The sequence below is a fragment of the Oceanobacillus sp. NCCP-135 genome (assembly GCF_059698015.1).
Genome location: NZ_BAAKSZ010000020.1, coordinates 1 through 57,671, shown reverse-complemented (window position 1 = coordinate 57,671; position 57,671 = coordinate 1). Strand labels below are relative to the sequence as shown.

Sequence of the window (57,671 nt, the reverse complement as noted above, 5' to 3'; positions counted from 1 at the left end):
TCAAAATAAAATAAAAGAACGATTGATCTCTAAATGTAATAAAACCAAGAATAATAACAAACAGGGCTTCCTTGATTACTTTTATAAAATGAAACACAATTGCTGCAGGATGCAGACGTTTCCCTTTAGACATCATCTTCATCCACCCTTGCCAACAGCGAAATTCGATCACGAAGTTCAGAAGCATCTTCCTCTAGCAATGCAGGAATTTCATGTGTTGTAGCTGCAGTTGAAATGGTTACACTGGCTAACTGATATTTTTTTAAAATAGGACCTTGCTTTGTATCGACATGCTGCACCCGTATCATTGGTACCAATGTTCTAGAAACAATCAAAATTCCATGCTGTATGTATATCTCTTGATCGAATACTTCATAGCGCCATCTTCTAAAACGAAGCTTAGGAAATAAAAATACGAACAAATATGTACAGATACCACTAAATACCGCAGCAATCACCGCATACCAATAAGAGAAATCAAAAATATAAGTAATAGTAACACTAGCGATCGTTAAAAGCCAAAGTATTCCTACAACAATGGCAGCAGTTATTTTCCAGGCTTTTATTGCATCAGGGGCAATCGTATTCATTGGTGGTTGTCTCATGAGTTCTCCTCCCTTTCTTTCTTATCTAGTATGTACTACGTCAAATACTAACATAAAGTTCCACAGATATTCCCGATCCTCAGGGGGATATCTGCTCGCTCCCGGCGATATTCCCGATCCTTAGGGGGATATCCGCTCGCTCCGGGCGATATTCCCGATCCTCAGGGTGATTTCCGCTCCTTAGGGGGATATCTGCTCGCTCCAGGCGATATTCCCGATCCTCCGGGCGATTTCCGCTCGCTCCAGGCGATATTCTCGCTTCTCCGGGCGATTTCCGCTCGCTCCAGGCGATATTCTCGCTGCTCCGGGCGATATCCGTTCGCTCCAGGCGATATTCCCGATCCTCCGGGCGATTTCCGCTCGCTCCAGGCGATATTCTCGCTTCTCCGGGCGATTTCCGCTCGCTCCAGGCGATATTCCCGATCCTCAGGGGGATATCTGCTCGCTCCAGGCGATATTCCCGATCCTCCGGGCGATTTCCGCTCGCTCCAGGCGATATTCCCGATCCTCCGGGCGATTTCCACGCGCTCCCGGCGATATTCCCGATCCTCCGGGCAATTTCCGCTCGCTCCAGGCGATATTCCCGCTCGCTCCGGGCGATTTCCACGCTCTCCCGGCGATATTCCCGCTCTCCTGGCGATATTCCCGCTCTCCTGGCGATATTTCCGCTTCTCCTGGTGATATTCCCGCTCTCCTGGCGATATTTCCGCTTCTCCGGGCGATTTCCGCTCGCTCCGTCCCACTCAGATCGAAATTCCTCACCAGATAAACAAAAAAGCTCCCGATTTGAAAGAGGAGCTTTTAACTTTATATTAGATTAGTCACGGTTTCTTCGTTTCTGGAAATTACCTTTACGATTTCGTCCGCCTTGGTTGCGACCACCTTGATTACGTCCACCTTGACCACGTTGTCCATAACCATAACGCTTATTGTTTGGACGACGATTATTATCTTTAGAACGATGTGCTTTTTTAACACTGATCGGTGCTACAGATGAAATTCTAACTGGTGTGTCCCTACGTTCTTTCGTTAATAATTTCAATGCTGCTGCGATAACAGTGATCGAGTCATTGTCCTGTAATAATTGGTTAGCTGTTTCATGATAGGCTTTCAAATCTTGTTGATCAATCGTTTTTAAAATATTATCTACGGCAACTTGCTGTTGACCAATCTGTGCATCCTGGTTGGTTGGAGGCATCAAACGTTTCATTTTACTCTTTGTAACTTTTTCAATTAATTGGAGATGTGCAATCTCTCTTGGTGTAATAAAGGAAATCGCCTCACCAGTTCGTCCAGCTCTTCCTGTACGACCAATTCTGTGTACATAGCTTTCCGGATCCTGTGGAATATCGAAGTTATACACATGGGTGACGCCAGAAATATCTAATCCACGTGCTGCAACGTCTGTAGCAACCAATACATCTACACGACCGCCTTTGAATTTATTTAAGACAGACATACGTTTACCTTGTGTTAAGTCACCATGAATTCCTTCTGCACGATATCCTCTCGCTTGTAATCCCTCTGTAATTTCATCCACACGTTTTTTCGTTCTGCTAAATACAATCGCTAAATCCGGAGAATTAATATCTAGATGATTGTTAAGTGTATCAAATTTATACTTTTCCGGGATTTCCACAAAATATTGATCAATATTCTCAACTGTCATTTCCTTTGCTTTTACCTTGATTTCTTTTGGATTCTTCATCAAGTTGGTAGCAATGTCTCGAATTTCTTTTGGCATTGTTGCGGAAAATAACAATGTTTGTCTTTCTTCAGGAATTCCTTTTAATATATCACGGATATCATCGATGAATCCCATGTTAAGCATTTCATCTGCTTCATCCAATACAGCAGTTTGTACCATATTAATTCGAATTGTTTTTCTGCGCATATGATCAAGCAATCTTCCTGGTGTTGCAACGACTATTTGTGGTCCGTCCTTTAATGCACGAATTTGTCGTTCCATATGCTGACCGCCGTAAACTGCTAATGCGCGGATACCTTTAAATTTTGCTAATCGATTAATTTCCTCAGCAACTTGAATTGCCAGCTCACGCGTTGGAGCTACTACCAATCCCTGGATCTTTCTTTCCTTTGGATGAACTTTCTCAATCATCGGAATTCCAAATGCTGCTGTTTTCCCTGTGCCTGTCTGTGCTTGTCCAATTAAATCATTCCCTTGCATAGCAAGAGGAATCGTCTCTGCTTGAATTGGTGTAGCTTCTTCAAATCCCATTTTCTCCAATGCCTTCATAATGGGGGCTGATACACCTAGTTCATTAAATGTTGTCACTTATTCGTCTACTCCTTTTGTTGTATAAATTTATTCTGGGAGAGGCCTTTAATTTTTTTCTCATACTTTAGTCTTCAAATAGTTTTCCCGCCTAAGCCGTGAGCTAAACACCCTGTTACTACCAGGAATATAGTAAGAATTGATTCTATCTCATTATATTTTTATATTCATTTTAAAAGTATTTTTTTATACTTCCCTAAAGTACAAAAAGGCTTCATCCAATTGTGGTAAGAGGCCTCACTCGAAATACATGCATGTTACATCATAACACATTTTTCGTGATGATACTAACAATTATAAACTGGACACTCGGCAAAGCAATGATTATGAAACTGTTCTTTGTTTTCTTAAAAAAACTTATACTTGGAATACAAGCCTCCTGAGCAATGTTTTCGTACCATGAAAAACACTTTTCGTCTGCGAGTTGAATTTACTTGAAAAAAGATTTTCGTCTGCAAGTTGAATTTGCTTGAAAAGTTTTACTCATGCGCTTATGCAGATAAATTTTTTCTATCTGTCAAAAAATGATTTTTCAAGATTGACATGATAAAATAAGTAAGATTAGCAAATTAAATGATTATCCAAGGGAGTTATTGTATGCGTTTTCCACCGTTCAATCCATATTTAGCCGTGGTAATAGGAATTATATCTGTATCAATCTCTGCCATTTTAGTAAAATTAGCAGATAGTGCTCCAGCAGGGATAACGGCGATGTACCGTCTTCTATTGGCAGTTATTATCATGTCACCTATCGTTTTAATGAAGTATCGACATGAATTTTGTTTAATTACTAAAAAGGATTGGATCCTCTCCATATTTGCAGGTGTTTTCTTGGCATTTCATTTTATTTTCTGGTTTGAATCCCTCCATTATACATCTGTAGCAAGTTCAACCGTGCTCGTTTCTTTACAACCAATTTTTGCATTTTTAGGTACTTATTTTTTCTTTCAGGAGCGTTTTTCTTCTGCTGCAATTATTAGCATGATTATCACATTGTTCGGCAGTGTCATTATCAGCTGGGGTGACTTTCAGATAGGCGGAATGGCGTTTTTCGGAGATGTTCTTGCACTAGTTGGAGCGTTGACTATGACGGTTTATTTTCTATTTGGACAAAGTGTCAGGAGGAATTTATCCTTAATGACCTATACATTTATCGTATACGGGGTAAGTTCCATCACATTAATTCTTTATAACCTTATATTACAAAACCCTTTTATTGGTTATCCTGCTGATAATTGGTGGATTTTTTTAGGATTGGCTATTGTTCCGACTTTTTTTGGGCATACACTTTTTAATTGGGCCTTAAAATGGCTTAGCGCTTCCACAATATCGATGGCGATTGTCTTCGAACCAGTCGGGGCAACAATCTTAGCTTACTTTATTTTACAGGAAACAATAACATGGTCACAACTCTTAGGTGGTGCGATCGTTATATTCGGTTTATATCTCTTTATATTAAGCACGTCGCGTAAATCAAGTGTAACGATCTCAGAAAAGGGCAAAAAAAATTAAGAATTCTTATCTCTAACAACAAAATTAGATAACTGATATAATAGTAGTAATTTTTAAAAAAGCGGGTGAATACATGGATTTCCAATTAATGACAGATGGTGGAGCTGATATTCCAAAGCGATTACACGATTCCCTTAATATTGTAGTTGTTCCGCTCTACTTACATTTTAAAGATGGTCAATACAAGAGTGGTGTGGATTTAGACCTTCCAACTTTTTATGAAAAAATAAAAGAAAATAAAGAACTACCACGTTCTGCAGCTCCTAGTCCAAACGACTTTTATGTTGCATATAAACAGATCAATGCGGAAACTCCAATCCTTATGTTAAGTTTGACAAAAGGATTAAGCAGTACGTATGAGAATGCTGTGATCGGAAGAAACATGCTACTTGAAGAAGAGCCAGAGCGTACAATAGAAATAATCAATACGAAAACTGCTTCCTGTGGAATAGCTCTTTTATTAAATGAAGCAGGGGTAAAACACCAGGAAAATTATTCATTTGATGAAATTGTAGATCACCTACATGAATGTGTGGAACAAACAACTACTTTATTTGTACTGAAATCACTTGAAAATTTAATTTTGGGTGGTCGCCTAGACAGGGTTAAAGGTACAATAGCTAAAACACTTAATATTAAATTATTAATGAAGGCAAGTGAGGAAGGAACAATTGAAGTTTCTGAAAAAGTACGTGGGGATAAAAAATCAATTCGTCGTTTTATCGACCAAATAGGTGAATATACTAAAAATGTGGAAGATAAGGTGATATCCATGACCCATTGCAACGCAGAAGAACGAGCGAAGAAGGTACTTGCTGAAATTCGCAGCAGATATCCATTTAAAGATGAACTATTAACAGAAACCGGACCATTAATATCCACCTATGGCGGTGAAGGTGCGTTAGTTATTTCTTTTTTTAAAGAAGGAAAATAACAAAAAGGTCTGCTTCTTTTGGATCAGCAGACCTTTTTGTTTTTTATATTCATGAGCAGTAGCCTCTGCCTATAAACTTAAACATCAGATCTTAGCCCTCGTCCATTTGCTTCGACTTTGTTAGAAAATGGTAGATCATTTTATTCAGCGTATCTTTATCATCCCCTAAACATATTAAATGCCTTGAACGTTCAAAAAACACAACTTCTTTTCGATTAGATTTAATTTCTTTATCCAAATAATATGCTGTTTTATATGGTACCATTCCATCCTGCTGCCCTTGAGCAATCAATACTGGTGAATCAATATTTTTCAGGTGGCGGCGGGTAAATTTAACTAACTTAAGAAATTCCAGATTGGCTTTAAAAGGAACATTACCCAGTTTCCTTTTATAATGAATATACAACTTGTTTTTGCCCAGGTTTCCTCTAATACCATCAACTAATACTTCTCCAACATCAAGTCCTATTTGTTTAAAGGATAAAAACTTACCAGAGGTTGCTAATAAGACAAGTTTATCCACCCTGTATTTCCCCGCTAAATAAGAAGCAATCATCCCGCCCATTGAAAAACCGATAAGATAAATTTCATCATATTTTTTCTTCAATTGTTTTAATGAATCTTCTGCGGATTTAATCCACTTCTTATGGGACACATTTTCTAAATTTAGCTTCCTGCCATGACCAGGTAATGTTGGAACTTCTATATACCAATTCGTATTTTCTTTAAGAAAATTAGCTAATGGATCTACCTCATATGGGCCACCAGTATATCCGTGGATAATTAAACAACCAATCATAACAATTCTCCTCTAATATTATCTATTTAGTTTCTTTTTCCCTTTAACCGGACTAAATATTACTGCATGACTTCATATACCCTCGAAAATTACTTTCCAGTATTGTTGTTTTTTTACAAAATGAAAGCCAATGAATATCTTTCGCATCATTAGCTCTGAGAAGTTGCTTGAAGCATTATTTTTTTATCTGAAGGTTTTTATTAATGCTCCGAATTGCTTCACAATTGGGGATACCTGATGATAAGTATTAGCTAATTGTCCAACGGTTGTTAGCATTTTATCAAGGTCGATCTGTCCATTTTCATCCTGATACTTTGTCATAAAACTATTTGCTCCATTCATAGGTGATTGTTGATTGATAGCTTGATTTGTCTGCATAGAGTTAGGCCAATCCATAGGTTGCTGTGGCTTGGCAAATTGTTCAAAGGGTGTTTGGTCATCTGGCGGCCCGTATGGAGTATATGGATTGTAAGGTTGCTGCGGGGGATAACTTGCAGCATAATATTGAAAATCAGGCGGATAATAATATGGCCTATAATACATACTAATACACACACCTTTTTTATCTTTTTTATCTATATTAATTTATGCATCCAATTCTTAAAATGTGTGTATATCTGTTTCATTCGTAATCTCCACCTTAATATGAACTATACTGAGAATTAATACTGGCTGACCCTAAAACACTCTTTAGTTTATTTTTTTGAAAACCCAAAATCGGTTCGGCTTCGTTCTCGATAAATGTAGCTGGCGTTCCAAATATGCCTTGTTCTTGTAGTTCCTTCATATAATTATTACTTTCAGTTACATTCTTTGTTTGATATGGAATTTCCCATGTATCCATTTGCTTTAATAACTTTTTACATTGTGAGTTATTTTCACTTATATAAATAATCACATTTCTTTCACTCATTGGTGTGCCCCCCTCCCACTGGATGTATGTGAATGTGTAACATTCTCTCTTTTAATATATAAATACCCGGAAGTTTATCTCAATAAACTTTGATTATGTTAAAAATATTACAGATTCATTACAACGTATTAACTTGCTTTAATTATTTACCACGACCATTAGGATGATAAACTCCTTTTCTAAACTGTTTATAAAAAAGGAGCGAATTATTTATCCAATGCTTAGATCAATAATTCGCTCCTTTCTGCTATTGTACAAGCTTACCAACTACTTGTACCTTTTATTAAAGTAGAGATATCCCCGTATCCCAACTTCATTTTATCGCTACTAATCATTTGCTGCTATGACTTTTATCACAGCTGAGAACAGTCACCCTCCATACTACATCTCACGTATGTTTCTGCCTAACCGCATTCATACACCAATTACAATTTCCTCATTCCGCCAGTCGTTCCTACCGCTTAAAGCACAGGGTTATTCCTTTTTTTGATTAATAGGAATAGTATCCCCAAAAAAGCAATTGATAAAATTGGGTAGGAACCACTAAACGCGATAAGAATCAGCAATCCAATGCTAATCCCTTCATCTAAATTAAAATATACCGTTTTTCTTGCTAGTAATATTATTGCCTTATCCACTTTCACTTCATAAATGTATAAAAACGAACTACAATAAAATAATAATTGGAAGACAGTCCAAAAAGTAACGTGCAATCCCAGAAATGTTAATACTGGAATCAGCAGTAAAACAGCTCCGTAAAGAACGTATTTGAAGAACGTTTTTTTATACTTTACTAAGTCCCATGGTAGTACATGAAGGATATCTGACGTGAATCGATCACTAAAAAAGCTTACAGTTGCATTTGCATACGCATAGATACCAAATGCCAATCCTATATAAAAAATTACTTCATTAATAAAAGGAAGTACAATAAGCATGAGGAGCAAGGCGCCAATTAGCTGAAATAATAATTCATGGTTTTTTACTAGATAAAGCTTCCACATTCGATTATGTATCGCTCCGACTGATTGAAAAGCTTTCTTTCGTTTTGCTGAATTTTGAAAAACACTATATTTTTTCTGCCTTTTAAATTTCGTTTGGGATGCTTTTCCAATTAACCACATATTCCATATATGATAATCACTTATTTCTGTTACCCTGGACCAATTTACATGTGAGAATAATGAGCGTAATAATACAACGTTTAGAACAATAATAATTGCAAACAATGCCATACCAACTATTGGAGACGTTAGAACTCCAATCGCATTTATAAAAATCACTAGGAACAACCAGCCTAATTTCGGCAAAAATCCAATCTGAAATAATCTCCATTGGGGTACAGACATCATGATGTCATAAACCATAAACAATAGGACATAGGAAATTACCAGTGAACTGGATATTGGGGTTAATAAAATAACCAAAGCTGCCATGATGAAATAAATCACAAACTGTCTCAGCCACTTTTCAAGGAGGGCGAACAGCCAAATCTTACTCCTGCTGTATGGCAAAATCCCTAATTGATATTCCGAGCTGGAAAACTTCAAACCAGGCTCACGAAAAGATTTCATGATATATCGAATGGGCAAAACAGTTAATATCAGCCAAAATCCTTTCTTTGCATTTTCTTCAATTACTATAAAATAAGGATTAAACTCCTGAATGAAATCACCAAAGATAAATATACTCGCAAAAACATATGCGCCTAATAAGAGTAAATAAGCACCTGTTGTTTTATCGACCATGAGTTCCAAAGCTATTTTATTTATTTTTCTTTTTTTACGACGTCTATTTTTCCGTATAAACCAATATGCTTTCCATACAGGAGCTTCCCTAATCATCTGTTGATCTCCTTTGGATCGTTTCGAACTCATCAATTGGCCCATGACTTTGGATTTTCCCATGTTGCAGCATAATGAACTGATCTGCAATATCTTTTACTCTTTCCAGCTGGTGGCTTGTCAGTAAAATACTTGTTCCGTTTTCTGCCTTTTCTTTGATCAATCGCTCTAAATAATCCATCGCATAAATATCCAGCCCCATAAATGGTTCATCAATTAATAAAAGGGATGTATCAGGAAGCAATGCACAAATCGTCTGCACCTTTTGCCTCATTCCCTTTGAAAGTGTTTCCGGATACTCATTTAATTTATCCTCCAGTTCGAAACCTTTTACATATCGATCGATCCGTTTTTTCAATACATTCTCCGGCAGCTCGTAGCTCATGGCATATAACTGAAAATGCTGCATAACTGTTAGTTCAGTTAATAAAAGCGGTTCTTCCGGAAGATAGGAAACCATTTGTTTGAAAGTTAAAAACGAATCATCCTGATTATATTCCTCATTGATAATCATTTGACCTGCTGATTTTTCCAATATACCTAATAGACTCTTGATTAAGGTGGATTTTCCTGCACCATTATGGCCAACCAATGCCAGTACAGATCCGGATTCCATTTCAAACGAAATATCCTCCAGCAGTTTCGTTTGATTGATTTCAATAGTTACACCACTAACTTCCAACACTTTCAAATGCATCACCTAACCTGTATGACTTCGATAGTCTATATACGTTGGGATTGATTAAGAAGTTTCACTTTACTTTAAAAGGTTTCCCCATTAAAGAGCTTCCCATCAGTTCTATCAATTATCCTTTTACTGTATGAAAGCTGCCTGAATCATTTTCAGATGGTTTGGTAAAATGGTTATTTCAGTAGGAGTTATCGCCTTTATTTCCCCATCCATATCGACTTCTTTCGTTTCTTCGGTAGTTATCTTCATATTTTCTATTTGTATATGGGTTAATTGGGTCAGTTCCTTTGCATCTAATTCAGGATTATTCATCGATAGCAATTCACGAAAGGAAACGAAATTAGAACTTTTTACAATTAAGACATCCAGCTTTCCATCAGTTGGGCTAATTTTTGTAATTGGGAGTTCTCTTGTACCAAGGAACTTTCCATTTAACACTAATACCATTACAGCTTCTCCATCATATGTAATACCATCAGCAATCATTTCATAGGAAAAAGGCTCAGTCTGGCCTACTGTCTTTAATGTACTCATGAAGTAGCTAAGCACACCGAGACTTTTCTTTTGATCATCATCGATATTTTGTGATGTCTCCGATACTAAACCAATCCCCCAAAAATTAAGAAAGTAATGATCACCAGCTTTGCCAAGATCAATCTCAACAATGTTACCATCCACAATTGCTTGTGCAGCTGCTTCTACATTTTGTGGGATTTGCAGCATTCTGCTGAAATCATTTGCTGTTCCTCCAGGTAAGATCGCAATAACTGGTCTATTTTCCATAGGAGCTATCCTATTAATGCATTCATGCACTGTTCCATCACCCCCGAGAATAATAAAAATATCCATTCGATCAGCAAAGGTTTTACATATTTCCTTTACCTCTTCAATTGTTTTTGTTTGAATAACAGTCAATTCTTTTATTGCTTGACTTACTATTGGTAATGTTTGAGCAAGCTTTTTATCCAAATCACTTTTCCCAGAATTTCCATTATATAAAAATAATCCTCTATTATAGGTAGACATTACCTTCCCTCCTATCATTTATGGGTATTTTATAAAGTTATATCGACTGTATGATGTCGCTCTTGATATACAGGCGATGTTCAGAAGTAGAGAGTTGCTCTATATATGACCGGTTGAATTTTTTTCTTACTAGTCAGGTACCTAAGGGGGCAATATGAGACCATTCGCTCCTATTTCCAGTTACATTCAAGCATAGAGTAGGGTTTTAATGGTTCGTTTACGCCTGTTTTTTTTACATATAAAAAACTTATATATACTACTTCCCCTTATTATGATGGGAGAAACTTTAAATAAATAGCAGAAAAAATACTATTAGACATCCTAATTCGAATAAATAAGCTATACTAATTCCTGCATTACTACCGTTTTATTTTGTGAATTTCACGTAAAATAATGAAAATATACTAGCAATTTCATGCTAAATGTTATTTAATATAATAGAAAGCTATTAAAGATACATATTATCTAGGAGGGTCAAGATGAAAAAACTTTATAGTCTATTGCTTGTGTTGGCATTAGCACTTGTACTTGCAGCATGTGGAAGTTCGGATGATACAGATACCAGTAACGGCAGTGAAGGTTCTGATGACGCAGAAACAAATACTGACGGAGAAGAAAGTGAAGGTAGCGAGACACCAGACACATTAGTAATGGGATTTGTTCCATCACAGGATTCTGATACAATTGCTGATACAGTAGAACCTTTAGCAGAACGTTTAGGTGAAGAACTTGGGATTGAAGTAAAAGGTCAGGTTATGACTAACTATAATGCGTTAGTAGAAGCTATGGGAGCAAATCAGGTGCAAATTGGATTTATCCCCGCATTCGGTTACGTTTTAGCAAACGAGCAGTATGATGTTGAAGTAATTTTAAAATCTATCAGATACGGGTCTGGTACGTATAAAGCGCAATACTTAGTACGTTCTGATTCCGGTATTGAGAGTTTAGCAGATCTGGAAGGCAAGGTCTGGGCATATGCTGACCAAGGTTCAACTTCCGGCTATCTTTTCCCGGCTAGTCAATTGATGGAGGAATTTGATTATGCATCAGCTCCAGAATTGGAAAGCAACTTCTTTAGTGGCACCATTCAATCAGGCGGACATGACAGCTCAGCAATCGCAGTCTATGAAGGTGACGCTGATGTAGCAACCACTTTCGATGATGTACGTACAGAGCTTGAGGAAGAATATCCTGATGTAATGGATAAACTGACTGTTCTTGGGTATACAGATGAGATTCCGAATGATACCATTTCTGTTACAAAAGAGCTTGATGATGAATTAGTTCAGGAGATTAAAGACATCTTCCTATCCTTTAATGATGATGAAGAAATGATCCAAATCATGAATGATGTCTACAACTGGGACGAAATAGATGAAGCGACCGATGAAGAGTATCAGGTCGTAAAAGAAACATACCAAAAATTCAAAGACAATATCGAACTGTAAATAGAAGATATATAGGTGCTAACTATTTCAAAAGGGGAGAAATCACTCCCCTTTTTTTCCTAGTTTACTTGTTAACCGGGATTAAAGTCTGTAATTGGAGGAAGTACATATTATGATTGAATTTAAAGATGTAGGCCTTATTTATCCCAACGGTATAGAAGGTTTAAAAAATATAAACACTACAATTAAAGATGGTGAATTCGTTGTAATTGTTGGTTTATCCGGAGCAGGAAAATCTACCTTCATCCGTAGTATAAATCGTTTGGTTACTCCAACTTCGGGGTCACTTCAGGTAGATGGTGAAAATATTCTTACCTATCACAGTGGAAATCTTCGAAAACTCCGAACAAAAGTTGGTATGATCTTCCAAAACTATAACCTTGTTAAACGATCCAATGTGCTAAAAAATGTATTGGCAGGTCGTTTAGGACATACAGGAACACTCAGATCCATTTTTAGTTTATATAAAAAAGAGGACATTGGACTTGCGTATGAAAGTTTAAAGCGTGTAAATATTGATGAGAAAATTTATAATCGTGCAGATGAATTAAGTGGTGGGCAGCAGCAGCGGGTAAGTATCGCACGTGTTCTTACACAAAAACCGAAATATATTCTGGCAGATGAACCGGTTGCGTCGCTCGATCCTCCAACATCGCACCAGGTCATGACATATTTAAAGAAAATTAATAAAGAGGATAACATTACAACAATTGTTAACCTGCATTTCATTGATATGGCAATGGAATATGCAGATCGTATTATTGGCATGCGTGCTGGGGAAATTGTATTTGATGGGCCAGTATCAGAGGTATCCGAACAAACATTTGAAGAAATCTACGGCCGTTCAATACGTGAGGATGACTTGCGTGGGGGGGCAGATGAATCGTGACAAATGAAAACAATTCATTAGCCGAAAAGAAAACACCACCCATTTACCCTGCTAAAATAAAAATGCAAATAACCGTAATCTTTTTAGTGATTTTAGGTATTTATTTATTCAGTATGTATTGGACACAAAAAGAGATGGTTGGCGGATTTGGTGGCGCATTTGGTAATATGTTTACCGTTATGGAGAAGTTTTTCCCACCTAACTTAAATGTACTACCTGCAATTTGGGGGCCGATGGTGGAAACGATCCAAATGGCTATTATTGCTACCACAGTAGCATCTATTTTAACTGTTCCTTTAGCTGTTTTGGCCGCTCGAAATGTAACGACATTTAAGCCATTATACTATACAACCCGCACATTCTTAAATATACTCCGTACCATTCCGGATTTAGTATTGGCAGTTATCTTTGTTGGATTATTCGGAATTGGTCTGTTCCCTGGTATTTTAGCCCTTATTGTATTTTCATTAGGTATATTAGCTAAGTTAATCAGTGAAACGATCGAGTCTGTTGATATGAACCCATTAGAAGCTATGCGTGCTTCCGGGGGAAATGTTTATCAGGTTATCTGGTATGGCTTGGTACCACAGGTGTTACCACAATTTACATCATTGGTACTGTATGTATTTGAAATCAACATTCGTGCATCTGTCGTATTGGGTTATGTTGGTGCCGGTGGTATTGGTCTAATTTTAAATCAGCAGCTGGGATTCTATAATTATCCTAATGCAATGATGATTATCGTGCTTATTTTTATTGTTGTAATTGTTATTGAGTATATCAGTAATAAATTAAGGGAGGCATTGATCTAATGGAAACATATTCATTACCTCCAAAACCAAAAAACTCGCTTTATAAAAAAATGAAGCGGATTATCATGACGCTTTTAGTAATAGTTATGTATGTATGGACCTTTGTTAGTATTAATATTGATTGGGGACGAGCAATTGAACGGGCAATAAATAACTTCAACAGAGTTATTCCCAAGTTATTCAGCCCTGACTGGGGAGCTACCGGAGACGTTGCTTTAAGTATGCTGGAAACGATATTTATTGCATTTGCAGGATCATTAATGGCGGCAATTATAGCAGTGCCTTTAGCATTTCTAGCTGCACATAACATGATGGGCGGTAAAATTTTCTCAACGATTGGAAAATGGATTCTATCCGCCGTTCGTGCGTTTCCTGATCTCATTTTAGCTATTCTATTCGTTGTCGCCGTTGGTCCAAATGCATTTGCCGGGGTGCTTGCCATTGCGATCGGCTCGACTGGAATGTTAGGGAAAATGTTCTCGGAAATTATTGAATCGATTGATATGGAAATTGTTCAAGCCATGGAAGCAAACGGGGCAAATAAAATTCAGATTTTATTTTATGCGGTAATGCCACAGGTCATTCCTGAATTCCTGTCATTCGCTATTTACCGATTCGAAATAGATATTCGTGCTTCTTCCATCCTCGGTATTGTTGGTGCCGGTGGTATTGGTACAATGATAATTTTCGCATCTAATAACCGAAACTGGAACGAAATGGGAACAATCTTATTGGCTATTATTATCGTTGTAACTGTTATCGACTTTGCATCATCACGGATTAGAAATAAAATAGTATAATAGCTGTTAAAAGAAGAAACGAAATGAATGAGTGATTAATGCTCTAATTTCGTTTCTTTGCATATGAAAGGATGAAAGCACATGGGAAACAACACAGCAAAAATCACACTTTTATATACAAGTGATGTTCATGGAAACGCCATGCCAATTTTATATGGATCTAATGAAACAGCTGATATTGGGCTCACGAAATATGCGACCATTGTCAAACAAGTCCGGGAAAAAAATGAGCATGTGATGGTACTGGATAATGGTGATTTAATTCAAGGCACACCATTAATGACACATTATGTGAAGGAGCATACTGAAAAGGAAAATCCGATGGTCGGTATCATGAACCGCATCGGAATTAATGCTGGAGTCATTGGCAATCATGAATTTAATTTTGGAGAAAAAATTTTATCTGATGCTGTCGGGCAATCCAGCTTTCCTTGGCTTTCAGCTAATATTTTAGATGAAAAAACCGGGAAACCAAAGTTTGGCCCTCCGTATATAATAAAAACGCTGGATAATGGAGTGAAAGTTGCCGTTGTCGGTATAACAACACACTACATTCCAAATTGGGAATCACCTGATCACATTAAAGGGCTTCAATTTAATGATGCATTTTCCACCATTCAAAAATGGATAAAGCATATTTGTGAAGTCGAGAATCCAGATGTTGTGATTGCTTCCTATCATGGCGGATTTGAAAGGGATATTGAAACTGGTGAACCAACCGAAGCATTGATTGGAGAAAATCAAGGTTATGAGATTTGCAGGGAAGTCGATGGGATAGATATTTTATTAACCGGCCATCAGCATCGAAAATTGACTGGAATCATCAATGGTGTATTGGTTATCCAGCCGGGAAATAATGGAAGTAATTATGGAGAGATCAATATTGAATTACATTCAGACGAAAATGCTTGGAAAATCTTTGATAAGCAAGCAACTATTAAGACCTTGGAAAATGTAGAGTCAGATCCGGAAATCATGAACTATATGAAAGAATTGGAAGCGTCTACTCAGAAGTGGCTCGATCAGCCAATTGGCTATGTCGAAGGTGATATGACCATAAAGGACCCGCTACAAGCAAGAATCCAAAAGCATCCATTTATCGAATTCATTCAAAAAGTACAAATGGACGTAAGCGGTGTGGATATTTCGGTAACTTCCCTGCTTAATAATAGCTCTGAAGGATTTGATTCTGTCGTTACGATGCGTGATGTCGTTACTAATTATATGTACCCCAACACGCTGGTTGTCCTCGAACTCTCTGGTAAAGATATTAAAGATGCTTTAGAGAAAAGTGCGGAGTATTTTATCCTGGGAAAAGATGGAGAGATCGAAGTTAATCCTACCTATATTGAGCCCAAACCACAGCATTATAATTACGATATGTGGGAAGGAATTAATTACACCATTAACATAGCCAAGCCAATCGGTACCAGGATAGAAAATATAACTTATCACGGAAAAGCCGTTACAGAAAATGAATTTTACCATGTTGTTTTAAATAATTACCGTGCAACTGGTGGCGGAAATTATGACATGTTTAGAGGGAAAATGGTTGTCAAGGAAATTCAAAAGGATGCGGTTGAGCTGATCAGAAGCTATTTTGAAAAGCATAAAACAGTGCCAGCAACTGCAGTTAATAATTTTGTGATAAAAACAAAGTGAATTTCTTGAGAGATAAAAGCTGCCAGATAATTCGGCAGCTTTTCTTTTAATCGTCATCTATGTCAATATCCACCATAATGACTTCACCAGTATAAGCATCGATTTCAATTTCCGCTTCATTATCGCCATTTTCAATTTCCACTTCATAAATGAGATGGTCATTATCTTCATCAAGCTCCATTCCCTGAATATCACCGGAGAACTGGTTTAATGCTATACTTTTTGCCTTACTTTTACTTATAATCGCTTGTTTACCTCTCTTGACAGATGGTTTATCTGCCTTCACGGTTTTATCATCTGTGTTATTGACCGAAGCTTTTTCTGTTATAACCAATTTATTGTTGGATTCCGGTTCTTTAGTAGACTTTTCATTTCTCTTTTCTTGCTTTTGGGTATTACCTTCTTGTTTATTTAATTTTTCCACATGTTTAACATCTGCATCATCTGTAGTTAAAACCTTCTTAGTGAAAGTTGAACTATTAATCACTTTATCATCTTTGTTTTCCTTTTGTGAAATTACCTTTTCATAAAGACTTAAAACTTCACCTGTATTGCCATCCAATTTTAATTCGTATTCCTTGTCCTCAATTTTAATTTTTACCCGGTATATTGCCTTTTTGGAATCATTCTCTAACTCCAGTTCATTAATTTTACCTGGATATTGAGCTATAACTTTTTTACGAATATCATCTGAAGTAAGATCTGGCTCAGCCTGAACAGCTCCTATCTGGAAGAATCCCAATCCCAGAACTGCGGCAGCTATTAATGCCCCAATTGTTAAACCTAACTTCTTCTTCATTCCCACCTTCCCCCTTGCCTTTTTAACCTTTCTCTTCAAGCTGAAAGTACTGTAATAAAACTAGCAACAATCTAGTCATTAATTAATCATCAGCTTCTTCTAAATCGATTTCCATCTCCAATATTTCACCAGTTATCGCATCAATTTCAAAGTCTGCTTCTTTTTTTCCATTTTCAATTTCGATTTCATAAACGAGACGTCCATCATCTTCATCAAGCTCAAGACCTGTCATTATTCCAGTAAATTCATTTTGTGCTATTTCTTCAGCTTTCTCCATGCCGATTACATCACTTTTAGATGCATTCACATTTTGCTTTTGAATAGATTCAACTTTATTTTCACTTTCATTTTCCTTCAAAACTTCCCCTGTATTGCCATCTATCTTCAAATCATACTCCCTTTCATTACCTTCCACTTCCACTTCATATACCACTTTACCCATATCTTTTTCCAATTCTAATTCAGTAATTGACCCATCATATTGATCTGTAACCATTTGACGAATCTCATCTGTAGATAGTTTCGGATCTGTCTTTGCTGCATCTACTTGATAGATACCTAACCCGATAATAGCAGCACCAGTTAATGTTCCGACTACAATAGCTAATTTCTTTTTCATTCTTTTTTCCTCCTTGGTTTGTTGATACTTACATCATAACTAGGAAGTATGAAAGAACCCTGTGAGTAAGATTAGAATTTGATGAGAAAGTTATTAATGCTGGTTTGGTTGGAAGGAATCGTAACTAGAGTGGCTCTCTACGACCAAATTTAGCTGTAGCTGCTGGGGCGAATAGTCGAAGAAAACACCTATCATGGACAAAACTTCCTTTTTCGGAGACCATAATGTCCATGAGAACATCTATCATGGACAAAACTGCCTTTTTCGAAGTTCAAAATGTCCATGAGAACGACTATCATGGACAAAACTTCCTTTTTCGGAGACCATAATGTCCATGAGAACATCTATCATGGACAAAACCGCCTTTTTCGGAGACCATAATGTCCATGAGAACGTCTCTCATGGACAAAACTGCCTTTTTCGAAGTTCAAAATGTCCATTAAAAAAATCCCCAAAGTGAACTGAGGTTTACCGGATGAATTTTAAAAAGAGAACTAAGGTTATTAACCAATTTACCAGCGGTTCTCACCACTCATCAGCTAATTCTTCTATAGCTGATAGTCTTTATTATTGATTATTGATTAAATGACCGACATATTACCGATCTTGCAAAAGCAACTCGTCCAATCAAATCATCGTAATTTCACGCTATAAAATCGCATTGCTTTTGGAACACCTTCTATTATGAAAACACCATTTAATATTAACTGTCTTACCCTGTATTCCAAATAGCTGTCACCAACATATTGCTCTAAATCCCCGAAAACTTCACCGATGACACGTGCTGATTTTATAAATTCTTTATTTTTCTGTTGATTATGTAATTTCCCAGCTGATTTGATAATCAGATCATCATAATAGTCTTCCGTCACGCTGCAAATTTCCCCGTTCTCCCAAACTCGAAACACTTCTTGCCTGGTAGCTAACGCTTCCCATTCTTCTTCAAGCTTATTCCGCTCCTTATGAGATATAGGTTGAATTGATTTACTTTTTTCATAAATGAACCTTAATTCCTTTGGATCCATTTCACCTGAATGCAGTAGAAGATATTCAATGTCGGCTTGACTATAAAGGGCATTAAATGCATTTGTCGCATTAATTAACAGAATATCATTGCTCTTCCCTTGTAAAATATGTAAAGCAAATCTTACTCCTGTTTGCTCGTGAGCGTTTTCTCCAGTCCAAATGATAATAGGTATATTTTCCGGTAGTGAAGTGATTTCTTTGATGGAATCTGTTACGTGACTTTTATTCCTTTCTAATTCCTCATCATCAAAAATAAGATGGTTTTCCAGCCATTCATATCTTTGGTCAACCCCACTATCCTGATGCAATTTCCAGATCGGCCCAATAGAAAATATGGTCGATAATGTGATTACCTTTTCCTTTTCTTGTAAGTTCATAGCTTTTAAAGCCATTTTCAAACTTCCTGCTATGGAATCTCCGAATACGATATGGAACTTAATATAATCTCTTGCAGCAACTTTCGGCTTCGTTTTATAGTCAACTAGATCTTTATATATCTTACCCAGATCATTCACCAGCTGTTCTTTCGTGTATTCTGTTTCCTCCTGCATATCGACCCGAAGAAGGATTTGTAATAAAAGCGATTTTGCTTCTTCTTCCTCTAATCTTTTAACTATATTTTTCAATTCATTAACCAACCCGAGTCTACCTCCATCTGATAGCCTTTCATCAATTATCTTCTAAATCAATATCCACCATAATAACTTCCCCCGTATAGGCATCAATTTCAATTTCTGCCTCGTCCTCGCCATTTTCAACTTTTATATCATAAATGAGCCTGCCATCATCCTCATCCTGCTCCAGTTCAACCACTGTCCCCTGAAATTCATTTAATGCAATTTCTTTTGCTCTTTCTGTGCCGATTACAGCAGCATTAGACGAAGATTCATTACTACTATCTGCTTCATTTTTCTTTCCCTCATGATTAGCATCACTATTATTTTTTGTATCAGCTTGAGCATTTTTATCTTTTGCATTATTTTCACTGACCAAAGTCTCTTTCATATTCAACACTTCACCAGAAATTCTGTCCATGCGAATAACGTATTCTTTCCCGTTGTTTTCAACTACTACTTCATAAACCACCTCACTATTACCTGTTTCCAACTCCAGTTCTGTAATTTCTCCGGGATATTGACTTGAGATCAGTTCACGCATCTCATCTGTTGAAAGTTCTTGATTCGCTGTTGATGCACCGGATTGGAAAATGCCCCACACTAAAACAACCGCTCCGGCAATTGCTGCAATAATAATGACTGTTTTCTTTTTCAAGCATTTCCCTCCTTCTGCGGTTTTCTAAAGACCTCTATCATATTCCTTTATAATTCATTCGCTCACTTTCCCCAATGGCAATCTCAATGTAAACGTTGAGCCCTCACCCATTATACTGGTTACAGATAAATCGCCCCGATGTTCCTTCGTGATAGCTTTTGCAATCGCTAAGCCTAATCCGGTGCCACCTGTGTCCCTGCTTCTAGCCTTATCCATTCGGTAAAATCGTTCAAAAATTCGCTCCTGTTCTTCATCAGGTATTCCCTTTCCAAAATCTCTGACCTTGAAAACTGCTTCATTATTATGCTCAAAAATACTTACATTCACTTCATTTTTGCTATATTTTAAGGCATTATCAATTAAAATATAAATAATTTGTTCCAGTTGATCCCTGTTGCCATTTACCAATAATTTATCTACATTTTTTTCAAAATTTAATTCCCTCGAATAAGCACTACTAAAGGTACTCACAGTCTCCTCACATAGTTCAACAAAATTAACCAGTTGCACAGCTGATGTCTGTTTGTTTTTTGCCAGTGACAGCATCTGCTCCACCAGCTTTTGCATCCGATCAGCTTCCGAGTCAATTGCCTCGATAGATTCCTTAACAAGCGCTGGATTCTCGCTCCCTCTTCGCTCAAGTAACTGTGCATAGCTTTTCACAATTGATATCGGAGTCTTTAATTCATGGGACGCATCAGAAACAAAAATTTCCTGTTTCTCAAAATTATCCTTCAAATAGTCAATCATTTCATTAAATGTCTTTTCCATTTCATACAGTTCATCCTTGGATCTATTTTCCACATCAATTTTCTGCCATTTTGCATGTTCTGTATTTTCTTTCATTGTTTGAATTAATTTTTTTATTGGATTTAATAAAAAGCGACTTAACACCGCTCCGGCAACAACCGAAGGAATCAGCATAATTGCGGAGGCTACAACAAGTACATAAAACAGGGTTTTCATTGTTTCCCGAAAATCAATTAAATTATTGGATACTTGTAATGTGACAATTTCTCCATTATTCCATATAATTGGCTTGGAAATAACGGCAACACTTACACCATCCATTGGTGAAATAATAGCTTGTGATTCCCTTGTGGAATATTCTCCTTCTAACGAATTAAATGCATTTTCCCCTTTATAAAGCCATTCGATCGCCCTGCCTTCCTCTGTAAACACCTTAGCCATACCATTTGACGGTAAATAAGCATAGATTAACTCACTCGTTTCCGCTTCAGTGATCGTCTGGTTTTCAGCCAATGTTTGCACAAGAAGATTAGCTTGATCTGCCAGTTGCTCCAATTCACTGTCAGACGTAATTTTGTAGAATAAAAAATAAATTGACGTATTCACAAGCAATACCAAGACAAGCATAAATAGGCTTGAAAAAAGCTGTATTTTTATTTTTAATTTCATTCGTCCAGATCCTTGATCGTATACCCAACTCCACGAACGGTCTGGATATAGGCTACGTCATAGCCCTTATCGATTTTCTGACGTAAATAGCGAATATAAACATCGACTACATTGGTATCACCAAAATAATCATATCCCCACACCTGCTCAATCAGCTTATCTCTAGTCAGGACAATATTTTTATTTTTCAACAGACACACAAGCAGATCAAATTCACGTGGGGTAAGTTCAATCTGTTTTTCAGCCCGCTTTACTTCCCGTCTATTCATATCAACATGTAAATTTCCAATAGAAAGCTGTTCTCCATTTCCTTTTTTTACCTGCGGTGTTCTTAAATGTACTCGAATACGTGCAAGTAATTCTTCAATTTGAAATGGCTTTGTTATATAATCATTGGCACCCAGATCTAGCCCACTAACCTTATCATGAACCTCGTCACGAGCGGTCAATAAAATAATTGGTGTACTTGCATCTGTCCTTCTTATCCTTCTTAAAACTTCCAGGCCGCTTAACTTCGGAATCATAATATCGAGCAAAACCAAATCCCATTCTTTTTCTTCCATTAAGCGAAGTGCTTCCTTCCCATCAGCAGCAATTTCTGTTTTATAATTTTCATAATCAAGCTCTAATTGCAAAACACGGCTTAGCTTCCTCTCATCCTCTACGATTAGAATAGCTGCCTGCTCCATTTTATCCACCTGCTTTTTATTATGTCTGTATCTGTACAATATCATATGATTTATTTTACTCTTGCATAAATACATGTATCTCGTAATTCATCCCCGTCTACTGCAATTGAATCCTTATAATGAATTCCCTCAAGTGCATATCCTAACCGTTCAGGTACCCGTCTGCTTTTGAGATTTTTTGCGTCACAATGGATTTCCACCCTGTTTGCCTTCAGGTTTGTAAAAGCAAACTCAGTAATACCCTGAACTGCTTCGGTCATATACCCTTTTCCACTCTGCCTGCTATCAATCCAGTAGCCAATTTCAAATTTAGGCACATCCCAGTCCATCCGATGAAGGCCGGATGACCCAATAAATTCACCTGTCTCTAAACGAAAAATATGCAGACGCAAATTTTCACGTGTTAAAAATTTTGCGTGTGCCTCTCTAACATTTGCTTCTGTCTCTTCCAGCGTTTGGTCGTTTTGTGCAAATCGCAGCCATTTCTTGAGATCCTGTGTACTTTCTCTGATTGCTGGATAAATTAGTGCCCCATCTCCAGGAAGTGGCAAGCGGATTAATAATCGTTCTGTTTTAAATTCATGTGGAAATTCATAAAGTATGGGATTTTGCATATAAAAGCTCCCCTTCCCAATTTTTCTATAGTATATATTTCTTTTCATTATACTAAGAAGCCTATAAAATTACGATAAGAAACAAATAAAATTACGTGTTAAAAAGGAGGTTAAAAAGGAGCGAGAAGTTCGAGGCGGTGTAGTTCCCGGTACCGGAATGTATGCTTTTCATACATGAGGAATGGGCTTCTCGCTTGTTGTGCTGACTTCTACGTTCGACACAATAGCTTTTTTGGTACGGTGATCCTTGCATAGTCCTAGGGGTTTCGGTGGGGCGAGCTTTAGCGCAGTCCCAGGGCGTGTCGGTACTTAGTAGAAGATCCCTTACGATGTGTCATTTTTACCGAACTTTTTTTGAACATCCTCTAAAAAGGAGTTGATTCTATGCTGGCAATTGACCATATAATTATCGCTGCAAAAGATCCCGCAAAAGCAGGACATGATTTTGGTAAAAAATATGGAGTTACAACAATAGAGGGAGGCAAGCACGGAAATTGGGGAACGTATAACTACTTGGCCTATTTTCAAAATAACTGCTATATCGAATGGCTTGGTATCCTTGATGAGAATTTGGCTGCAAAATCAGATAATCCATTAATCCAGCAACTGGTAACGTCCTTTCATAAAAATGTGGAAGGGCCCATTCAATTTGCATTACGAACGGAGAACATGGACGAGTACGTCGCACATTTTGATGGATCACATATTTCTTGTACTGGTCCAATTCCAGGGAGCAGGAAAAGGCCTGATGGATCTACTTTAAGCTGGCGCATGCTTTTTCCAAAATCCAGTACAGAGGCAGAGCTTCCTTTTCTACTTGAGTGGGGAAATGAGAAAAATCTGCCGAATGATCAGCGTTTAATTAATAAACAACAGCTGAAAGCAATCACATGGGGCAGCCGATTAGCCAAGGAACAATTTAGGATGATTTATCAGCTGGAAATAAACAATGATTCAGTACAATTGGATAACGGAAAATTATATTTCAGCAAAGCAAATAATCTGACATTTACAATTGATTAATTAAAACCTGTTGATATTAAATGAGTATTTGAATACAAGGTTGTACTTCGCCTGCTAAATAAAAACGATCATTCAAATTAATGAATGATCGTTTTTATTTAGCCTAATTGCTGATGCAAGAATTCGGTAACAGACTCCGGTGACTTCGTATACGCACTATGTTGATGTGCCTTCTTCTCCCCATTTTGAAAAATTAGTACACTTGGAATGCCCATTACTTCATATTTTTCAGCAAGTCCTTTTACTTCATCACTGTTTACTTCATACCATTTATAGTTATTAAATTCCTTCAAAACGTCACCAATAAACATGTCCATTCGTTTACAATCTGGACACCAATCTGCAAAAAACTTAACGATAACTGGTTCTTCACTCTGAATAATCTCATTAAATTTATCTTCTGTTTGTATCTGTTCCATTTCATTTACACTCCTTTATTTAACCCTCTACAGTCATTGTAGCTATTTTTTGAGTACTTGTCTTATTGTTTGCTTATTCTTTATACTCCACTCTTCCTAGAATGTATGCAACAAACAGACCTGCGCCAAAAGTTATAACACTGAGAAGTAATAAGAATGTGCCCGTAGGCCAGCCAGGAAACACAACGAAAATAGATCCAATTACTAAACCGATAATGACAGCAAATGTCCCCGTGAAATAATTCGTTAAAAAGAAATTAATTACTTTACTCATAACAACTAACCCAACAACAATACCCAGACCCGTTACTGCAATGATATCCAGTTGAAGGTTACTAATAGCAGAAATGACTGTAGTGTATACACCAAGAAGCAATAGCATAAAGGAACCACTAATCCCCGGAATAATCATCGCACTGCTACCGATAAAACCTGAAAGGAAAAGTAAAATATAGGTTGATCCCGTTACATTTGCTATAACTGCACCTTCAGTAGGGTTAAAAAAGGCCATGGAAGCAACGATGATTACCCCAATAACCAGCAATAAAATATGCTTCATTTTAAATGTTTGCTTTGCATCTGCTTTATGAAATAAATAGGGCAGAACACCAAGAATTAAACCAAGGAAAAAAAACTGAGTTGGGCCCGGGAAATGTTCAAACAACCATTCAATTAAACTGGCTAATAAAAATATTGCAATGACAATTCCAATGCCAAGCGGGATTAAAAAACCTAGTTGTTTTTTCCAATCTTTACTTAAAAACCCGTTAATAGCCGCAATTAACCGATCATAAATCCCAAGCAAAACAGCGATGGTTCCACCACTTACACCAGGGACTACATCACTTGCACCCATCAATAAGCCACGGTATATATTTCTCCATTCCATTTTTACAAATCTCCCTTATGCTCCCAGATAATTATTTATCACATAGAGATAATTATACCAAATAACACTTGCATTTTATAGATAATTTTTCTATTACAATTATATTCAGTTGGTTAAGAGATCAGCATTTCCTTAAATGAAACTAATGGAATGGATTGAATTTATCCAGATTTGGACATGCACTGCGATGTCAATTGGATGGTGGCTATATTATATAAATTTAATTATAGTTTGTGTTCAAAAAATTGCATATCACTCTTTCTCAAATCGTTTGAATTTAATTTTAATAATTCTAATAATTGGAAATTTAAAATTGACAACAGTGCGATAATCACTTAAGATGGAAGTGTCAAATTGACTTATTAAGAATGGTGTAGGTGACAATATGAAAAAAGAAGAAATAAAAGCTGCGCAAAATGAAAAAATGGATGCTGGTCGCAAGTATGATAACGACTTTGCATTAGCATCTGTAGGGGCATTCGCTTTTATAGTCATTAGCCTTATGATTTTGTATAAATATGTTATCAATGAAAGCTACGGTGAATTATTAAGTTTATTGATTGGTATGGTTGGAGCTTTTTGTTATGGGAAATTTATTTCCACTTCTAATAAGTATTGGTTATTGGCAACGGCTATTTTACTTTCAGGAGCAGCCATCGTGTTTATAGATATGCTGGAGTGATAAAATGACAAAATTAACCCTTCACAACAATGTAAAAACAGTGCGTGCACAATAAAAATTAAGACAATTCGAATTAGCCGAAAAGACGCTTAGAATGAAATGGGTTCCTAAATCTCCAATCCTAAATTGAGCTTCGTTATGTCTATCTAAAAAAGGCTCGATCTGAACGGCAAATCCAAATTGGTCCGTTTTTACTCCTCCACAAATTCAATTTCAGGCATCCATTGTGACATATGTGCCTTTATTTCCTCATAATGACTGGCTGCAGCTGACAAGTCCTCATTTGTTATCTGATACATTGGTATAACTTCATAATCAGTATAGCCTTGATTGAATTTAACAAATGTCGGAATAAACTTTGGTGAATGGATTTTCACTTCGCTGCCTTGCGAAGACTTCTTAATAGAGAAACTTATAATTCCTCCAATTCGCTGATACAGATCCTGCTGGTTTGACAAAAAGTTTCCTAATGAATAAATGGCGAATGTATTATTACCATCCTTCCCCATAACCCACTCTACAGGCTGCAACACATGGGGGTGATGCCCAATAACAATATCAACTCCTTCATCAGCAGCAAACTGAACAAGCTCTTTCTGTGTTTCATTTGGCATACGTTCATACTCTTTACCAAAGTGTAAACTCAATGCCACCACATCCGCCTGTTCCTTTGCCATAGCGACTTCCCTGGAAATGCGATCCTTCTCGATCAGATTAACCAAATAATCTTTCCCCGAAGGTACAACAATCCCGTTTGTGCCATACGTATAAGACAAAAAAGCAATTGAAATGCCCTCTTCCGTCTCATATACTCGGAGTTTTTCACGGTCAATTTGGTCTTTATATGCTCCCGTATACATCATATCTATTGTTTCCCAATGTTTTATTGCATTTTGTATGGCCTTTTCCCCGCGATCCAATGTATGATTATTGGCTATGGAGACAACATCTACACCTGCATCCTTTAATGCATCACCAATTTCGTATGGACTATTAAAAGAAGGATATGAGGATAATCCCAATGCTTCTCCGCCAATCATCGTTTCCTGATTTGCGATCGTAATCGTTGAATCACTTAAATACGGCTTCACTTTTTTAAGCATTGTGGTAAAGTCATAACCGTCTTCAACTCGAGCATCATTATATACTGGTGCATGAATTAATACATCACCAATTGCTGTAAAAGTTATTTCCTGTTCGATTTCCTTGTGAGCTTTAGGTTGAATCATTACTGCTTTTGATTCATGTTCAGTAATTTGAATAACTTCTTTTTGATTTGTACATGCTGTTATAAATGCGGTAAAAATCAGCAGTAATAACAGACCCGTAATCTTCAGCTTCTTCATTTTCAGCTGCCCCTTATTTTTTTCTTTTATCATAACATAATGGGCAAAGAATAAGGGATGGAAAAGAATAGAACGAATAGACTTACTTGTAGAAGTATTCGATTTTTCATAAAGTGAAACTTCATTCAGTGGGGGTTTCCCTTCCTCCCCCACTGAATGTTAGTAACTCATGGCATGACCTAAAGGCCCTTGAACAGAATCAGGAAATTTACGGGCTGTTTATACCACAAGGGGATGACACAAGGCCCTCCCCAACCTTCACGTTTGGGATTTCTCACGCTTGGAGATGGGGGTATTACAGCCCGTTAATACGTGATAAATTGATGCTAAATCATTATCATTCAAATCGGACCATGAAGCTTTTTTGCAAATTATCTATGATATAATGATGGAAATCCTATCATTATTTTTTAATTGCTTACAACCCCATATTTTTCGCTATGATCATTTTCATCACTTCATTTGTGCCAGCATAAATTGCCGCAACAGGCACATCCCGGTATCTTCTTGCAATTTTATACTCTTCCATATAACCATAACCGCCATGCAGCTGCATACACTCTGAAGCGATTTGCTTTGCGGTATCTGTCAGCCAATATTTTGCCATCGATACTTTTGTTACCATATCTTTTCCCGCTATATGGTCTTCAATCAATGTTTCCAAAAAGGAATGCCCGAGCTCGACTTGTGTCGCCATTTCAGCTAACTTGAATTGCGTGTTTTGAAAGGAACCAATTGCTTTACCAAAGGCTTTTCGTGACTTTACATATTCCAAGGTCATTTCTACCATTTCTTCTGATGCTGCTTGCCCCGCAATTGCTACAACAAGTCTTTCCTGCTGCAGCTTTTCCATCAGATATCGGAAGCCCTTTCCTTCCTCTCCAATTAAATTGGCTGCAGGAACACGGATATCTTCAAAAAAAAGCTCGGCAGTATCCTGTGCATGCATTCCAACCTTTTCAAGCTTTCTACCACGTGAGAAGCCCGGCATCCCTGCTTCAACCAGCAGCACACTTATCCCTTTATGTTTAGGTTCTGCCTTTGGATCTGTCTTAACTACAGCCAAAATGAGATCTGCCTGTATTCCATTTGTGATAAAGGTTTTCTGACCATTTACAATATAATCTTCTCCATCACGGATGGCGGTTGTTTTTATATTGGCTAGATCCGATCCGGTACCTGGCTCTGTCATTGCAACTGCAGTAATATGTTTTCCTTCTACACAGCCTGGCAGCCAACGTTTTTTCTGTTCTTTTGTTCCATAGGATTCAATGTATGGTACAACAATATCTGAATGCAATCCTACACCTGTCAGGCTCGTTCCAATCCTCTCAAGCTCTTCCAGGATAATCACAGAATAACTAAAGTCAAGTCCAAGTCCGCCATAGGATTCTTCCACATGTGGACAAAGAAACCCCATTTCTCCGAGTTTCAGCCAAAGATCTTTCGGAATGAGTCGATCTGCTTCCCATCTATCATAGTTTGGCTCTACTTCATTTTCCAAAAACTTACGCAATGTCTTGCGAAAAAGTTCATGTTCCTTTGTTTCAAAACGATATTTTCCCATTTTATTCACCCCTCTATTTTGGCTGCATGCGCAGTGCACCATCGAGCCGGATCACTTCCCCATTCAACATCGGGTTCGTGATGATGCACTCTACCATTTTTGCATACTCGGATGATTTCCCAAGCCGATTTGGAAATGGAACAGTATCTCCCAAAGTCTGCCTTGCCGCTTCAGGGAGTGCATCAAACATCGGTGTTTCAAATAGACCTGGGGCAATAGCCATTACTCTGATTCCTATTGACGAAAATTCCCGTGCAAGTGGCAGGGTCATACTGACTACCCCGCCCTTAGATGCACTATATGCCGCCTGCCCAATTTGTCCTTCGAAAGCTGCTGCGGATGCTGTATTGATAATCACTCCCCGTTCCCCTTCTATATTCGGTTCATTTTTGCTCATATAAGCAGCAGCTACCCGAATAACGTTAAACGTCCCAATTAAGTTCACCTGTACTACTTTTTCAAATGCCAATAATTCCATTGTTCCTTTTTTGCTTAAAACCTTTCCTGGTGTAGCAATCCCTGCACAGTTTACTAACGCATTGACTTGTCTAAAATTCTTGATAGCTACGTTCATATTCTTTTCAACTTGATCTGCACTTGTAACATCCGTTTCCAAACACAGAACATTTTCTCCACCAAGTTCGTCAACTAACCTGTTTGCCCGTTCCTGATTCAAATCAAAAATGACTGCTTTTCCACCGGATGCAATAATTTTACGGACGGTCGCTTCTCCTAATCCCGATGCGCCACCTGTTACAATTGCTTTTAATTCATTCAGTTCCATCTGTGATCTCCCCCTATTTCATACGTTCTATGATTGTTGCATTCGCCATCCCCATACCTTCACAAATAGCAAGCAGCCCATATTTTCCATCAATGCGCTCCAATTCATGGATTAAAGAGACAAGTAATTTGGTGCCCGTGGCTCCGAGCGGGTGACCAAGTGCAATTGCACCACCATTTACATTCAGCTTATCCGGATCTGCTCCAATATCCTGTAACCAGGCTAATGGCACGGATGCAAATGCTTCATTCACCTCATATCTATCCATATCTTCCATTGATAGATTTGCCTTCTCCAAAGCCTTCCGGGTAGCTGCAATTGGCCCTGTCAGCATCAAAGTAGGATCAGAACCAACAACAGTTCTTGCAATAATCTTTGCTTTTGGTTTCAATCCAAGTTCGTCGGCTTTTTCTTTAGCCATTAAAAGTACAGCACTTGCTCCGTCACTCATTTGGCTGGCGTTACCTGCAGTAATTTTTCCATCTTCTTTAAAAACGGGTTCCAAGTTGGCTAATGCATCTGCGCTTGAATTTCCCCTTGGTCCCTCATCGATTAAAACGGTACTGGACGCCCCATCTTCCCTTGTTACTTCCACAGGTACAATTTCTTTCTCAAATCTCCTCTCACGAATTGCCCTTAAAGCGTTTTCGTGACTTTGCAGCGAAAACTTATCCAATTGTTCTCTGGTAAAGTCCCATTGATCGGCAATTTTTTCTGCAGAAATCCCTTGATTTACAATTTCATATTTAGCTGTCAGTTGTTTGCTTGGCATTGCATTTCCCATATTGGAAAACATTGGTGCCCTGGTCATACTCTCAACACCACCAGCAATAACAATATCCATATCTCCTGCAGCAATTGCCTGTGCCCCAAAGTGCACAGCCTGCTGACTCGAACCACATTGACGGTCGATAGTTACTCCCGGTACATGTTTTGGAAACCCAGCAATTAAAGCAGCAGTTCTTGCAATATTGCCGCCTTGCTCATTTACTTGAGTCACACACCCCAAGATTATATCTTCCACTGTACGTTTATCCACACTGGTACGTTTTATCAATTCCTTCAGGACAACAGCCGCTAATTCATCCGGCCGGTAATCTTTAAACATTCCCTTCCTTCGCCCAACAGCAGTTCTGCAGCCATCAACGATAACAACTTCGCTCATCATTACACCCCATATAGTTTGAATTTTTAGTTACCTTTAGTATACCGATAATTCTAAACTACTTAAAGTATCTTAGAAAGTTTTACTTTATTCTTTTCGGGAAGATAATACATAGAAAGCTAATTTTTTAAAGAAAGGATTTTTAGCAATGAAAAATAAACAATATCAACCTACTAAAAACAAACAACTGTCTGATGCACAGGAAGTCAAGTACTCAAAAGCTTTTAAACATGCTGATATTGCTGGAGACTATCGTAGACCACGAGTAAATGAAGCTAAAAATGAAAATCCAAACTTAAAATAGACTATATGTCGCATTACCGTCTTGCTCATTAAAAAAGTAAGGCGGTTTTTATGTTTATGAAACTTTTTATTTCCATATCCGTAATAATTAGTAGATTTAATAATGGAGTTTTATATGTATGTCAAAAGTTGCCATGGAATTAATTAATGTAAAGAAGAAAATTGGCAAGAAGGAGATAATCAAAGGCTTATCTTTTACCATTAATAAGGGAGAAGTATTTGGGTTTATCGGCCCAAATGGCGCCGGAAAAACAACAACCATCCGAATGATGGTTGGCTTAATGCAGCTGACTGACGGGGATGTGCGTATTTTAGGAAAAAGTATCAAAACTGACTTTAAAGAGGCCATTCGTGAAGTTGGTGCCATCGTAGAAAATCCTGAGATGTATCCATTTATGACTGCGATGCAAAATCTCGAGCATTATGCACGGATGATCCCAGGTATCACAAAGGAACGTATACAAGAGGTTATTGAACTAGTTGGAATGGAAAAACCGATCAAGGAAAGGGTCGGAAAATACTCATTGGGAATGAGGCAGCGTTTAGGGATTGCTCAAGCCTTGCTGCATAAGCCATCTATTTTAATTCTAGATGAGCCAACAAATGGACTGGATCCAGCTGGTATCCGGGAAATCCGGCAATACATAAGAAGCTTGGCCGAGGAAGAAGATGTTGCTGTTATCATATCCAGTCACCTGCTTTCCGAAATTGAGCTGATGTGTGACCGGATTGGAATTATTAAAAACGGAGAGCTAATGGCCATTCAGGCTGTTCATGACTTTACAGGCACTGAATCTACAGAGAAAAATTTAATTCAGGTGCAACTTGAAGCAACACCACAGAATAAGGCAATAAAACTGCTAAAGGAAGATTATGAAATAGAAGCAATTCCTACAAACGGTACTTTAGCATTCCAGACCGAAAAGGAAACAATACCTGCTATCGTTCAGACACTTGTCCAGCATGAATTAGCTATTTATCAGGTAAGCACAGCAAAAGCAACACTGGAAGATAAATTTTTGGATTTGATTGGGGAGAATCGAATTGGGTAATTTCTTTAAGTTAATTAACAATGAACTGATAAAAACATATATCCGAAAGTCAACCTGGATGATGTATATCATTTTGGCAGGAATTATTATAGGACTAGCGGTTCTGACAAATACCTTTGATGAGACTGATGATAAATATACAGGGGAAAACTGGCGCGAAGAATTACAGGCTGAAAATGAGCAGCTGACACAGGAAATGGAAGAAGAAGAGTTTATGGAGAATTTGAATTCCAGTTTAATTGCAGAAAACAATTACTAACTGGAAAATGATATTCAGCCCACAGGTTATGATACGTGGCAATTCGTTATGGAAAACCAATTGCTGCTATCTGTGGTCAGTCTATTGACAATCATCATTTCTGCAGGAATTGTAGCGAATGAATTCAGATGGGGAACGATTAAGCTTTTGTTAATCCGTCCAATTACAAGGACAAAAATGCTTTTGACAAAATACACAGCTGTTCTGTTGTTTGCCCTCTTCACTTTACTTTTTGTTCTGGTATTCTCCTGGATTACCGGTGCTGTTTTCTTCGGTGTAAATGGGCTTGATCCTCATGTCGTATTGGAAAAAAGCGGCGGCTACGACCATGTATCTGTTATAAGTGAGATTGTTTCAGGATATGGTTTCAAACTTATTAACTTAGTCATGATGGCTACATTTGCATTTATGATTTCAACTATTTTCCGAAATAGTGCCCTTGCGATTGGAACAGCAATTTTCCTAATGATGGCTGGAAACCAAATTGTGATGTTTTTCTCAGAACGCTCATGGGCAAAATTTATTCTGTTTGCAAATACAGATTTAAGTCAATATGTAAATGGCAATACCCCTTGGATTGAGGATATGTCCTTAGGATTTTCAGTTACAATGTTAATCATTTACTATTTCATCTTTTTATTTTTATCTTGGATTTTCTTCACAAAAAGAGATGTTGCCGGACAATAATATAGAAATTGGACAATGCGCATACTATAATAGTAAATAGTATGATATATTACCTTAAATTTTTGGAGTGTTTACTGTGAAGCGATATTTAACAGCATTCTTTATTGCCCTAAGCGGAGTAATCTTATTAGTTGGCTTTCGCATTAACTTCGAATGGAATGGGATTATATCTTGGGGGCTGGCGCTAATTTGTTTAATACTTGCTGCATATTTTACCAAGTACATTCCCAATGAGAAGAATAGTAAAAAGTCATAATTAGGAGGTTGCGGTAAAAACCGCAGCCTCTTTGTTAGTGTTCATAATCACTCTTAGTTTCTATACATTGAATTTAATTCTTCGTTTATTAAATTCCTTTCCTTCTTTCTTCTCTTTGCCTTTTTTTATAATTTTTACTCTATGCCATTTACATTTCGTTTTCCATGAACTATCTTGTAAACAACATAAATGTCAATTATTCTATTAATAGATGTTATTATTGGAGGAGATTAGATGCAAGTTAAAATTGATAAATCCGGTGAAGTTGCTGTTGCGGTATTCACAAGGCAGTTCTATTATCCAATTGATGAAGTATGGTCCTATCTAACAGACAATCATAAACTGCAGCAGTGGTTCCCCGAACTCGAAATGAAAGAATTAGAAAAGGGCAGTGAACTTCTTTTTGATATGCAGGATGGCAATTATGAGAGAATGAAGATACTTGAGGTTGACCCCAAGAATATATTTGCTTTCACATGGGATAAAAATTCCGTCCGTTTTGAACTGAAGCCTAACTCTTTCGGATGTCAACTGGTATTCAAGGAATATCTTCATGAAGTAACCGACCATACTCCAAAGGATCTGGCTGGGTGGCATGTTTGCCTTGAGGTAATCCAGGCTTTGCTTGATGGAACCACCATCCGTAACAGAAGATCTCTTTGGAACAGATGGTATTTGAAATATCAGGAGGAAATGGAAGAAGCGAGTTTATAATTTAGATGAATCTTTGTAATGATTGACATATAATTAATAAAAAAGCCCCGATCCACTTTAATCAGCGATCAGGACTTTTTGTTATACTATTCATTCAAGTGTTCTTTCATTTTCTCATGGACTTTCCTTTCTGCCTTTTCCACTCTTTCATCCTTCAGTTTTCGTCTTGGTTTTGGATGAAACCATTCTAATTTACCCTCACGAACCATGCCCTTAAATACTTCACCATCAATATTTAATTTAAATTGATGGGCATCATATGATTGATCCTCAAGCATTGGTGTAACTTCAATTTCATCCACATTCTCCAAAACATCATGTTCACCTAATAAGCGGCGAACCTCAGATTCAATCCAGTCTAATTGACTTTTATCAAGATCCTGCTTGGGATAGGGATGGAGCCATTGGATTTCATCTTCGTGGTAATTCCCTTTATACTCCTTGCCTTTCATCGAAAAACTAAACCGATTACGCTCATACGTACGTTTTTCATAAACCTTTTTCACTTCAAAATTATCAACCAATATAATCACCTCGCTAATTTAATAGTTACTTATTTCTTCCCCAATCCCCGATTATTTATTCCACATTTATATAGGATAGTAGAAATCTATTGTCATCGAAAGTATTTTCTTTCGGATAAAAGCACTATTTTCTTAATTAGCAATTAGAGAATTTCAAAAGTTTACTAGTATACATTACCAACAAGTTCATCAAAGTTTATGATGCGATCACTAACACGCTTGAGCAAATAAGGGTCGTGACTAATTGCCAGCATTCCAATATTCCGTTTCTCCACCAGTTGTAACACTGCATACCAAATTTGCGCCTGCGTAATTGCATCAAGCATTGTAGTCATTTCATCAGCAATCAAATACCTGGTCTTTGACCCAAGTGCACGTGCAAGACAAAACCGCTGCAGCTCTCCGCCTGAAAGCTCGCTCGGATAGCGGTTCAGCCACTCCGCTTTAATTCCTAAAGCAGTCAAAAGCTCAGGATCCAAATCTCCACCTTCCGCAAGGACTTTTTTCATTTTCCATTTTGGATTAACAACCTTTTCCGGAAGCTGCCAGACTAGCTGAACAGGATGCGTATTTTTTATTGGGTATGAATCACCATCAACTTTAATCGTACCTTCCATCTGTTTTTTTAATCCAGCAATTATAGCTGCCAGTGTCGTTTTACCAGTACCACTTTTACCATAAAGACCAACTACTTCCCCTGGATGAATGGCTAGGTTTAATTGCTTGAACAACCATGGATTATTTTGATATCGATAACTAACACCATTTACTTCAAGCATGAAAACACCTTACTATTCCACCCGAAATAGCTTTAACCTGTGGGCTTGTTTGTGTACAATATTTTGCAGCAATTGGACAACGTGGTTCAAAAGCGCATCCTTTTACAGCTTCACCTGGAAAGGGCTGTGAACCTTGCAGTGCAATAAAGTCATTTTGGGGCAATGCATTCCATAGTGCTTTTGTATATGGATGGCGCAGATTCTCGCCTTTTCCTGTGAAATCTTCTATATTGGCAATTTCTACTGTTTCCCCTGCATAGAAAACAGCGATTTTATCAGCAATTTCCAGAGCTGCTGTAATATCATGGGTAATAAACATGACACCCTTTCCATCACCTGCAAGCTGTTTAATGTAATGAATCGTTTCACTGCGTGCATGCTCATCCAGCCCGGGTGTTGGTTCATCGGCTATTACAAGCTTTGCTTCACTAACCATTGCAGTTGAAACAAGCACTCTTCTCGCCATTCCTCCTGATAATTCGAATGGATACATATCTCCCGTTTTTCTTGATAAGCCAACCTTTTGAAAGATTCTTTCCTGGATCGATTTCTTATCCTTTCTCTTTATAACTGATTGAACCTGTTTACCTGCTTTCATCAATGGATCCAGCGCATTCGTTGATTGTGGGATCAACGCAATATCCTTTCCTCGCAGACGGTTTTGTTTCTCCCTCGTCAATTCTTCTTCTTCAAATTTTAGGCTTCCTTTTACATCGGCATTTTCCGGTAAAATTCCGAAAATGGCATCTGCTAGTAGACTTTTCCCCGAACCACTAGCACCAACAACAGCAACAATTTCTCCTTGATGAATCTTCAGATTAAAATCGTGGATCACCTGTATTCTCGTTTCACGCAATCCCTTTTTATATTGCCGAAACGCAAGAGAGAGATGATTCACTTCAAATAGCGGAATTTCATTTTCAGCAGATATTGGCGATTGTGATTTTTCAATGTGATGTAAACCCATCATCCCTCATCTCCTTTTAAAATTTTTGACTATGAAAAGGATCAATTAGTCTGCGAATATTGCGGCCCAACAGATCAAAAATACCTACCATAACTAACAAGGACAGACCTGGGAAAAACGCCAGCCACCACATTCCTGTTGTTAAATAACCCATCGATTCTGATAATATAATTCCAATTGCTGGTGTTTCAGCCGATAAACCGAATCCCAGGAAAGTAATTGCCGCTTCATGCAATATAGCATGTGGAAATAATAAAATAAAGCCAACGATAAGCTGAGGAATCAGATGTGGCAGTATATGATGTCGTGCAATCCATAAACGGGATTTCCCCAAACTTAGTGAAACTGCCACATAATCCATGTTTTTCAACTGCAGAACTTCCGCACGGAGCAAACGTGTCAAACTGGGCCAGTGTGTTAAAGCAAGTCCAATCACAACCCCTTTAAATCCACCCCCAACGACAAATGAAATTAAAATCAACATAACGATATGTGGCATGCTGAGAAAAAGATCAATTAACCATGTAATCACAGCATCCATCACTTTATTCACTGAGGAGAGCAAACTTAGGATAAGTGCAATAATCGTACTTATACATGCGGCTGTCAATCCCACACCAAAGCTTAAAGCTAGCCCATTAAGCGTACGGGCCAGCATATCCCGTCCCAGCCAATCTGTGCCAAAAAGATGGGCAAATGATGGGGGGATATTTCTAAGTGGCAGATTCACCACCAGCTTTTGTGCACCAAACAATACACCACTTAGGATTATGGCAATCAGCAATAAACCCGCAATAATTATTATAGTAAGTGTCCTCCGCCTTAAATTCCAGCTGCTGCTACACTTATGATTCATTGTTCTCTCGATCATTGGACTTCTCCCTTTCTCATCCTTGGATCGATTAGCTTATACAATAGGTCGGCGAGCAAATTACCAGCAAAAACAAACAGTGTGCTAAATAAGACAATCCCTAATAATAGTGGTACATCTCCGCCTAGCCCTGCTTGTACAACAGCCTGACCGAGTCCCGGATAGGAAAATACCTGTTCAGCTAATATTGCCCCACCAAAAAGCTCTCCAAACGAGGCAAAATGCAAGGAAATTGCCGGAAGTGAAATATTTCGCAATCCATGTCTCCATAACAAAGAAAAGTCCTTTTCTCCTTTCGCTCTGGCAAACCGGACAAACTCACTATGAAGGATTTCAACTAATTTTTGCCTTGTGTGCAATGCTACATTAGCTACACCTACCATACTAAGTGTCAAAGCAGGAAGAAATAAATGTCTTGCCCTCTCCACAAATGTTACGTCTTCAGCAAGAATACCTGCTGGTGATGCAAGTCCGACCGGAAACCAGCCAAGCGACACGGAAAATAACATTAATAATAATAATCCCAGCCAAAAAGCTGGTGTTGATGCAAGCAAAAAACAATACCCTTTAATGATTCGATCAACAATTGTACCTTCACGCATTCCGGCAGTTATTCCCAATAGGAAACCAAAGACCCCCGACAATACCCAGGCAACCCCCATTAACACAAGAGACATAAGAAATCGTTCGGCAATTACATCAGCAACGGAGTCACGATAAATTAATGATGTTCCTAGATTTCCTTGAAGGACAGCTTTTCCCCAGCTGAGAAACTGCTCTGTCCTCGATTCATCCAATCCCCAGTACGTGGCGATGTTTTCCCGTTGTTCGGGACTAACCCTTGTCATGTCAGCTCCTACATAGGTTTGAACAGGATCAATCGGAGAGTAGCTTACAAGCAAAAAGGATAGAATACAGATTGTAATAAGTAAGGATACTAGCTTTGCAAATTTTGTTAGGATATATAAACCAATTCGCTTATATTGCAATTTCTCCCCCTCTTTCTATTCCTTCCAATGCCATTTTTCAATAAAGTCTGTCACAGGCCATCCATGACCATGTGGTTGAATTTTCTGGTCACCAATTTCCAGGTTATCATTCACATAATATAGATGGGTCAGATTCACAAGCCATACCCACGGAGCATCTCCTTGTACGGAAAAGCCCGTTTCACCATCCCATTGGGCCTTTTTCCAATACACATTCGCTTCTTCCGGTGATGTTGCATGCATTGCTTTACGCATATATTGATCTACAACAGGATTGGAATAATAATTGGAATTATAAAATCCCTGTCCTCTTGTTTCACTACTGTATAAATTATAAATTTCAAGTGGGTTGTGACTTCCCCAACCCATCATGACCGGATTGGAATATATTAATTTTTCTAATTCATTCCAGCTTGTACCTTCTGTTTTAACATCTATTCCTAAAGGTTTTATCATATCAGCAAATGCAATCGATAATGATTGGCGAATTTGATCCCCTGCTGGATAGAGTAAAGTGAATGATGCTGCTAGTCCATTCTTCTCTCTGATTCCTGATTCATTTTCCATCCAGCCGGCATCCTCTAGCATTTGCTTTGCCTTTTCCAACTGATTATCTGTTATTACTGTGTCTGGATTCCACCATGGCAAGTTATCTGCCGCAGTAAATGCTGGCGTTCCATGACCCTCCAGTACACCTTCTACCAAGGCATCTCGATCCACTGCACTATTAATGGCTTTTCTTATAGCTACATCAGATGTTACATCATTACCAATAGGATAACCGTCCTCTGTTTCTTCACCCGCTGGTATATATGGAAACATAATCCCTCTATTATCCACGCTTTTCAGTTCAACTAGATCCATTCCGGCAATAGCCTCTTTAGCGAAGGTCGGTGGTATAGATACGACATCTGCTTCACCTGACTTGGCGGCAGCAAATGTAGCATCTTCTGACAAAAATAAGAAGGTTAGTTTTTTAAAGTAAGGCTTTTTTCCATAATAATAGGGGTTTGCTTCCACGATAAGCTGTTGACCTTTATTCCATTGAACTAATTGAAATGGACCTGAGCCAACTGGGTTTTCATTATATGAATCATCATACACATGCTCTGGTACAATGCCAATAGTTGTAAGTAGATAGATGAATGTGGATTCCGGTTGTTTCAAGGTAATTTTAACTGTCTGTGGATCGCGCTCTTCAATCCGATCCATATTACTCAAATCAATGATAGATCCACTTGTTTTAGCTGTTTCATACGTAAAAACAACATCCTTAGCGGTTAGATCTTCACCGTCTGAGAATTTCACATCATCACGAAGCTTAATCGTCCATTCCAGGCCGTCCTTACTTATTGTATAATCCTCTGCTAAATCACTTTGCACATTTAAATTCTCATCATACTTCAGTAGTGTACTCTGAAACAGTGGTGATCCATATTGTCCCCAGCCTGTTGTAGGGTCAAACCCCTCGCTAGGTTCCCCGCCAATAGCTAAAACCAATTCATCTGTCTTTGTAGCTGTCGATGTAGATGGTTGTTTGTCTTTTTCCGAACAAGCACCTACTATGCTTAAAAAAATAAAAACCATACCTAAAACCAACAGTTTATTCCAATGCTTCATACATAATCCCTCACTACTTATTAATTTATAATTTCCTGATCAAAAATAGTGCCCGGCAATCATTTACGTTCGCCGGGCTCTAAACTATTAATATTTCCTTAGAAAACTCGGTTCTTTTTGAAACCATTTCAAACTTATTATATGATGTAATTCCTTAAATATTCGTTCAATTACCTGTGTGGAGTTAGCCATTACCCGAATCGCAAATCCTGCAGTAGCAAGCTCAGACAATCCTGCCTTACAAGCTTCTGTTTCCTGCTGGATCGCTTCATATAGTAGATCAAGTAACGCTGAATCAGCCTTCTCAGATACTACTATAAATGAGCCTAAATGTGTATATCCTTCCATCACACCAAGTCCATCCATTACCTGCTCTTTAGGATTTAATTTAACATGATCAAAAGCAACCAGCTCTTCATCCATATAAACCTCATTAATCAGACGTAGGAACTCATAGCTAAAGTGCTCTCCATCCGGTGACCATCCAGGTGTTAAAATATCAGAATAAAGCAGTGTTGCTCCTTTTTCCATATGAACGATATTCTTTTGGATATAACGAGCATTTTTATAGGCGATAAGTGGATCAGGCAGATATTCCAAGTAACTATCCTTTTTCAAGAAAAACTCTGTTTCCTGATATACTGGTATATTTGGTGTTTTATAAACCTTTGTTGCAGATTGTGTCGTAAGGGTTATTTTCGCTTTTTCATCTAGTGTTACTTTCATTCTATACGTATCACCATCTAAATACCCGCCACCCGGATTTAAAATATAGTAACTGGGGTGGTTGGAATGATGATGATAAACAGGGCGCATAATTTTAAATGCCCCTTGAAAATATACATTTTTAGTGACTGTTTTCCCCTGACGCTCCTCCGCATCAAGCTCAAGAATTCCCGTCCAATCAGACATCCTGCTCTAATCCTTTTAATAATACATGCGCTTTAATCCAATCAACCACTTGATCTATTCCAGTGTTGTCTTTCAGATTCGTAAATACAAAGGGCTTATTGCCGCGGAACACTTTTGTATCTGACGCCATTACTTCAAGGCTCGCACCGACATATGGAGCGAGATCAGTCTTATTGATGATGAAGAGATCCGATTTAATCATGCCTTGTCCGCCTTTACGCGGGATCTTTTCTCCTTGGGCAACGTCAATAATATAAATGGAAAAATCAACCAGTTCCGGACTAAAGGTCGCAGCTAAATTATCGCCACCACTTTCTACAAATATGAGTTCCAGATCAGGGTGTTTTTCCTCTAACTCTTCAATTGCAGCGAAGTTCATTGATGCATCCTCACGTATGGCGGTATGTGGGCATCCCCCAGTCTCCACCCCAATAATCCGATTATCAGGAAGTATTCCAGATCTCACCAATATCTTCGCATCTTCTTTTGTATAAATATCATTTGTAATGACCGCTATGCTCACTTCATCACTCAGTTCACGGGTCAGGTTTTCAACCAATTTTGTCTTGCCTGCACCAACAGGTCCACCAATACCAATTTTGATTGGTTCCATGCTAACACTTCCTTTTCTAAAAAATATGCTGCAGCTGACAGCTACTTTTACGACATAAATATTCGAATATTAACCCGCTCATGCTGCATCTGAGATAGTTCCAGTCCGGGCGAAACCACTCCAAACTCTTCTTCGTTCAGGTTTAAAATACGATTAACTGCTTCTGTTAATTTATCGTGAAATGTGAAAATAATCTTTTGGCCTGCTGTTTGGCCAAGGGGAATAGCACGCACTGCATTTTGAACAAGACTTACAATCGACGTATATAAATAGTATAAAATAGTAGTTTCTTTTTGCACTCCTAAAGAATGGCCAACCATGGTAAACGCAATCGCAGGATGCCCATACGAATTCTTTTGTTCAATACGTTCACGATACATGGTAAGCAGCGGAGTTTCATACAAGCTCTCGGAAATCTTAACCATTCGCTCCCCCATCCGTTTTGTACCGTCACGTGTTTCCTTCGGGAGATTCTGCACAGTTAACAAGCGATCCAGCTTCCATACTTTTTCCAGGTCATTTTCATCAAGCGCTTCATAAACCATTCTTGCAGCAAGCCCATCTGAATACACAAGCTGCTCATACAGATATACCTCCAGCCATTTGGAAAATGACTTCTGATCATAAACTATACCATCCTGGATATAGGTTTCTAGACCAAATGAATGGCTGAATGCACCGGTGGGAAAGTTCGAATCACATAGTTGGAATAAAGACATTACTTTAGGATCCATGACTATGCCCTCTATGCCGAAATGCCTGCTTTACTTTCCGCTCCTCCCGTTTGAAGGGGATTTTCAACTCCTGAAGTAATTCTTCCACAAGATAATCGTATTGTACAAGCATTTCGTTTTCTTCAAATTGTGCGGGAAGATGACGATTTCCCAACTGGTGTGCGATGGTTCCCATTTCCTGCAAACTTCTAGGACTTATGATCAACAAATCATCTGATAATACATCGACAATAATCATATTTTTATCGTCCATATAAAGTACATCTCCCGCTATTAAATCACGTGGCTCTTTTAAACGAATACCAAGCACCTGTCCATGATCCGTCTCCACTCGCTGTATGCGTTTTACGAGGTGAGCACTTTCCAGATATACTTTTTCTTTATGCCGCCTGTCCAATTCTCCCTGAGCTAAATTTTCAATATTTGTTACGACTTTTTCAATTATCATTCAACACACCTCAAAATAAGAAATAGCGTTGCCCCATTGATACTTTATCAACAGGATCACAATGTATCGACTCTCCGTTTACTTTCACTTCATACGTTTGTGGATCAACCTCAATTTCAGGCGTCTCTGTATTTAATTTCATGTCTTTTTTAGTTAAATTACGAATCCCACTAACCGTCCGAATATTTTTCTCTAATCCAAGCTTCTCATGAACCTTATCATCATAGGCTGCTTGCGAAATAAATGTAAACGAGCTTTGCGCCAATGCTTTTCCATAAGATGCATACATTGGTCGATAAATTACAGGCTGTGGTGTTGGAATAGATGCATTGGCATCCCCCATTAAGCTCTGAACTGCCATCCCGTTTTTAAGTATCATTTCCGGTTTTGCACCAAAGAATTTCGGATCCCATAAAACAAGATCTGCTACTTTTCCAACTTCAATGGAGCCAACATATTCTGAAATCCCGTGAGTAATAGCAGGATTAATCGTATACTTAGCAATATAACGTTTAGCACGATTATTATCTGCATACGTAGCGTCACCTGTCATCGTCCCTAATTGTTTCTTCATTTTATCAGCCGTTTGCCAGGTACGTAACACCACTTCCCCAATCCGTCCCATTGCTTGAGCATCAGAGCTTGTCATACTAAATACTCCCATATCCTGTAAAATATCCTCTGCTGCTATTGTTTCACTTCGAATACGTGAATCTGCAAATGCAATATCCTCTGGTACAGATGGATTTAAGTGATGACAAACCATCAACATATCAAGATGCTCATCAATCGTATTGATCGTATACGGCAATGTAGGGTTTGTTGAAGATGGCAATACATTCATCATTCCCGCAGATTTAATTAAATCTGGAGCATGTCCTCCACCTGCCCCTTCTGTATGATACATATGGATTACACGATCCTTCACCGCACGCATGGTATCTTCCATAAACCCAGCTTCATTCAATGTATCTGCATGAATAGCTACTTGAACATCATGTTTTTCTGCAACTCGTAGTGCATAATCTATTGCGGAAGGAGTAGCTCCCCAGTCCTCATGAATCTTCAAGCCAATCACACCAGCACGTACTTGTTCGATTAACGGCTCCTCTTTCGCAGCTTGTCCCTTTCCCGTTAAACCAATATTAATCGGGAGTCCATCTATAGCCTCAAGCATACGGTGGATGTTCCATTCACCGGGTGTAACAGTGGTAGCCTTTGATCCAGCGGCAGGGCCTGTGCCTCCCCCAATTAAAGTTGTTAATCCAGAAGTTAATGCCACATCTACTTGAGCTGGATTGATTAAGTGTACATGTGAATCAATCCCTCCAGCAGTAAGAATTTTACCTTCACCAGCAATCACTTCCGTTGAAGCACCAATAACAATATCGACATTATCCATAATAAGCGGGTTACCGCTTTTGCCTATTTTATAGATAAGCCCATCTCTGATAGCCACATCTGCTTTATAAATTCCAGTGTAATCAAGGATAACAACATTCGTAATCACGATATCGGGAACCCCTTCTCCACGAGTTGCAATCGGGTCTTGACCCATTCCATCACGAATGACTTTTCCCCCACCAAAAACTACTTCATCACCATAAGTGGTACAATCTTTTTCAATTTGAATAAATATATCGGTATCCGCTAAGCGAATCGAATCACCAGTAGTCGGTCCGTACATTTGCGAATATTGCTCTCTAGACATTTTAAAACTCATTTAATATCCCCGCTTTCTAGTGGTCCATCTACTTTATTATTAAATCCATATACCTTACGTTCCCCAGCAAAGTCGATTAATTCGATTTCTTTTTCATCCCCTGGTTCAAAGCGTACCGCTGCGCCTGCTGGAACATTCAGCCTTTTCCCATATGCTTCTTCACGGTTAAAATCTAGTGCCGCGTTCACTTCATAAAAGTGAAAATGCGATCCGACCTGTATTGGCCGGTCTCCAGTGTTGATTACTGTTGTATTGGAGCTTGTACGACCTGCATTACAAATAATTTCTTCATCACTTAATATATATTCTCCTGGAATCATCCTTCATTTCATTCCTTTCTTTTTTTAGCGAATAGGGTCATGTACGGTTACCAGCTTGGTTCCATCAGGGAAAGTAACTTCCACCTGTATGTCCTCAATCATTTCCGGGATCCCTTCCATCACATCATCTCTTGATAAAATAGTTGCCCCATACTCCATTAATTCAGCAACAGTCCTTCCATCCCTTGCACCTTCCATCAGCTCGTAAGTTATAAGCGCCATCGATTCAGGGTGATTTAATTTTAGACCTCTTTCTCTTCTTCGTTTAGCAAGGTCTGCAGCAACTACAATTAGAAGCTTGTCTGTTTCCCTCGGCAATAATTGCATGTGAATATCCTCCTCAAATAAGAATTTAAATATACAAGAAGCATTCCCAATTCTTTCGTTTTTGAAACGCATTGAGCCTGTTTTTTTGAATTTTTTAAAAATTATCATACGAGTCTAAATTATTACTTCTTTGACTGTCAATACATACCAACAGCTTGTGTGTAGTCTTTAGACTTCATGTAGGAATTTTTATAATCAGCTGCCCTCCTTTAATTTGTGAAATACATCACAATATATCCCGCTATTAAAACAGGTAGCATATTATGATATTTCATTTCTTACTAACTATTTCCTGCTTATAAAAGTTAATCAATGTGTCATCCATTTACAACATTATTCTGTTGATAAAGACGGTGGTTCTCCTGAACGACAGGTATAGGGGAAGTTCTCCTTTGCATTCGGTAGATTAACCGATGCGAAAAGAGGTTAGGTTAACTATCAAGTATCCTGATGCATTTTGGAATAGAATATTCTAAGTAATCTCCTTAAAAACTCTTACAATATGGGAATGCAGATACATGGCGTTTTCTTCGGGGGCGAAAAAAACGTTATGTTAATTTAATGGAAATTGACTGAAGATAATCCAAATTAATATAGATGATTTGATAATTCTACCCTATTTTACATATTATTCGGGGGAAATCAAGCATTACACACTTTTTTATTTAGAATTTAATTCAAAGGTTTATAAAAGAAGGCCAGATAGGCACAGATGAGATTATAAAAACACGATTCTGACTGAATGTAACACTATTTAAACCGGAGAAATCGGGATTTAAACCGGAGAAATCGCATATTTTGCTGAAACCAGATTCTGATCGAATAAAGAATGAAATTCCAGCTTTCAATATATTTAAAAAGAAGCACGGAATTCTAGTCCCATGCTTCTTCCAGTTTAACCTAATTTAGACTTTTTCGTTGCTTTTTCTCGTTCACTTTTGTTCAATATTTTCTTCCGCAAACGAATGGATTCCGGTGTTACTTCACAGTATTCATCATCATCCAGGTATTCGATTGCTTCTTCTAATGACATATTTCTTGTTTTTCGAATGGTTGCCGTTTGATCTTTCGTTGCTGAGCGAACATTCGTTAGATGCTTTTCCTTTGTAATATTAACCGTTAAATCATTCTCACGGTTATGCTCACCGACGATCATTCCGGCATATATTTCGGTTCCCGGTTCAACGAAGATTACGCCACGGTCTTCCAGCTGCATAATTCCATACGTGGATGCTCTACCATTTTCCAACCCTACGAGCACACCTTCCCGTCTGCCACCAACCTGTCCTTTTACAACTGGTTCGTAAGCATCAAAGGTATGATTTATAATCCCATAACCATGTGTTTGTGTCATAAACTCAGTTGAATATCCAAGCAATCCTCTTGACGGCACTTTAAATTCCAGACGAACCTGTCCATTTCCCTGGTTTACCATATCAAGCATTTCGCCTTTTCGCACGCCAAGGGATTCCATAACCGGACCAGTGTATTCTTCGGGTACATCAATTTGCACACGTTCCATCGGCTCACATTTTTGACCATCAATTTCTTTAATAATAACCTTTGGCTTAGAAAGCTGTAATTCAAAACCTTCTCTACGCATATTCTCAATCAAAATGGACAAATGTAATTCCCCACGTCCGGAAACAACCCAGGCATCCGGTGAATCAGTTGGATCAACACGTAGACTGACATCCGTTTCCAGCTGTTTCAGTAATCGTTCTTCAATTCGTCTTGATGTGATATAGTTACCTTCTTTACCTGCAAACGGACTATTATTGACAACAAACGTCATTTGCAATGTTGGCTCATCAATTCGCAACAATGGTAAGGCTTCCGGATGATCCTGCGGGCAGATTGTTTCGCCAATATTTAAATCATCCAACCCCGAAATGGCAACAATGTCCCCTGCTTTCGCCTTCTGAATCTCCATCCGTTTTAGACCTTTGAAGCCAAAAAGCTTACTGATGCGAAATGACTTTTGTGTTCCGTCTTTTTTCAACACAACTACCTGCTGTCCAACCATAATCGTTCCCCGGACAACCCGGCCGATTCCGATACGACCAACATAGTCGTTATAATCAAGCAATGTAACCTGGAATTGCAGCGGTTCATCCTGATTATCTACTGGCGCAGGAATATGCTCCAAAATAGTATTAAAAATTGGATCCATTGTTTCCTGCTGATCTTCTGGCTCTAATCCAGATGTTCCATTTAAAGCAGATGCATACACCACCGGAAATTCAAGCTGGTCATCATCTGCCCCAAGCTCAATAAATAAATCCAGAACTTCATCAATAACTTCTGTCGGCCGCACATTTGGGCGATCAATTTTATTTAAAACAACAATTGGTGTCAATTTTTGTTCCAATGCTTTTTTCAATACAAAGCGAGTTTGTGGCATCGTTCCTTCATATGCATCCACAACTAATGCAACACCATCAACCATTTTCATAATACGTTCCACTTCACCACCGAAATCGGCATGTCCTGGTGTATCTAGAATATTGATGGATGTATCTTTATATTTAACTGCTGTATTTTTCGCTAAAATTGTAATTCCACGTTCTCTTTCAATATCACCAGAGTCCATTGCCCGTTCATTTACTTGTTCGTTCTCCCGAAACGTTCCTGAGTATTTCAACAGCTGATCCACAAGGGTTGTTTTACCATGGTCAACGTGGGCAATTATGGCAATATTACGAATATCCTCTCTTAATTGCATAAACTATAGCTCCTCTTTAATACGGAATGAAAACCATATAATTATATCATAATAAGTATCTAATTCACTACTTTTTTCATCATTTTTTTCAGAAACTCTAATTTTTAACTATATTCATGAAGGTAATTTCAAATTTTGCACCACCAAGCTCGGAACTGCCAACGGTTATTTTTCCGCCAGATCGCTCGATAATTGCACGTGCAATGGCTAGTCCTAGACCAGTTTCCCCATTCTTACCTTTTACAAACCGGTGGAAAATATGCGGGATTAATTCTTCCGGAACACCATCTCCATCGTCTTCAACCATAATTGTAATTACCCTATGGGTTTGAAAAACACGAATACTGACCTGGCTCCTGGCATGGCGAATGCCGTTAAAGGTCAAATTCAATAATGCCCGTAATACTTTTTCTTTATCAGCAACTAGATTAATATCACCATCCACCTGATGATTAAGATCTATGTCTCGTTCATTTATAAATGGTAGTGTCCGATCAACCACTTGATCAACAAGCGATAAAGCATTAATATTCTCAGGCTGATAAGCGTCATCTTCACTATCCAGCTTAGCCAATAAAATCATTTCATTTATAATTACCTTAAGACGCTTCACTTCCGAAACCATTACTTCCAGTCCTTTTTCTTTGTCTTTTTCATCAAATATGTTATCCTTTATCCCCTCTGCATAGCCTTGTATCGTCATTAATGGTGTTTTTAATTCATGGCTCGCATTTTGGAAAAAGGTTTGCTGGGAATTCATATAGCGTTGTAATTCCTGTGCCATTTCGTACACACTTTGTTCGACTTCTTTGATTTCTCCGGTTGCTTTAATTCGCTCTATATCATCAAATTTCCTTTTTTCGATTTTCTTTAATTGTCTTTTTAATTGAGAAAGCGGGGTAACTAATTTATTTGTTAAGAAATAACTTAACAATACTGCAGCCGCTGCCCCAAACAGAAAAACGACAAACAAGCGGAGGAAAAAATTTTGCTGAACAATTTGCAAATCATTCATTGGCGTTAGTAAGATCAACTCTAGACCTGTACTCTCCGGATATACCAATATTCTCGAAGTGACATATTTATCATTTCCATATTCCCAAAGGTATTCATTTTCAGCAGAAAAGTCATTGCTTTGAAAAAATCCATTAGCCACAATACTGGACATTGTGGAGAAGAAAACAGCATCCTGATTTCTATCATACAAAAATAATTGTAAATCCTGGTCTTGCAGGAAGTTGCTAAATTCCTGAATATCCAATCTTGCTCCATATTGTTCATTTAACACGTCTACAAGAATATCACCTTTTTGTTTCAATTGTCTTTGTTCATCCTGAATGAGCATGTCTAAAATTAAAGAATAGATGACATAACCAGTGACAGCCATAATAACAAGCAGCAAAGTTGTAAATGCAGCATTTAATTGTGATTGAAGTCTCATTATGTACCCTCATTACTACGAAAACGATATCCGAAGCCCCAAACCGTTTCCAGTGGAATATCCACAATTTTTTTTCTGATCCTTTTTATTAAGTCATCCACTGCCCTATCACTTCCAAAATAATCTTGTCCCCACACTTTTACTAATAACTCTTCTCTTGAAAATGCTCTATTCGGGTTTTCTGCAAATAGCAAGAGCATATCAAACTCCTTCGTTGTTACTTCCTGTTCCTGACCGTCCCAAAATACCCGCCTATCATCTTTGTAAATGAGTAAATGATCAATCTTTGTTTTATCTTGAGACTCCATTGATTCTTTTACTGGTCGTGCCCGTTTAAACAACCGCTTTACACGTGCAATTAATTCTCTTGGACTAAATGGTTTCGTCAAGTAATCATCACCACCTAATTCAAGACCGAGAATCTTATCTATTTCATCATCCTTCGCAGAAATGATGATAATCGGCACATCACTTTCATTACGTACCTTCCTGCAAAACTCATATCCATCCATCCCCGGAAGCATGATGTCCAGTATCCACATATCTGGCGGATCGGTTTCCCATAGATCCCACGCCTTTTCCGCAGACTCTAATACAGTTACTTCAAAACCTTCTTTTTTTAAATATGCAGAAACTATATTTTGGATATTTCGATCGTCCTCTACGACCCCAATATAATAACTCATCATCATAATCTCCTTCTTTTTTCGACTGATTATAACCGCATGTTCAAAAAACGCTAAAGCGTCTTTCTAGAGGTCAAAAATCAGAAGTCGGATTTGAAGAAATCGGCAAAAGAACCGATTTCGTTTATGCTTTCTTACTTCTTCAAAAAGCACCGAAAAGCTCGAGGCGACGTAGCTCCCGTACCGGAACATATGCGGTTAAACGCAGGCAATTATTATCGCACGCAGGAAAAGTATTTTTCTTTTCCAATGGAGCAAAAAGCAAGCCAAATAACTTCTCGCATGACATAGTGACTTCTCCGTTCGACACAATGGCTTTCAGTGGTGAAAACTTAAGCGCAGTTCCTGGACGTGTCGGTATTTAGTAGAAGTTCCCTTACGATGTGTCATTTTTACTGGAATGTTTTACATCCTCTTATAACTCTTATTTTATCATAAAGAGAAGCTTCATTCAGTTGAACATATGTTTGATAATTCTTTAGAAAACTTAGCATAATGCCAATCCCTAGTTGCATTGATACTGACTTCCTAGAAAAGGTATACTTTTGTACCATTGTAAATAAAAGCCATTTACACATTTATTCCACATTTATCCCAAATCAATCCCAAACTGCCTGTTTATAATGTAATTGTACAGCGATACTTCACTCCTTTAGAAGAACTATTTCTGATGGATAGAAGCTTTTGCTTATCAGGTTTTTTTACGGGACGTACCCACAAGGAGACCCCCTCATTTCCCCTTGATGCCTTGTGGTGTACTTATTGCCCGTTAACCTTTTTTAATAACATTACGAAAGGGTGAAAAAAATGGAAAATAATGATGAAAAACAATCACTTAATCATACAAATGAAAATACGTCTGACTCGGTTGAAGAAGAGCAAATGGATACCTTACAACTCTCAGATGCAGGTTTGGAAGAAGAACAACAAAAAAATACATTAAATAACGAATCATCAAATGCAGATACAGTAAAAAGTGAAACCAAAAAAAAGCAATCAGGTGTTAGCGTACTTTTCGGAGGAATTGTCGGAGGGATTATTTCAGCCGTTATTGTCGTTTTGCTTTTTACCAGCAATATTATTCCATTAGATAGTTCAAACAATGTTAGTTCTCAGGGCTCATCAGAAGGTAATACACCCGACATTGTAAAAACACTTTCCACAGAAGATGCTGATATTTCTACAAATATAGAAGAAACGTCGGAAGCTGTAGTTGGGGTTACGAATCTTCAAAAACAAAACGTCTGGACACAAAGCGAGGAAGCTGGTACCGGATCTGGAATTATCTATAAGAAGGAAAACGGAAAAGCTTATGTCGTAACAAACCAACATGTAGTTGAAGGCGCACAAGAAGTGGAAATCGTGTTAAACAATGACGAAAGAGTTAAGGCAACGGTATTAGGAACAGATAAATTAACAGATTTAGCTGTATTAGAAGTTGCTGGTGACAAAATAGATACCGTGGCCAACATTGGGTCATCTGAAGATCTAATCGTAGGGGAATCAGTAATCGCAATCGGTAATCCTCTAGGAATGAACTTCGCCAACACTGTTACAAAAGGTATTATTAGTGGATTAAATCGCTCTGTTAGCATCGACACAAATGGGGACAGACAGCCAGATTGGGTAACGGAAGTAATCCAAACTGACGCTGCCATCAACCCCGGTAATAGTGGTGGGGCATTAGTTAATAGTAATGGTGAAGTAATTGGAATTAATTCCATGAAGATAGCAATGCAGGAGGTGGAAGGAATTGGCTTTGCTATTCCGATGGATTCAGCTTTACCAATCATGGAACAGCTTGAAACAAGTGGGGAAATTGAGCGACCACTCATCGGAATAAGTACAGCTTCTCTAAATCAGGTACCACCACAATATCGTAGTGAAATCAGCTTACCGGAAGAGGTTAAAGGTGGTATGGTTATCGCAGATGTTCAATCAGGTTCCGCAGCAGAAGCGGCAGGACTTCAGCAATTTGATGTAATTACAAAAATCAACGGCAATGAAATAACATCCATTTTGGAATTACGAAAATTTTTGTATTCCGAAACTGCCATTGGTGACACGATTGAAATAGAATTTTACCGTGATGGTAATGCACAAACAGCAGATCTGGAATTACAGGCTAGGGAATAATTTCAGGAGAAGGGTAAAAAATACCCTTCTATTTTTTTGACTCTATAGATATACTTAACTGGAGATACCTTCCAAATTATTTAAAAAACTTTTCTGCAAAAAAACAAGGATTTTCAAATAATTTGTCGAAAGTATCTTTAACTACGTATGGATAATATTAAAAATAGTATTATCCAAAATAATATAGAGGAAGTGATTATATGCATTGTCCTAATTGCGGACAACAAACCGAACCGGGCAAATTTTGCACTAGTTGCGGAGCACAATTAACACAGGAGGAGACAGCAGCTGCTTCAGATCCGACTGGTAACGTCGGAGAACCAGCATCCCCTCCATCGGAAAGTGAAGCTTTCACATCAGCGCAACAAAATCCTACGATGGAAAACTTAAAAAAAGAGGCATCTAATTTTGGAAACTACTTCATCAGGCTGTTGAAAAGCCCTGACGACGGTCAAAAGATGACTGGTAATGAACTTATTTCAGGAATAATTTCAATGGTTGTTTATTCTTTACTGATTGCACTCGGAGGATACCTTATTGCAAATCAGCTACCATTTGCACGCATTTCGTTCCTTGATGGCTTTATCATTCCTTTTCTTCAATTTATTATCTTGTTTGCCGTTTTAATTGCACTCACCTTTGCAGGTACCAAGCTTGCGGCGCATTTTTTCACATTCAAAGATGTAATTGCCAAATTCGGAGCTTACACTATTCCATTTCTAGTTTTGGCTGTAATTGGAGCTTTGCTCGGATTAATTGGTCTTTCTTTTGCAGGAATAATTGTTATTTTAGGTTTAATTGGAACTATATTAATTATACCTACTTTCATTATCCTTGAGCAACCAGCAAATGGATTTGACCGTATTTATGTGTTACTTGGAATATATATCATTTCTATATTCATATCCGGATTCCTTATTGAAAATATGATAGGAATGTTTATGGGTGGCATTTTTGATAATATGTTTTAAGAGGACGGCAGTTACACCGTCCCAATTAGTAAGGCGCCACAGCGGGCGTTCTTTGCGAGCGAGGAAGCTCGAGTATGCTTAAAGCGTAGTGTATTTACGTAGCGGCATTGAAAGAAAGGTTCATCTATTATGTCGCACTTTATAGAAATACCGAGGAACGAAATATACCGGCTGTCCTAAAAGAGTTGTATACCCTTCCTGGGCAGTCGGTATTTTAAGTTTACCCGAAAAATAAATCAAATATATTACTTCCCGTCGAGCTATCCTTATTATAGAACTCGGAATAACCACAGTTTTTACAAAAAACGACAATAAATTGGTTTTTCTGCACATCAAACATTTTCGATAAGCCAGTTCCAGTCATTGCAACTTCTTTGGAATCAGCTTTTGTACTGCCACATTTTATACAGCCACTGTTTTCATTCACGTCCATCCCTCCTGGTCTTATATTACGAAACAAATACCAAAATAGTTTCATACCACCAGGAATTTTAATCGTGAATTTCAAGTTAATTCCTTAGGCTATTTAATCATCTTCTAACTCATCTTCATATTTATTATGATTTGGTGCAACACCGTTATACTTCCCATTCATATCTGCAGCTAAAAAACTTTCTATATCTTCAGCAACACCTACATTTTCATCACTGTTTGGATACATTTCATCATAATTATCACGGTCGCCATAAAAGTCTGATGGGGTCTCGGACGTTCCATAGCGGCTTACTTCCTGCCATGCATCCTCCGCATCATAGCCTACCTGTTCTTCATCTGGATTTATATTTGGACTAAATATCTCTTCTTCGATTGTACGACCCGCTTCAAATATAGTATCACTAGCATGATCAATGCAGCGATCGGAAGTCGGCATTGCCGCTAACCGTTCGTAAGGGATGTCTGTTCCACATTTACTACAAATTCCATAAGTTCCCTCTTCAATGGCATGTAGCGCTTTATTAATTTCTTCCAGTTCCTTCTCTGCATGTTCATTTAATGCGACATCCTTTTCTCTTTCAAATAACTCTGTTCCGTGATCTGCTGGATGGTTATCGTAATTCGACAACTCTCCGATCGATTCTTTAGCGAACTCCTCTGATAAATCAAAATGATCCTGTACTCGATCGATTAGTTCTGTCTGACGCTCTAATAAAGCAGATTTACACCGGGATAGTTGCTCGTTCGTAATCATTTTAAGGTCAACCTCCAATATGTTTCAATGTGTACCTATACTATGTGTAATAGCCAATATATGATTCTTTATTTCCCCTCCCAAATCATGTCAATATGGGGAATCTCATCCTTCTTAGTATATTTTTTTAAAAAAGTTAAAAGGATTAAACAATGGTACTGTCGAAATGAATATAGGGAGAAGGGAGTTTTGAAACAATGCTTACAAAAAACGCAAAGATAGGCTTCATCGGAACTGGTGTCATGGGAAAAAGCATGGCACAGAATTTGCAAAACGCAGGTTATCCAATAACAATTTTTACTCGGACAAAGGAAAAGGCAAGAAGTCTGATACAAGATGGAGCAGAATGGAAAAACACGATTGCTGATGTAGCACAATCCGTTGATATTATCATTACAATGGTAGGTTATCCAACAGATGTGGAGGAAATTTATTTTGGAAAAGGGGGCATACTTGAAACTACGAAGCCGGGTACTTACGTCATTGATATGACAACATCTAAACCATCACTGGCAGTGGAAATTGATCAGCAGGCAAAGGATAAAAATATTCATGCACTGGATGCACCTGTTTCAGGTGGTGATATTGGAGCAAAAAGTGGCAAATTAGCAATTATGGCAGGTGGTGACAGTCAATCATTTGAAGCGATTTTGCCAATACTTAAAATCATTGGAGAGAATATTATATTACAGGGAGGTGCAGGTGCCGGTCAGCATACCAAACTAGCTAATCAAATAACCATTGCTTCTAATATGGTTGGCGTTTGCGAAGCAATTATGTATGCTAAAAATGCCGGACTAAATCCTGAGCTTGTCTTAGAAAGTATTACTACTGGCGCTGCCGGAAGCTGGTCCTTATCGAATCTTGCACCACGAATGATCAAAGGCGATTATGCGCCGGGCTTTTATGTGAAACATTTTATTAAGGATATGACGATTGCACTGGAATCTGCACAAGAGATGGGATTATTGACTCCCGGCCTTTCCCTTTCTTTGAAGCTTTATAAAGAGCTTGAAAAAAAAGGAGAAGCTGACAGTGGAACACAGGCATTAATCAAGCTTTTTGAGAAATAAAAATGCGCGTAAAAGCGGAAGTTGAATTAAGTACATCACACTGGCTGGGAAGCTCCTGTGAGAAATGAAAGTTGAGAGATAATTATAGAAAGTTGAGAGAGATTTGGTATAAGTTGAGAGAAAACAAAGAAATCTACGTTTGTCTCTCAACTTTGCAGATTCTTCTCTCAACTTTGCAGATTCTTCTCTCAACTTTGCAGATTCTTCTCTCAACTATTTGCACTTATCTCTCAACTTTGCTAAATCTCAGCACACCGCTATAAAATTCCATTTCACGCTATCAGAATATCAGAAAAATAAATTATTTATTCCGGTCTTCTATCATTTCCTGAACAATAAATGCCAAATCATCATTCCCAAAAAGCTGAAGTACTTGGAGAATCATCTGATCAGGGATTTCATCTGATTCCTTTTTCGGCACAGTTAATTCCAGTGCTTCTGTTAAAGTACTGTTCTTCGATTGCCCAGGATAAGCATGTTCATATACCGCCACTGGATCCAGATCATTGTTGATACACCATTGTGCATAAATGAGTACCATCATTTTCTCGTCTTGCTGATAGCTTTCAATTACCCGTTTTTCCATTTCATTTTTATCCAATTCATTCACCAACTTTTTGCAGCATAAATACCCACATAAATGATAAGGACTGTTTTAATTCTACTGGTAATCCATTATAATGCTGTTCCTTTACACCTTGTTTATAAACACCAAAACCATCGAGATAACTTAAATTACTTTCTGAAGCCAGCTTACCAAACTCCCATGGCATCATCGTATTGCAAATAAAATTTCCACCAGATAACCGTGGATAACTATTTGTTCTTGGTCCTGCTGTTGGGCCCAGTAATCCTATACAAAGCAGCCCATTCTTTTTCACAACACGCCGTAGCTCCCTTAGGGCCACAAGTGGATCTTTCGTCCATTCAAGCACATTTATAGACATCACACCATCAAAATGACCCCTTTCAAATGGCAGCTCTGATATATCTCCCTGGAGAAAGGAAATAGGCTGATTCTGTAGTTGCTTTTTTGCAAGGGCGACCATTTCACCAGAAAGGTCAATCCCTGTAACATCATAACCTGAGTCATATAATTTATAGGAGCCATATCCATCTCCACAGCCTACATCCAAAATCCTGCTACCCTTGTTTAAATGTTTTGCAATGAAAGGGATAATTTCCTTTCTGCTTCCATTATCCCACATCGCTTTGCTTTTTTGCTTCCAAATATCTGCCTGCTTATCCCATTGGGTCTCGGCTTCCTTTTTCCAATTGAACAGTGTTGCCATGATAATCTCCTCCAACAAATTAGAAAACTTGGTTATCACCAAGTCCTTAGGTGACAGCACAAATCCTGCACTTATGCAGTAATAAAGTATGTTCTGCTTTCTTAACTGCCAAGCTACTTAACCATTTCTACATTTGGAATGAAAATCCTTTTTGTAGTGGCCAATTTCTTTATTGGCTTGTTTCTGCACTACCTCGAACTTCTCGATCTTTGTATCCTCTTTTAAATCCTCTTAATAACAAAAAAAGGCTTACCTCAAATGAGATAAACCTTTTAAATCATCTATTATAGACGAGTTACATTAGCTGCTTGTGGTCCACGGTTACCTTCTACGATTTCAAATTCAACATCTTGACCTTCTTCAAGCGTTTTGAAACCTTCAGATTGGATAGCTGAGAAGTGTACGAATACATCGTCTCCATCTTCACGCTCGATGAAACCGAAACCTTTTTCTGCGTTAAACCATTTTACTTTACCAGTCATTAAAATGACCTCCTTATACAAATATCGTGCAAAGTATAATTGAATCCAAATACTTTTACACCACTTTGATAAAGAGATCGTAAAGTATTATTCAAACTTCAATTTCCTTTTGCTTCTTTAACTTTAACCTTTTATGAATTAAAATGCAAGTAATTCGGGATTTATTTTTAGTAAGAAATTATTTAGATCAAAAAATAGGATTTTTCAAGAGATAGGAAAGTGTAGAATTTCACTACTTATTTGGAAAATGTTTTGTTAAAGAAATCAGTCATTTCGCCATTTTCTACCAATCCAATCTCTCATCTCTTGCCTCTTGAAAGACGCTTTAGCGTTTTTCTAATCTGACCTAATGGTTTGTTGATGATTTTGAATTTCCTCATACCTGCGTTTCTGACGGTATCCATAAGTTATATCCCTTACCAATACTCAAAAAGCCCCTTACAAAATGTGAAGGGCTTTTTCTATTTCAACAGGGTATCCATCAACCAAAAGACAATACTAGGGTATATAGCGATTATTATAAATGAAATTATTGCATCCTTATTTGCAAAAACAGGAAATCCTCCACCTATAAGAATACTGATTAACAATACAATTAACGTTCCACATAAAGGATATAAAATAAATCGTATTACATTTCTAAAATTTGTGTTCTGTATGATTGATGTTAGTTTATTAATACCTATTGATATTGGAATTCCAACAAGGAAGGCAATAGGAGCTGCAAATAATAAAGAAATATTTACAGAAAAAATCACTAGTTCAGAAACAAATTTAAATATACTTGTATTAATTACTTCATTTTCGGTTTTCAGATTCTGATAACAATACAAATAAAAAACCTGTATTCAATGATGTAACCAATGCTGCTAAAAGCTTTCTACTAGGTATCTTTTTCATTATTAATACTCCCCCTGCGCATTAGTTCTAAGTTAAATATTATTAATTAAAACTTTACAATGTTACTACTTGACAGTAAAAAGTTCCTCGTAACGATAGAAAATAATATTTTACATATCAAACTAAACCTTGTT

Annotated in this window: 62 protein-coding genes and 1 pseudogene (1 of these 63 running past the window's edge); 19 read left to right on the top strand and 44 right to left on the bottom strand. The window is 37.9% G+C overall.

Annotated features, from left to right (window positions below; all coding sequences use genetic code 11):
• The 4 genes from AC6HVZ_RS14100 to cshA form a co-directional block, all read right to left on the bottom strand.
• Positions 1 to 133, bottom strand: partial view of a PH domain-containing protein gene (locus AC6HVZ_RS14100; RefSeq protein ID WP_497558811.1) — the 5' portion only. 1,286 nt of this gene lie to the left of the window's left edge; the window shows 133 of its 1,419 coding nt (coding positions 1-133); its start codon is at positions 131 to 133; the stop codon falls past the left edge of the window.
• A complete protein-coding gene (locus tag AC6HVZ_RS14095) occupies positions 126 to 605 on the bottom strand; it encodes a PH domain-containing protein (RefSeq protein WP_497558810.1) in 480 nt (159 codons plus the stop codon). Before AC6HVZ_RS14095 ends, AC6HVZ_RS14100 begins: the two co-directional genes overlap by 8 nt.
• A 79-nt stretch (positions 606 to 684) precedes the next feature.
• Positions 685 to 1,212: a hypothetical protein gene (locus AC6HVZ_RS14090; protein ID WP_497558809.1), complete on the bottom strand. Its 528-nt coding sequence runs from the start codon at positions 1,210 to 1,212 to the stop codon at positions 685 to 687.
• 210 nt (positions 1,213 to 1,422) lie between these two features.
• Positions 1,423 to 2,901, bottom strand: coding sequence for a degradosome RNA helicase CshA (cshA, locus tag AC6HVZ_RS14085; RefSeq protein WP_497558808.1), 1,479 nt, complete (start codon positions 2,899 to 2,901; stop codon positions 1,423 to 1,425).
• Positions 2,902 to 3,498: 597 nt separating this feature from the next.
• Here cshA and AC6HVZ_RS14080 point away from each other — a divergent pair.
• Together AC6HVZ_RS14080 and AC6HVZ_RS14075 are read left to right on the top strand one after the other, a co-directional pair.
• Complete coding sequence (locus AC6HVZ_RS14080; protein ID WP_497558807.1) at positions 3,499 to 4,413, top strand: DMT family transporter; 915 nt, start codon at positions 3,499 to 3,501, stop codon at positions 4,411 to 4,413.
• A gap of 73 nt (positions 4,414 to 4,486) precedes the next feature.
• Positions 4,487 to 5,347: a DegV family protein gene (locus AC6HVZ_RS14075; RefSeq protein ID WP_497558806.1), complete on the top strand. Its 861-nt coding sequence runs from the start codon at positions 4,487 to 4,489 to the stop codon at positions 5,345 to 5,347.
• 91 nt (positions 5,348 to 5,438) lie between these two features.
• On the opposite strand, the gene AC6HVZ_RS14070 is transcribed toward AC6HVZ_RS14075, so the two are convergent.
• The 6 genes from AC6HVZ_RS14070 to AC6HVZ_RS14045 form a co-directional block, all read right to left on the bottom strand.
• Positions 5,439 to 6,146: an alpha/beta hydrolase gene (locus tag AC6HVZ_RS14070; protein WP_497558805.1), complete on the bottom strand. Its 708-nt coding sequence runs from the start codon at positions 6,144 to 6,146 to the stop codon at positions 5,439 to 5,441.
• 183 nt (positions 6,147 to 6,329) lie between these two features.
• Positions 6,330 to 6,689: a YppG family protein gene (locus tag AC6HVZ_RS14065; protein WP_497558804.1), complete on the bottom strand. Its 360-nt coding sequence runs from the start codon at positions 6,687 to 6,689 to the stop codon at positions 6,330 to 6,332.
• A gap of 97 nt (positions 6,690 to 6,786) precedes the next feature.
• Positions 6,787 to 7,059, bottom strand: a complete 273-nt coding sequence (locus tag AC6HVZ_RS14060; RefSeq protein ID WP_497558803.1) for a thioredoxin domain-containing protein — start codon at positions 7,057 to 7,059, stop codon at positions 6,787 to 6,789.
• A 461-nt stretch (positions 7,060 to 7,520) separates the two neighbouring features.
• Positions 7,521 to 8,903 (bottom strand): hypothetical protein, encoded by a 1,383-nt coding sequence (locus AC6HVZ_RS14055; RefSeq protein ID WP_497558802.1) that lies wholly within the window; start codon positions 8,901 to 8,903, stop codon positions 7,521 to 7,523.
• Positions 8,896 to 9,600, bottom strand: a complete 705-nt coding sequence (locus AC6HVZ_RS14050) for an ABC transporter ATP-binding protein (protein WP_497558828.1) — start codon at positions 9,598 to 9,600, stop codon at positions 8,896 to 8,898. Before AC6HVZ_RS14050 ends, AC6HVZ_RS14055 begins: the two co-directional genes overlap by 8 nt.
• 117 nt (positions 9,601 to 9,717) lie before the next feature.
• Positions 9,718 to 10,620, bottom strand: a complete 903-nt coding sequence (locus AC6HVZ_RS14045; protein WP_497558801.1) for a diacylglycerol/lipid kinase family protein — start codon at positions 10,618 to 10,620, stop codon at positions 9,718 to 9,720.
• A gap of 479 nt (positions 10,621 to 11,099) precedes the next feature.
• On the opposite strand from AC6HVZ_RS14045, the gene AC6HVZ_RS14040 reads away from it, so the two are divergent.
• The 5 genes from AC6HVZ_RS14040 (at position 11,100) to AC6HVZ_RS14020 (ending at position 16,231) form a co-directional block, all read left to right on the top strand.
• Positions 11,100 to 12,068, top strand: a complete 969-nt coding sequence (locus AC6HVZ_RS14040) for a phosphate/phosphite/phosphonate ABC transporter substrate-binding protein (protein ID WP_497558800.1) — start codon at positions 11,100 to 11,102, stop codon at positions 12,066 to 12,068.
• 112 nt (positions 12,069 to 12,180) lie between these two features.
• On the top strand, positions 12,181 to 12,957 hold the full coding sequence (gene phnC / locus AC6HVZ_RS14035; RefSeq protein WP_497558799.1) for a phosphonate ABC transporter ATP-binding protein: 777 nt from the start codon (positions 12,181 to 12,183) through the stop codon (positions 12,955 to 12,957).
• Complete coding sequence (gene phnE / locus AC6HVZ_RS14030) at positions 12,954 to 13,769, top strand: phosphonate ABC transporter, permease protein PhnE (protein WP_497558798.1); 816 nt, start codon at positions 12,954 to 12,956, stop codon at positions 13,767 to 13,769. Before phnC ends, phnE (AC6HVZ_RS14030) begins: the two co-directional genes overlap by 4 nt.
• Positions 13,769 to 14,569 (top strand): phosphonate ABC transporter, permease protein PhnE, encoded by an 801-nt coding sequence (gene phnE / locus AC6HVZ_RS14025; protein ID WP_497558797.1) that lies wholly within the window; start codon positions 13,769 to 13,771, stop codon positions 14,567 to 14,569. Before phnE (AC6HVZ_RS14030) ends, phnE (AC6HVZ_RS14025) begins: the two co-directional genes overlap by 1 nt.
• A gap of 81 nt (positions 14,570 to 14,650) precedes the next feature.
• Positions 14,651 to 16,231: a bifunctional metallophosphatase/5'-nucleotidase gene (locus AC6HVZ_RS14020; RefSeq protein ID WP_497558796.1), complete on the top strand. Its 1,581-nt coding sequence runs from the start codon at positions 14,651 to 14,653 to the stop codon at positions 16,229 to 16,231.
• A gap of 46 nt (positions 16,232 to 16,277) precedes the next feature.
• On the opposite strand, the gene AC6HVZ_RS14015 is transcribed toward AC6HVZ_RS14020, so the two are convergent.
• The 7 genes from AC6HVZ_RS14015 to AC6HVZ_RS13985 form a co-directional block, all read right to left on the bottom strand.
• Positions 16,278 to 17,030 carry a PepSY domain-containing protein gene (locus AC6HVZ_RS14015; RefSeq protein WP_497558795.1) on the bottom strand — a complete coding sequence of 251 codons (753 nt, stop codon included), beginning with the start codon at positions 17,028 to 17,030 and terminating at the stop codon, positions 16,278 to 16,280.
• 82 nt (positions 17,031 to 17,112) lie between these two features.
• The gene (locus AC6HVZ_RS14010) at positions 17,113 to 17,649 is read right to left on the bottom strand and encodes a PepSY domain-containing protein (protein ID WP_497558794.1); all 537 of its coding nucleotides are present in this window, start codon (positions 17,647 to 17,649) and stop codon (positions 17,113 to 17,115) included.
• A gap of 632 nt (positions 17,650 to 18,281) precedes the next feature.
• Positions 18,282 to 19,313, bottom strand: a complete 1,032-nt coding sequence (locus AC6HVZ_RS14005) for a DUF1835 domain-containing protein (RefSeq protein WP_497558793.1) — start codon at positions 19,311 to 19,313, stop codon at positions 18,282 to 18,284.
• A 31-nt stretch (positions 19,314 to 19,344) separates the two neighbouring features.
• Positions 19,345 to 19,947 carry a PepSY domain-containing protein gene (locus AC6HVZ_RS14000; RefSeq protein ID WP_497558792.1) on the bottom strand — a complete coding sequence of 201 codons (603 nt, stop codon included), beginning with the start codon at positions 19,945 to 19,947 and terminating at the stop codon, positions 19,345 to 19,347.
• Positions 19,948 to 20,001: 54 nt separating this feature from the next.
• Positions 20,002 to 21,366: a HAMP domain-containing sensor histidine kinase gene (locus tag AC6HVZ_RS13995; RefSeq protein WP_497558791.1), complete on the bottom strand. Its 1,365-nt coding sequence runs from the start codon at positions 21,364 to 21,366 to the stop codon at positions 20,002 to 20,004.
• Complete coding sequence (locus AC6HVZ_RS13990; protein WP_497558827.1) at positions 21,363 to 22,055, bottom strand: response regulator transcription factor; 693 nt, start codon at positions 22,053 to 22,055, stop codon at positions 21,363 to 21,365. Before AC6HVZ_RS13990 ends, AC6HVZ_RS13995 begins: the two co-directional genes overlap by 4 nt.
• 50 nt (positions 22,056 to 22,105) lie before the next feature.
• Positions 22,106 to 22,669, bottom strand: a complete 564-nt coding sequence (locus tag AC6HVZ_RS13985) for a GNAT family N-acetyltransferase (RefSeq protein WP_497558790.1) — start codon at positions 22,667 to 22,669, stop codon at positions 22,106 to 22,108.
• A 384-nt stretch (positions 22,670 to 23,053) separates the two neighbouring features.
• Here AC6HVZ_RS13985 and AC6HVZ_RS13980 point away from each other — a divergent pair, with 384 nt between their 5' ends.
• The gene (locus AC6HVZ_RS13980) at positions 23,054 to 23,692 is read left to right on the top strand and encodes a VOC family protein (RefSeq protein WP_497558789.1); all 639 of its coding nucleotides are present in this window, start codon (positions 23,054 to 23,056) and stop codon (positions 23,690 to 23,692) included.
• 98 nt (positions 23,693 to 23,790) lie between these two features.
• On the opposite strand, the gene AC6HVZ_RS13975 is transcribed toward AC6HVZ_RS13980, so the two are convergent.
• Positions 23,791 to 24,111, bottom strand: a complete 321-nt coding sequence (locus AC6HVZ_RS13975; RefSeq protein ID WP_497558788.1) for a thioredoxin family protein — start codon at positions 24,109 to 24,111, stop codon at positions 23,791 to 23,793.
• Positions 24,112 to 24,184: 73 nt separating this feature from the next.
• Entirely contained in the window at positions 24,185 to 25,000 is an 816-nt protein-coding gene (locus AC6HVZ_RS13970) for a DUF368 domain-containing protein (protein WP_497558787.1), read from the bottom strand.
• 385 nt (positions 25,001 to 25,385) lie between these two features.
• Here AC6HVZ_RS13970 and AC6HVZ_RS13965 point away from each other — a divergent pair, with 385 nt between their 5' ends.
• On the top strand, positions 25,386 to 25,682 hold the full coding sequence (locus AC6HVZ_RS13965) for a DUF6442 family protein (protein WP_497558786.1): 297 nt from the start codon (positions 25,386 to 25,388) through the stop codon (positions 25,680 to 25,682).
• Between the two features lie 191 nt (positions 25,683 to 25,873).
• On the opposite strand, the gene AC6HVZ_RS13960 is transcribed toward AC6HVZ_RS13965, so the two are convergent.
• The 4 genes from AC6HVZ_RS13960 to AC6HVZ_RS13945 form a co-directional block, all read right to left on the bottom strand.
• A complete protein-coding gene (locus AC6HVZ_RS13960) occupies positions 25,874 to 27,028 on the bottom strand; it encodes a CapA family protein (protein WP_497558785.1) in 1,155 nt (384 codons plus the stop codon).
• A 418-nt stretch (positions 27,029 to 27,446) separates the two neighbouring features.
• Positions 27,447 to 28,595, bottom strand: a complete 1,149-nt coding sequence (locus tag AC6HVZ_RS13955) for an acyl-CoA dehydrogenase family protein (protein ID WP_497558784.1) — start codon at positions 28,593 to 28,595, stop codon at positions 27,447 to 27,449.
• A 13-nt stretch (positions 28,596 to 28,608) separates the two neighbouring features.
• Positions 28,609 to 29,379, bottom strand: a complete 771-nt coding sequence (locus tag AC6HVZ_RS13950) for an SDR family NAD(P)-dependent oxidoreductase (protein ID WP_497558783.1) — start codon at positions 29,377 to 29,379, stop codon at positions 28,609 to 28,611.
• 13 nt (positions 29,380 to 29,392) lie between these two features.
• A complete protein-coding gene (locus AC6HVZ_RS13945) occupies positions 29,393 to 30,544 on the bottom strand; it encodes a thiolase family protein (RefSeq protein WP_497558782.1) in 1,152 nt (383 codons plus the stop codon).
• A gap of 148 nt (positions 30,545 to 30,692) precedes the next feature.
• Here AC6HVZ_RS13945 and AC6HVZ_RS13940 point away from each other — a divergent pair, with 148 nt between their 5' ends.
• The 5 genes and pseudogenes from AC6HVZ_RS13940 to AC6HVZ_RS13920 all read left to right on the top strand — a co-directional run bounded on the left by AC6HVZ_RS13940 (position 30,693) and on the right by AC6HVZ_RS13920 (position 33,815).
• Positions 30,693 to 30,848 (top strand): YfhE family protein, encoded by a 156-nt coding sequence (locus AC6HVZ_RS13940; protein ID WP_497558781.1) that lies wholly within the window; start codon positions 30,693 to 30,695, stop codon positions 30,846 to 30,848.
• 118 nt (positions 30,849 to 30,966) lie between these two features.
• Positions 30,967 to 31,899, top strand: coding sequence for an ABC transporter ATP-binding protein (locus AC6HVZ_RS13935; RefSeq protein ID WP_497558780.1), 933 nt, complete (start codon positions 30,967 to 30,969; stop codon positions 31,897 to 31,899).
• Positions 31,892 to 32,845 (top strand): annotated as a pseudogene (locus AC6HVZ_RS13930) (ABC transporter permease). Before AC6HVZ_RS13935 ends, AC6HVZ_RS13930 begins: the two are co-directional and overlap by 8 nt.
• A gap of 76 nt (positions 32,846 to 32,921) precedes the next feature.
• A complete protein-coding gene (locus tag AC6HVZ_RS13925; protein ID WP_497558779.1) occupies positions 32,922 to 33,101 on the top strand; it encodes a hypothetical protein in 180 nt (59 codons plus the stop codon).
• Between the two features lie 234 nt (positions 33,102 to 33,335).
• The gene (locus AC6HVZ_RS13920) at positions 33,336 to 33,815 is read left to right on the top strand and encodes an SRPBCC family protein (protein WP_497558778.1); all 480 of its coding nucleotides are present in this window, start codon (positions 33,336 to 33,338) and stop codon (positions 33,813 to 33,815) included.
• A gap of 86 nt (positions 33,816 to 33,901) precedes the next feature.
• Here AC6HVZ_RS13920 and AC6HVZ_RS13915 read toward each other — a convergent pair whose 3' ends face one another.
• The 16 genes from AC6HVZ_RS13915 to AC6HVZ_RS13840 form a co-directional block, all read right to left on the bottom strand.
• Positions 33,902 to 34,348 (bottom strand): DUF5342 family protein, encoded by a 447-nt coding sequence (locus AC6HVZ_RS13915; RefSeq protein ID WP_497558777.1) that lies wholly within the window; start codon positions 34,346 to 34,348, stop codon positions 33,902 to 33,904.
• 155 nt (positions 34,349 to 34,503) lie between these two features.
• A complete protein-coding gene (locus tag AC6HVZ_RS13910) occupies positions 34,504 to 35,118 on the bottom strand; it encodes an ABC transporter ATP-binding protein (protein WP_497558776.1) in 615 nt (204 codons plus the stop codon).
• Positions 35,111 to 36,085 carry an ABC transporter ATP-binding protein gene (locus AC6HVZ_RS13905; protein ID WP_497558775.1) on the bottom strand — a complete coding sequence of 325 codons (975 nt, stop codon included), beginning with the start codon at positions 36,083 to 36,085 and terminating at the stop codon, positions 35,111 to 35,113. The genes AC6HVZ_RS13910 and AC6HVZ_RS13905 overlap by 8 nt, the downstream gene beginning before the upstream one ends.
• Before the next feature lie 16 nt (positions 36,086 to 36,101).
• A complete protein-coding gene (locus AC6HVZ_RS13900; RefSeq protein WP_497558774.1) occupies positions 36,102 to 36,956 on the bottom strand; it encodes an ABC transporter permease in 855 nt (284 codons plus the stop codon).
• The gene (locus AC6HVZ_RS13895) at positions 36,953 to 37,945 is read right to left on the bottom strand and encodes an ABC transporter permease (RefSeq protein WP_497558773.1); all 993 of its coding nucleotides are present in this window, start codon (positions 37,943 to 37,945) and stop codon (positions 36,953 to 36,955) included. The genes AC6HVZ_RS13900 and AC6HVZ_RS13895 overlap by 4 nt, the downstream gene beginning before the upstream one ends.
• 15 nt (positions 37,946 to 37,960) lie before the next feature.
• Entirely contained in the window at positions 37,961 to 39,565 is a 1,605-nt protein-coding gene (locus AC6HVZ_RS13890) for an ABC transporter substrate-binding protein (RefSeq protein ID WP_497558772.1), read from the bottom strand.
• An 87-nt stretch (positions 39,566 to 39,652) separates the two neighbouring features.
• The gene (locus tag AC6HVZ_RS13885) at positions 39,653 to 40,477 is read right to left on the bottom strand and encodes an urease accessory protein UreD (RefSeq protein WP_497558771.1); all 825 of its coding nucleotides are present in this window, start codon (positions 40,475 to 40,477) and stop codon (positions 39,653 to 39,655) included.
• Positions 40,470 to 41,090: an urease accessory protein UreG gene (ureG, locus tag AC6HVZ_RS13880; protein ID WP_497558770.1), complete on the bottom strand. Its 621-nt coding sequence runs from the start codon at positions 41,088 to 41,090 to the stop codon at positions 40,470 to 40,472. Before ureG ends, AC6HVZ_RS13885 begins: the two co-directional genes overlap by 8 nt.
• A 47-nt stretch (positions 41,091 to 41,137) precedes the next feature.
• Positions 41,138 to 41,824, bottom strand: a complete 687-nt coding sequence (locus tag AC6HVZ_RS13875) for an urease accessory protein UreF (RefSeq protein ID WP_497558769.1) — start codon at positions 41,822 to 41,824, stop codon at positions 41,138 to 41,140.
• Positions 41,814 to 42,272 (bottom strand): urease accessory protein UreE, encoded by a 459-nt coding sequence (gene ureE / locus AC6HVZ_RS13870; RefSeq protein WP_497558768.1) that lies wholly within the window; start codon positions 42,270 to 42,272, stop codon positions 41,814 to 41,816. Before ureE ends, AC6HVZ_RS13875 begins: the two co-directional genes overlap by 11 nt.
• A gap of 10 nt (positions 42,273 to 42,282) precedes the next feature.
• A complete protein-coding gene (gene ureC, locus AC6HVZ_RS13865; RefSeq protein WP_497558767.1) occupies positions 42,283 to 43,995 on the bottom strand; it encodes an urease subunit alpha in 1,713 nt (570 codons plus the stop codon).
• Positions 43,992 to 44,315, bottom strand: a complete 324-nt coding sequence (locus tag AC6HVZ_RS13860; protein WP_497558766.1) for an urease subunit beta — start codon at positions 44,313 to 44,315, stop codon at positions 43,992 to 43,994. Before AC6HVZ_RS13860 ends, ureC begins: the two co-directional genes overlap by 4 nt.
• A gap of 24 nt (positions 44,316 to 44,339) precedes the next feature.
• Positions 44,340 to 44,642, bottom strand: coding sequence for an urease subunit gamma (locus tag AC6HVZ_RS13855; protein ID WP_497558765.1), 303 nt, complete (start codon positions 44,640 to 44,642; stop codon positions 44,340 to 44,342).
• A gap of 895 nt (positions 44,643 to 45,537) precedes the next feature.
• Complete coding sequence (gene typA / locus AC6HVZ_RS13850; protein WP_497558764.1) at positions 45,538 to 47,367, bottom strand: translational GTPase TypA; 1,830 nt, start codon at positions 47,365 to 47,367, stop codon at positions 45,538 to 45,540.
• Positions 47,368 to 47,464: 97 nt separating this feature from the next.
• Entirely contained in the window at positions 47,465 to 48,808 is a 1,344-nt protein-coding gene (locus AC6HVZ_RS13845) for a sensor histidine kinase (RefSeq protein WP_497558763.1), read from the bottom strand.
• Positions 48,808 to 49,494, bottom strand: coding sequence for a response regulator transcription factor (locus tag AC6HVZ_RS13840; RefSeq protein ID WP_497558762.1), 687 nt, complete (start codon positions 49,492 to 49,494; stop codon positions 48,808 to 48,810). The genes AC6HVZ_RS13845 and AC6HVZ_RS13840 overlap by 1 nt, the downstream gene beginning before the upstream one ends.
• A 93-nt stretch (positions 49,495 to 49,587) precedes the next feature.
• Here AC6HVZ_RS13840 and AC6HVZ_RS13835 point away from each other — a divergent pair, with 93 nt between their 5' ends.
• From AC6HVZ_RS13835 to AC6HVZ_RS13825, 3 genes are all read left to right on the top strand, one after another.
• On the top strand, positions 49,588 to 49,785 hold the full coding sequence (locus AC6HVZ_RS13835) for a hypothetical protein (RefSeq protein ID WP_497558761.1): 198 nt from the start codon (positions 49,588 to 49,590) through the stop codon (positions 49,783 to 49,785).
• Positions 49,786 to 50,301: 516 nt separating this feature from the next.
• A complete protein-coding gene (locus AC6HVZ_RS13830) occupies positions 50,302 to 51,630 on the top strand; it encodes a S1C family serine protease (protein WP_497558760.1) in 1,329 nt (442 codons plus the stop codon).
• A gap of 200 nt (positions 51,631 to 51,830) precedes the next feature.
• A complete protein-coding gene (locus AC6HVZ_RS13825; RefSeq protein ID WP_497558759.1) occupies positions 51,831 to 52,601 on the top strand; it encodes a DUF6574 domain-containing protein in 771 nt (256 codons plus the stop codon).
• Between the two features lie 220 nt (positions 52,602 to 52,821).
• On the opposite strand, the gene AC6HVZ_RS13820 is transcribed toward AC6HVZ_RS13825, so the two are convergent.
• The gene (locus tag AC6HVZ_RS13820; RefSeq protein WP_497558826.1) at positions 52,822 to 53,034 is read right to left on the bottom strand and encodes a zinc ribbon domain-containing protein; all 213 of its coding nucleotides are present in this window, start codon (positions 53,032 to 53,034) and stop codon (positions 52,822 to 52,824) included.
• A 93-nt stretch (positions 53,035 to 53,127) separates the two neighbouring features.
• Entirely contained in the window at positions 53,128 to 53,790 is a 663-nt protein-coding gene (locus AC6HVZ_RS13815) for a TraR/DksA C4-type zinc finger protein (RefSeq protein WP_497558758.1), read from the bottom strand.
• 197 nt (positions 53,791 to 53,987) lie between these two features.
• Between AC6HVZ_RS13815 and AC6HVZ_RS13810 the strand changes: the two genes are divergently transcribed.
• On the top strand, positions 53,988 to 54,863 hold the full coding sequence (locus AC6HVZ_RS13810; protein WP_497558757.1) for an NAD(P)-dependent oxidoreductase: 876 nt from the start codon (positions 53,988 to 53,990) through the stop codon (positions 54,861 to 54,863).
• Positions 54,864 to 55,164: 301 nt separating this feature from the next.
• Here the strand turns inward: AC6HVZ_RS13810 and yxiS are convergent, their stop codons facing one another.
• The 3 genes from yxiS to AC6HVZ_RS13795 form a co-directional block, all read right to left on the bottom strand.
• Positions 55,165 to 55,464 carry a protein YxiS gene (yxiS, locus tag AC6HVZ_RS13805; RefSeq protein WP_497558756.1) on the bottom strand — a complete coding sequence of 100 codons (300 nt, stop codon included), beginning with the start codon at positions 55,462 to 55,464 and terminating at the stop codon, positions 55,165 to 55,167.
• Between the two features lies 1 nt (position 55,465).
• A complete protein-coding gene (locus AC6HVZ_RS13800) occupies positions 55,466 to 56,155 on the bottom strand; it encodes a class I SAM-dependent methyltransferase (protein WP_497558755.1) in 690 nt (229 codons plus the stop codon).
• Between the two features lie 284 nt (positions 56,156 to 56,439).
• Positions 56,440 to 56,637: a cold shock domain-containing protein gene (locus tag AC6HVZ_RS13795; protein WP_095654600.1), complete on the bottom strand. Its 198-nt coding sequence runs from the start codon at positions 56,635 to 56,637 to the stop codon at positions 56,440 to 56,442.
• A gap of 447 nt (positions 56,638 to 57,084) precedes the next feature.
• Here AC6HVZ_RS13795 and AC6HVZ_RS13790 point away from each other — a divergent pair, with 447 nt between their 5' ends.
• A complete protein-coding gene (locus AC6HVZ_RS13790) occupies positions 57,085 to 57,459 on the top strand; it encodes a hypothetical protein (RefSeq protein WP_497558754.1) in 375 nt (124 codons plus the stop codon).
• Positions 57,460 to 57,671 lie beyond the last annotated feature (212 nt).

Coding starts and splice junctions, on each gene's coding strand:
- AC6HVZ_RS13890 (WP_497558772.1), bottom strand. CDS start 39,565: ATGAAGCATTGGAATAAACTGTTGGTTTTAGGTATGGTTTTTATTTTT.
- AC6HVZ_RS13935 (WP_497558780.1), top strand. CDS start 30,967: ATGTCAAAAGTTGCCATGGAATTAATTAATGTAAAGAAGAAAATTGGC.
- AC6HVZ_RS13845 (WP_497558763.1), bottom strand. CDS start 48,808: ATGAGACTTCAATCACAATTAAATGCTGCATTTACAACTTTGCTGCTT.
- AC6HVZ_RS13885 (WP_497558771.1), bottom strand. CDS start 40,477: ATGTCTGATTGGACGGGAATTCTTGAGCTTGATGCGGAGGAGCGTCAG.
- ureC (WP_497558767.1), bottom strand. CDS start 43,995: ATGAGTTTTAAAATGTCTAGAGAGCAATATTCGCAAATGTACGGACCG.
- AC6HVZ_RS13995 (WP_497558791.1), bottom strand. CDS start 21,366: ATGAAATTAAAAATAAAAATACAGCTTTTTTCAAGCCTATTTATGCTT.
- AC6HVZ_RS13830 (WP_497558760.1), top strand. CDS start 50,302: ATGGAAAATAATGATGAAAAACAATCACTTAATCATACAAATGAAAAT.
- AC6HVZ_RS13810 (WP_497558757.1), top strand. CDS start 53,988: ATGCTTACAAAAAACGCAAAGATAGGCTTCATCGGAACTGGTGTCATG.
- AC6HVZ_RS13855 (WP_497558765.1), bottom strand. CDS start 44,642: ATGCAATTATTGCCGAGGGAAACAGACAAGCTTCTAATTGTAGTTGCT.
- AC6HVZ_RS14055 (WP_497558802.1), bottom strand. CDS start 8,903: ATGATTAGGGAAGCTCCTGTATGGAAAGCATATTGGTTTATACGGAAA.
- AC6HVZ_RS13940 (WP_497558781.1), top strand. CDS start 30,693: ATGAAAAATAAACAATATCAACCTACTAAAAACAAACAACTGTCTGAT.
- AC6HVZ_RS13955 (WP_497558784.1), bottom strand. CDS start 28,595: ATGGGAAAATATCGTTTTGAAACAAAGGAACATGAACTTTTTCGCAAG.
- AC6HVZ_RS13980 (WP_497558789.1), top strand. CDS start 23,054: ATGCTGGCAATTGACCATATAATTATCGCTGCAAAAGATCCCGCAAAA.
- AC6HVZ_RS13920 (WP_497558778.1), top strand. CDS start 33,336: ATGCAAGTTAAAATTGATAAATCCGGTGAAGTTGCTGTTGCGGTATTC.
- typA (WP_497558764.1), bottom strand. CDS start 47,367: ATGCAATTAAGAGAGGATATTCGTAATATTGCCATAATTGCCCACGTT.
- AC6HVZ_RS13990 (WP_497558827.1), bottom strand. CDS start 22,055: ATGGAGCAGGCAGCTATTCTAATCGTAGAGGATGAGAGGAAGCTAAGC.
- AC6HVZ_RS13900 (WP_497558774.1), bottom strand. CDS start 36,956: ATGATCGAGAGAACAATGAATCATAAGTGTAGCAGCAGCTGGAATTTA.
- AC6HVZ_RS13985 (WP_497558790.1), bottom strand. CDS start 22,669: ATGCAAAATCCCATACTTTATGAATTTCCACATGAATTTAAAACAGAA.
- AC6HVZ_RS14020 (WP_497558796.1), top strand. CDS start 14,651: ATGGGAAACAACACAGCAAAAATCACACTTTTATATACAAGTGATGTT.
- AC6HVZ_RS13945 (WP_497558782.1), bottom strand. CDS start 30,544: ATGAGCGAAGTTGTTATCGTTGATGGCTGCAGAACTGCTGTTGGGCGA.
- AC6HVZ_RS13820 (WP_497558826.1), bottom strand. CDS start 53,034: ATGGACGTGAATGAAAACAGTGGCTGTATAAAATGTGGCAGTACAAAA.
- AC6HVZ_RS13795 (WP_095654600.1), bottom strand. CDS start 56,637: ATGACTGGTAAAGTAAAATGGTTTAACGCAGAAAAAGGTTTCGGTTTC.
- ureE (WP_497558768.1), bottom strand. CDS start 42,272: ATGATAATTGAAAAAGTCGTAACAAATATTGAAAATTTAGCTCAGGGA.
- AC6HVZ_RS13800 (WP_497558755.1), bottom strand. CDS start 56,155: ATGGCAACACTGTTCAATTGGAAAAAGGAAGCCGAGACCCAATGGGAT.
- AC6HVZ_RS14040 (WP_497558800.1), top strand. CDS start 11,100: ATGAAAAAACTTTATAGTCTATTGCTTGTGTTGGCATTAGCACTTGTA.
- AC6HVZ_RS14075 (WP_497558806.1), top strand. CDS start 4,487: ATGGATTTCCAATTAATGACAGATGGTGGAGCTGATATTCCAAAGCGA.
- AC6HVZ_RS13965 (WP_497558786.1), top strand. CDS start 25,386: ATGAAAAAAGAAGAAATAAAAGCTGCGCAAAATGAAAAAATGGATGCT.
- AC6HVZ_RS14010 (WP_497558794.1), bottom strand. CDS start 17,649: ATGAAAAAGAAATTAGCTATTGTAGTCGGAACATTAACTGGTGCTGCT.
- AC6HVZ_RS14095 (WP_497558810.1), bottom strand. CDS start 605: ATGAGACAACCACCAATGAATACGATTGCCCCTGATGCAATAAAAGCC.
- AC6HVZ_RS13875 (WP_497558769.1), bottom strand. CDS start 41,824: ATGGATCCTAAAGTAATGTCTTTATTCCAACTATGTGATTCGAACTTT.
- AC6HVZ_RS13975 (WP_497558788.1), bottom strand. CDS start 24,111: ATGGAACAGATACAAACAGAAGATAAATTTAATGAGATTATTCAGAGT.
- AC6HVZ_RS13905 (WP_497558775.1), bottom strand. CDS start 36,085: ATGGGTTTACATCACATTGAAAAATCACAATCGCCAATATCTGCTGAA.
- phnC (WP_497558799.1), top strand. CDS start 12,181: ATGATTGAATTTAAAGATGTAGGCCTTATTTATCCCAACGGTATAGAA.
- AC6HVZ_RS14015 (WP_497558795.1), bottom strand. CDS start 17,030: ATGAAGAAGAAGTTAGGTTTAACAATTGGGGCATTAATAGCTGCCGCA.
- AC6HVZ_RS14065 (WP_497558804.1), bottom strand. CDS start 6,689: ATGTATTATAGGCCATATTATTATCCGCCTGATTTTCAATATTATGCT.
- AC6HVZ_RS14050 (WP_497558828.1), bottom strand. CDS start 9,600: ATGCATTTGAAAGTGTTGGAAGTTAGTGGTGTAACTATTGAAATCAAT.
- phnE (WP_497558797.1), top strand. CDS start 13,769: ATGGAAACATATTCATTACCTCCAAAACCAAAAAACTCGCTTTATAAA.
- AC6HVZ_RS13860 (WP_497558766.1), bottom strand. CDS start 44,315: ATGATTCCAGGAGAATATATATTAAGTGATGAAGAAATTATTTGTAAT.
- AC6HVZ_RS13815 (WP_497558758.1), bottom strand. CDS start 53,790: ATGATTACGAACGAGCAACTATCCCGGTGTAAATCTGCTTTATTAGAG.
- AC6HVZ_RS14080 (WP_497558807.1), top strand. CDS start 3,499: ATGCGTTTTCCACCGTTCAATCCATATTTAGCCGTGGTAATAGGAATT.
- AC6HVZ_RS13910 (WP_497558776.1), bottom strand. CDS start 35,118: ATGCTTGAAGTAAATGGTGTTAGTTATCGATATCAAAATAATCCATGG.
- AC6HVZ_RS13970 (WP_497558787.1), bottom strand. CDS start 25,000: ATGGAATGGAGAAATATATACCGTGGCTTATTGATGGGTGCAAGTGAT.
- ureG (WP_497558770.1), bottom strand. CDS start 41,090: ATGGAACCAATCAAAATTGGTATTGGTGGACCTGTTGGTGCAGGCAAG.
- AC6HVZ_RS14060 (WP_497558803.1), bottom strand. CDS start 7,059: ATGAGTGAAAGAAATGTGATTATTTATATAAGTGAAAATAACTCACAA.
- AC6HVZ_RS14070 (WP_497558805.1), bottom strand. CDS start 6,146: ATGATTGGTTGTTTAATTATCCACGGATATACTGGTGGCCCATATGAG.
- AC6HVZ_RS14045 (WP_497558801.1), bottom strand. CDS start 10,620: ATGTCTACCTATAATAGAGGATTATTTTTATATAATGGAAATTCTGGG.
- AC6HVZ_RS13960 (WP_497558785.1), bottom strand. CDS start 27,028: ATGAAGAAGCTGAAGATTACGGGTCTGTTATTACTGCTGATTTTTACC.
- AC6HVZ_RS13825 (WP_497558759.1), top strand. CDS start 51,831: ATGCATTGTCCTAATTGCGGACAACAAACCGAACCGGGCAAATTTTGC.
- AC6HVZ_RS13950 (WP_497558783.1), bottom strand. CDS start 29,379: ATGGAACTGAATGAATTAAAAGCAATTGTAACAGGTGGCGCATCGGGA.
- AC6HVZ_RS13840 (WP_497558762.1), bottom strand. CDS start 49,494: ATGAGTTATTATATTGGGGTCGTAGAGGACGATCGAAATATCCAAAAT.